Source organism: Candidatus Binatia bacterium (assembly GCA_036504975.1).
GTDB lineage: Bacteria > Desulfobacterota > Binatia > UBA9968 > UBA9968 > JAJPJQ01.
The window spans coordinates 1-49,332 of record DASXUF010000114.1 but is presented as its reverse complement, the minus strand read 5'-3'; the positions used below and the strand labels follow the sequence as shown (position 1 = coordinate 49,332).

At 60.2% G+C, this 49,332-nt stretch carries 40 protein-coding genes; 17 read left to right on the top strand and 23 right to left on the bottom strand.

From position 1 onward, the window contains the following. Positions 1 to 4 precede the first annotated feature (4 nt). The 4 genes from VGL70_15560 to ispF all read right to left on the bottom strand — a co-directional run bounded on the left by VGL70_15560 (position 5) and on the right by ispF (position 3,432). Positions 5 to 223 carry an addiction module protein gene (locus tag VGL70_15560; GenBank protein HEY3304941.1) on the bottom strand — a complete coding sequence of 73 codons (219 nt, stop codon included), beginning with the start codon at positions 221 to 223 and terminating at the stop codon, positions 5 to 7. A gap of 2,067 nt (positions 224 to 2,290) precedes the next feature. Continuing rightward, entirely contained in the window at positions 2,291 to 2,638 is a 348-nt protein-coding gene (locus VGL70_15555) for a type II toxin-antitoxin system PemK/MazF family toxin (protein ID HEY3304940.1), read from the bottom strand. Further along, a complete protein-coding gene (locus tag VGL70_15550) occupies positions 2,635 to 2,853 on the bottom strand; it encodes a hypothetical protein (protein HEY3304939.1) in 219 nt (72 codons plus the stop codon). The genes VGL70_15555 and VGL70_15550 overlap by 4 nt, the downstream gene beginning before the upstream one ends. 78 nt (positions 2,854 to 2,931) lie before the next feature. Next, positions 2,932 to 3,432: a 2-C-methyl-D-erythritol 2,4-cyclodiphosphate synthase gene (gene ispF, locus VGL70_15545; protein ID HEY3304938.1), complete on the bottom strand. Its 501-nt coding sequence runs from the start codon at positions 3,430 to 3,432 to the stop codon at positions 2,932 to 2,934. 17 nt (positions 3,433 to 3,449) lie between these two features. Between ispF and VGL70_15540 the strand changes: the two genes are divergently transcribed. Further along, on the top strand, positions 3,450 to 4,358 hold the full coding sequence (locus VGL70_15540; GenBank protein ID HEY3304937.1) for a DUF3750 domain-containing protein: 909 nt from the start codon (positions 3,450 to 3,452) through the stop codon (positions 4,356 to 4,358). Positions 4,359 to 4,483: 125 nt separating this feature from the next. Here VGL70_15540 and VGL70_15535 read toward each other — a convergent pair whose 3' ends face one another. The 3 genes from VGL70_15535 to VGL70_15525 form a co-directional block, all read right to left on the bottom strand. Next, positions 4,484 to 5,245, bottom strand: a complete 762-nt coding sequence (locus VGL70_15535; protein ID HEY3304936.1) for a hypothetical protein — start codon at positions 5,243 to 5,245, stop codon at positions 4,484 to 4,486. Between the two features lie 90 nt (positions 5,246 to 5,335). Continuing rightward, positions 5,336 to 5,731 (bottom strand): hypothetical protein, encoded by a 396-nt coding sequence (locus VGL70_15530; protein HEY3304935.1) that lies wholly within the window; start codon positions 5,729 to 5,731, stop codon positions 5,336 to 5,338. Between the two features lie 6 nt (positions 5,732 to 5,737). Further along, positions 5,738 to 6,247 (bottom strand): polymer-forming cytoskeletal protein, encoded by a 510-nt coding sequence (locus tag VGL70_15525; protein ID HEY3304934.1) that lies wholly within the window; start codon positions 6,245 to 6,247, stop codon positions 5,738 to 5,740. A gap of 408 nt (positions 6,248 to 6,655) precedes the next feature. Between VGL70_15525 and VGL70_15520 the strand changes: the two genes are divergently transcribed. After that, a complete protein-coding gene (locus VGL70_15520; protein HEY3304933.1) occupies positions 6,656 to 7,696 on the top strand; it encodes an ABC transporter substrate-binding protein in 1,041 nt (346 codons plus the stop codon). Positions 7,697 to 7,865: 169 nt separating this feature from the next. Here the strand turns inward: VGL70_15520 and VGL70_15515 are convergent, their stop codons facing one another. The 7 genes from VGL70_15515 to VGL70_15485 form a co-directional block, all read right to left on the bottom strand. After that, positions 7,866 to 8,864 carry a hypothetical protein gene (locus tag VGL70_15515; GenBank protein ID HEY3304932.1) on the bottom strand — a complete coding sequence of 333 codons (999 nt, stop codon included), beginning with the start codon at positions 8,862 to 8,864 and terminating at the stop codon, positions 7,866 to 7,868. Between the two features lie 101 nt (positions 8,865 to 8,965). Then, positions 8,966 to 9,946, bottom strand: a complete 981-nt coding sequence (locus VGL70_15510; GenBank protein ID HEY3304931.1) for an aldo/keto reductase — start codon at positions 9,944 to 9,946, stop codon at positions 8,966 to 8,968. Positions 9,947 to 10,116: 170 nt separating this feature from the next. After that, a complete protein-coding gene (locus tag VGL70_15505; protein ID HEY3304930.1) occupies positions 10,117 to 10,512 on the bottom strand; it encodes a cupin domain-containing protein in 396 nt (131 codons plus the stop codon). A gap of 465 nt (positions 10,513 to 10,977) precedes the next feature. Beyond that, positions 10,978 to 11,796: a hypothetical protein gene (locus tag VGL70_15500; protein HEY3304929.1), complete on the bottom strand. Its 819-nt coding sequence runs from the start codon at positions 11,794 to 11,796 to the stop codon at positions 10,978 to 10,980. A gap of 30 nt (positions 11,797 to 11,826) precedes the next feature. Then, positions 11,827 to 12,420, bottom strand: a complete 594-nt coding sequence (locus tag VGL70_15495; GenBank protein ID HEY3304928.1) for a hypothetical protein — start codon at positions 12,418 to 12,420, stop codon at positions 11,827 to 11,829. A gap of 184 nt (positions 12,421 to 12,604) precedes the next feature. Further along, complete coding sequence (locus VGL70_15490; GenBank protein HEY3304927.1) at positions 12,605 to 13,060, bottom strand: hypothetical protein; 456 nt, start codon at positions 13,058 to 13,060, stop codon at positions 12,605 to 12,607. Positions 13,061 to 13,269: 209 nt separating this feature from the next. Then, positions 13,270 to 14,670 (bottom strand): hypothetical protein, encoded by a 1,401-nt coding sequence (locus VGL70_15485; GenBank protein HEY3304926.1) that lies wholly within the window; start codon positions 14,668 to 14,670, stop codon positions 13,270 to 13,272. A 453-nt stretch (positions 14,671 to 15,123) separates the two neighbouring features. Between VGL70_15485 and VGL70_15480 the strand changes: the two genes are divergently transcribed. From VGL70_15480 to VGL70_15455, 6 genes are all read left to right on the top strand, one after another. Continuing rightward, positions 15,124 to 15,708, top strand: coding sequence for a DsbA family oxidoreductase (locus tag VGL70_15480; protein HEY3304925.1), 585 nt, complete (start codon positions 15,124 to 15,126; stop codon positions 15,706 to 15,708). Between the two features lie 108 nt (positions 15,709 to 15,816). Further along, a complete protein-coding gene (locus VGL70_15475) occupies positions 15,817 to 16,971 on the top strand; it encodes an ABC transporter permease (GenBank protein HEY3304924.1) in 1,155 nt (384 codons plus the stop codon). Between the two features lie 81 nt (positions 16,972 to 17,052). Next, complete coding sequence (locus VGL70_15470; GenBank protein HEY3304923.1) at positions 17,053 to 17,781, top strand: ATP-binding cassette domain-containing protein; 729 nt, start codon at positions 17,053 to 17,055, stop codon at positions 17,779 to 17,781. Beyond that, positions 17,778 to 18,761: an MlaD family protein gene (locus VGL70_15465; GenBank protein ID HEY3304922.1), complete on the top strand. Its 984-nt coding sequence runs from the start codon at positions 17,778 to 17,780 to the stop codon at positions 18,759 to 18,761. The genes VGL70_15470 and VGL70_15465 overlap by 4 nt, the downstream gene beginning before the upstream one ends. Before the next feature lie 218 nt (positions 18,762 to 18,979). Next, positions 18,980 to 19,585: a PqiC family protein gene (locus VGL70_15460; GenBank protein ID HEY3304921.1), complete on the top strand. Its 606-nt coding sequence runs from the start codon at positions 18,980 to 18,982 to the stop codon at positions 19,583 to 19,585. Positions 19,586 to 19,690: 105 nt separating this feature from the next. Continuing rightward, the gene (locus tag VGL70_15455) at positions 19,691 to 21,139 is read left to right on the top strand and encodes an amidohydrolase family protein (protein ID HEY3304920.1); all 1,449 of its coding nucleotides are present in this window, start codon (positions 19,691 to 19,693) and stop codon (positions 21,137 to 21,139) included. Positions 21,140 to 21,149: 10 nt separating this feature from the next. Here the strand turns inward: VGL70_15455 and VGL70_15450 are convergent, their stop codons facing one another. The 4 genes from VGL70_15450 to VGL70_15435 form a co-directional block, all read right to left on the bottom strand. Continuing rightward, a complete protein-coding gene (locus VGL70_15450; protein ID HEY3304919.1) occupies positions 21,150 to 22,178 on the bottom strand; it encodes an LLM class flavin-dependent oxidoreductase in 1,029 nt (342 codons plus the stop codon). A 76-nt stretch (positions 22,179 to 22,254) separates the two neighbouring features. Next, positions 22,255 to 22,839, bottom strand: coding sequence for a hypothetical protein (locus VGL70_15445; protein HEY3304918.1), 585 nt, complete (start codon positions 22,837 to 22,839; stop codon positions 22,255 to 22,257). 539 nt (positions 22,840 to 23,378) lie between these two features. Beyond that, positions 23,379 to 24,389 carry an ABC transporter substrate-binding protein gene (locus VGL70_15440; protein ID HEY3304917.1) on the bottom strand — a complete coding sequence of 337 codons (1,011 nt, stop codon included), beginning with the start codon at positions 24,387 to 24,389 and terminating at the stop codon, positions 23,379 to 23,381. Positions 24,390 to 24,391: 2 nt separating this feature from the next. Beyond that, positions 24,392 to 25,288, bottom strand: coding sequence for a LysR family transcriptional regulator (locus VGL70_15435; GenBank protein HEY3304916.1), 897 nt, complete (start codon positions 25,286 to 25,288; stop codon positions 24,392 to 24,394). A 554-nt stretch (positions 25,289 to 25,842) separates the two neighbouring features. On the opposite strand from VGL70_15435, the gene VGL70_15430 reads away from it, so the two are divergent. From VGL70_15430 to VGL70_15415, 4 genes are all read left to right on the top strand, one after another. Beyond that, the gene (locus tag VGL70_15430) at positions 25,843 to 31,866 is read left to right on the top strand and encodes a HAMP domain-containing protein (protein HEY3304915.1); all 6,024 of its coding nucleotides are present in this window, start codon (positions 25,843 to 25,845) and stop codon (positions 31,864 to 31,866) included. A gap of 108 nt (positions 31,867 to 31,974) precedes the next feature. Beyond that, positions 31,975 to 34,035 carry a response regulator gene (locus tag VGL70_15425; GenBank protein HEY3304914.1) on the top strand — a complete coding sequence of 687 codons (2,061 nt, stop codon included), beginning with the start codon at positions 31,975 to 31,977 and terminating at the stop codon, positions 34,033 to 34,035. Positions 34,036 to 34,081: 46 nt separating this feature from the next. Next, positions 34,082 to 36,766: an ATP-binding protein gene (locus tag VGL70_15420; GenBank protein HEY3304913.1), complete on the top strand. Its 2,685-nt coding sequence runs from the start codon at positions 34,082 to 34,084 to the stop codon at positions 36,764 to 36,766. Positions 36,767 to 36,890: 124 nt separating this feature from the next. Then, complete coding sequence (locus tag VGL70_15415; protein ID HEY3304912.1) at positions 36,891 to 37,376, top strand: histidine kinase dimerization/phospho-acceptor domain-containing protein; 486 nt, start codon at positions 36,891 to 36,893, stop codon at positions 37,374 to 37,376. 36 nt (positions 37,377 to 37,412) lie between these two features. Here VGL70_15415 and VGL70_15410 read toward each other — a convergent pair whose 3' ends face one another. From VGL70_15410 to VGL70_15400, 3 genes are all read right to left on the bottom strand, one after another. Next, positions 37,413 to 37,790 (bottom strand): response regulator, encoded by a 378-nt coding sequence (locus VGL70_15410; protein HEY3304911.1) that lies wholly within the window; start codon positions 37,788 to 37,790, stop codon positions 37,413 to 37,415. 675 nt (positions 37,791 to 38,465) lie between these two features. Beyond that, a complete protein-coding gene (locus VGL70_15405; protein HEY3304910.1) occupies positions 38,466 to 39,497 on the bottom strand; it encodes a DUF933 domain-containing protein in 1,032 nt (343 codons plus the stop codon). 82 nt (positions 39,498 to 39,579) lie between these two features. Further along, on the bottom strand, positions 39,580 to 40,173 hold the full coding sequence (locus VGL70_15400) for a hypothetical protein (protein ID HEY3304909.1): 594 nt from the start codon (positions 40,171 to 40,173) through the stop codon (positions 39,580 to 39,582). A gap of 264 nt (positions 40,174 to 40,437) precedes the next feature. Here VGL70_15400 and murJ point away from each other — a divergent pair, with 264 nt between their 5' ends. The 5 genes from murJ to VGL70_15375 all read left to right on the top strand — a co-directional run bounded on the left by murJ (position 40,438) and on the right by VGL70_15375 (position 46,506). Continuing rightward, positions 40,438 to 42,099: a murein biosynthesis integral membrane protein MurJ gene (gene murJ / locus VGL70_15395; GenBank protein ID HEY3304908.1), complete on the top strand. Its 1,662-nt coding sequence runs from the start codon at positions 40,438 to 40,440 to the stop codon at positions 42,097 to 42,099. A 116-nt stretch (positions 42,100 to 42,215) separates the two neighbouring features. Next, a complete protein-coding gene (locus tag VGL70_15390) occupies positions 42,216 to 43,646 on the top strand; it encodes an MFS transporter (protein ID HEY3304907.1) in 1,431 nt (476 codons plus the stop codon). 217 nt (positions 43,647 to 43,863) lie between these two features. After that, entirely contained in the window at positions 43,864 to 44,718 is an 855-nt protein-coding gene (locus VGL70_15385; protein ID HEY3304906.1) for a substrate-binding domain-containing protein, read from the top strand. 1 nt (position 44,719) lies between these two features. Continuing rightward, positions 44,720 to 45,433, top strand: a complete 714-nt coding sequence (locus VGL70_15380; protein HEY3304905.1) for an ABC transporter permease — start codon at positions 44,720 to 44,722, stop codon at positions 45,431 to 45,433. Then, positions 45,415 to 46,506 (top strand): ABC transporter ATP-binding protein, encoded by a 1,092-nt coding sequence (locus tag VGL70_15375; protein ID HEY3304904.1) that lies wholly within the window; start codon positions 45,415 to 45,417, stop codon positions 46,504 to 46,506. Before VGL70_15380 ends, VGL70_15375 begins: the two co-directional genes overlap by 19 nt. An 84-nt stretch (positions 46,507 to 46,590) precedes the next feature. Here VGL70_15375 and VGL70_15370 read toward each other — a convergent pair whose 3' ends face one another. Next, positions 46,591 to 48,012 carry an FAD-dependent oxidoreductase gene (locus VGL70_15370; protein HEY3304903.1) on the bottom strand — a complete coding sequence of 474 codons (1,422 nt, stop codon included), beginning with the start codon at positions 48,010 to 48,012 and terminating at the stop codon, positions 46,591 to 46,593. A 97-nt stretch (positions 48,013 to 48,109) separates the two neighbouring features. Next, a complete protein-coding gene (locus VGL70_15365; GenBank protein ID HEY3304902.1) occupies positions 48,110 to 49,276 on the bottom strand; it encodes a polysaccharide pyruvyl transferase family protein in 1,167 nt (388 codons plus the stop codon). Positions 49,277 to 49,332: the final 56 nt, after the last annotated feature.

Below are 49,332 nucleotides of genomic sequence, written 5' to 3'. Positions count from 1 at the left end.
ATTCTCACGCCAGCTTCTTGCGGATCTCCGTTTTGGCGGTCTCCCAATCCATAAATTGAGCTTTCCCCTCGGCAATTAGCTGCCGGCGTTCATCGAGGATGTCTTTGTGCCAAGTAGGTGACTCAATCGATTCCGGAGAACGGGCGAGGTCCTCCCAAAGCAACTCCGTCGCAGCAAGTTTCTCTTGGAGGGTCATATCTTTTAAAGGTAGCTTCAGCGACATAAGCGCAGCATACCTCAAGGCCCGACGGATTCAAATTTCATCCGTTAACGGGGAACGGTATGAGCCGCCGGACCCTGCGCACGCATGCGCGCGTGGGCCGGGCGGGAGTCTCCATCTCGCGCCGCGATAAGCGGATGAGCGAAGCCCAAGCGAGCGAGCCAACCACTGAACCAAGCCGTTTCAATCTTCCTGTATTCGCTTCAAGCATCTAGATCGTTTCAACACTAGGCGTCGCGAGCGGTCCGCTTATCTAATTAGGCATCTCTGTCTTCCCACAACGTCGAGAGGTTCAGGAATCGCTTCACCCACATCACACCCACTTGCCAGGCTGCCCGAAGCCAGAGGATCAACGCAGTCACTGCAAGGGGTATGCGCAGCGAGACCTCGTACGTCGACGCCGCAAGGTCACACCCCAGCCACAGCGCCTCCAACAAACCCACGGTGAGAACAAGTGGATAGGGACTTCGGCGAGTCGGGAGTCGTGTACAATGCGAGATCGATGGCGTTCGGGTAGGTATCGAAAGCTTCAGCTCGCCAATCCGCACCCTTCCCTAGACCTAATTTGTCGCGTGCGCGAGAGAATGCCCGCAAGCTACCCATGAGGACCAGAACAAGGAAGCCGATCACGGCTGGGCCCGACGCTAGAATCAGTCGTGCGTCGAGCTCCAGTTCGATGATGGGCACCTTTAACGGCGAGGGTGTCGCGGGCCACCCAACACAGTCGGGCGAAGGGCTGCATAGAACAAACCAGCGACTAATAGAAGCCACAGATACCTGCTCTGCGCCCGTCCGAGCGCCTGTGTAGCCGTCCTATCCAGTATCGATCAAGGTCACTCACAGCCGTGGGCTACTGGGGTTTAACACGGATGTCCGCGTCGATCTTAGACCTGAAGGCGTCATCGTAATAGTTTCTACCCCATCCCACGACCTTGCTCTTTTGGAGTAGGATCGGTGTAAAACGATTTTTTTCTGTATCGGCCCAATGGTTTGTCTCGTAGATCAAAAACTCGCTATCAGCATACACCTCGCGTCTGTAGGGATTACCCATTAGCGTAAGTACCTGCTGCCTATCCATGTCCACCTAGAGCTGCATCAGTTTCTCGTTTGCGGTACGTGACTGAATTTGCATGGCAACGCCGCATCCGGATGATATTGTTAAAGCTAGGACGACCGAGCCAAAGGAGAAGAGCTTTCTGGGCATGACACCTCCAAAAACCTCGATACCTCTGCCTAAACGTTCACGGTGACCCGCACGCGCCAATCTTGCGCGTGTCCGGGTCGAGCGATGAGTTAGAAAGCATTCGTTATCACTGAGGCGCTCCGTGGTTTAAGACTGTTTCTTCACGTTATCGAGTTTGCGTTCGACCGGCGCAGAGAGGGGCAAGCGTTTTTCCAGCTCCGCGTCCGAAAGTTTCTCGAGGCCGGTTGTGTCGCGCTCCTTCTCGAGAACATTGATCCGGTTCCGAGCTGTTACCAGCTGCGCTTCGAGCTTGACAATACGCTACGCTGCTGAAGTTTAAGATTTTCTTCTTTCATCGCCTCCACAAGCTCACTTTTGGTCGTGGCTTTCCGAATAGACATACGACGGATTCAAATGTCTTTGTCTTTCGGTTGACGCATTGGATCAGCACCTAATCGTTATGCCGCTGAGCCGTTCTCAGAAAATGGAATCACGTATCACGACATCTTATTGTCGGCACAGGCGGTGGGTTAGGTATCCTCGTCATCACTATCGGAACCTCGAAGGAATTCATAAACCATCGCCCCCAAGAAAACTACAGGCACTAGAATCACCGTTGCAACCAGGGCTGCCACAAATCCTTCAATGACCGACGGTTTCGTCCCCGATTCGAGACTTCGCAATCCGGTATGGATGCCAGAGAAAGTAGCAACTAGTCCGATGAACGGTGTTAGTCGGCCATAATATCGAGTTGCCGTTTGCCTAAGAAGCTTCTTGAAGTCCACTGATCCTCCACGAACCATAACGCGCCTGCTCAGGGGCGCGGCCCAAACAGAACTTTGCACGTTACTGCGCCACACCCTCCGGAGCGGACTTTTTAGGTCGGACTATAGCGGCTTGCAGTCGGACTTTATGACGTAACCAATTGATTTGACGACCTTCTGAAGAGCTGCCTCATCCAGGTTTCCCATCGGTCCCGCTGCTAAGTCGAGCTGCGCTTGATCAATGGAAAGGATGTTCTCACACTGCGCCACGCAGTCTACGGTGAACCCGAAATTCCCTGCTTGGAACGGTACGCAGTTCGACAGCTTGCTGCGAACAACGAAGCGTGCCGACGTGCAGACAACGGCCAACGCATACCGCCCTCGATTCAGCTCTTCACGTGACACCACGATTACAGGGTGCGGTCCGGCTGGCCCAAAGTCGGCCATGTAGACCTCGCCAGGCTGGATCATGGAGCCTCATTCATGCGACCAGCCGCGTTGCGCAGCGCCACCGCGTGGACAGCCTGCTGGCGGCGTTCGTCTTCAAGAAGTTCACGGGCAGCCTCATAATCCGACTCTGGAATAAGGATGTAGGTGGTGTTAGTCCGAGTGTCGATGACACGCGGCGGACCGTCCTCTTGGGTGTCCAGGGCTTGTTGTTGCTGTGGCGTGAGTTGAATACTCATAGCGGCCTCCTTCCGAAGCATTGTACTCATATGGAAGGACACACTCAATCGGAGACGCATAGGGAGTCCTGGCACGCGTCAACGACCCTTCCGCTTCTCCAACAGCACGACCGCCGTCGCCGCCATGCCGCGGCCTTCGCCGATCCAGCCCAATCCTTCGGTCGTCGTCGCTTTGAGGTTGATTCGCTCCACGGAAATTTTCAGCAAAACCGCAACGCGGCGTTGGATTTTGCCGGCGTGCGGCGCCAGGCGCGGCTTTTGCGCGATGATCGTCATATCCCCGTTGACGACGCGGAATTTTCCCCGCCGCATCATCTGCAAAACCTGCTTCAGCAGCTTTTCGCTGGAAATATTTTCGTAGCGCGGGTCGCTGTCGGGAAAGTGCGTCCCTATGTCCCCCTTTCCCATCGCGCCCAACAGCGCGTTGATGAGAGCGTGAAGCAGCACGTCGGCGTCCGAATGGCCGGCGAGGCCGAGGGCGTGAGGAATCTGGACGCCGCCGAGAACGAGCTTTCGCCCGCGCTTGAAGCGATGCACATCGAAACCGTGGCCGATGCGAAAATCACGTGATCGTGTCACTTCGAAGCAATCCTCCGATGTCTCGTGCTCGTGTTCGGCCCTTCCCCACGGTCTTTTTTATCACGAACACGATCACGGCTTTTTCCGAAGCCGATCATCGCGCGATCCAAAATAACATGCAAGACTCGCATTCACCCGACGACTTCAGTTACAATAAGTCCATGTTGTGGCCCCTTAAATGGATCGCGCTTGTGCTCGTCGCCATTCCCGCGCTGATGATTCTTTCCGGACAAATCTCGCTCGGACAGGACTACCGCACGGCCAACCGCGACAGCGCCGGCATCGCCCCCGATCCCGCCAAGACTCCAGAGGCCGTGGTCCAGGTTTACGCGGCGCGCGCGCTCAACTGGCGCGGCATCTTCGGCGTCCATACCTGGATCGCGACCAAACCGGAAAACGCGCCGCAGTTCATCGTCCATCAAGTGATCGGCTGGCGCCTGAGGCGCAATCTCGCCGGCCTCTACTCCGAGCCCGGAATTCCGGACCGCAACTGGTTCGGCAACGCGCCGGAGCTGCTCGCCGACCTGCGCGGCCCGGAAGCGAGCCCCATGATCGAAAAAATCCTCAAGGCCGTCGAGACGTACCCTTTTGCAAACGAGTATCGGCTGTGGCCCGGACCGAACAGCAATACATTCACCGCTTACGTCGCGCGGCAGGTTCCGGAACTGAGGCTGCAATTGCCCGTGACGGCGATCGGCAAAGATTTTCCCATCGATGGACACCCCATCGACTGGGCGCCGAGCGGCACCGGCTTGCAATTGTCGCTCTACGGCTTGCTCGGAGTATTGGTGGGCGTGGAAGAAGGGCTCGAAGTCAACGTCGCCGGGCTGAGCTTTGGAATGGACGTCAAGCGACCCGCGCTGAAGCTGCCCTTGATCGGACGAGTGGGCTTTCCGGTTCTTACCAAAACGGAAACCGTCGACTGACGGGATCGGAGAGATCCTTCGCTTTGCTCAGGATGACATGTGAAGGGCTTAGGATGACATTCGCTCTTGTGTCATTCTGAGCGCAGCGAAGAATCTCAATTCAAATACAAGGACGCCTTTCGCATTTACTGCGACGCGGTTCTGAACGACGGCTTGCCGACGTGAATGTGCGCGCCGGTGGCCGAGCCCGCCATCCTGCCGCGAAACGCGATAAACGGAATCCCTGCCTGACGGAGATACTCCATAAGCGCCCGCCCTTCGTCGCTGTCCGGATGCACGGCCACGTCCATCGCGTCGTGATGGTCGAATCCCATGCGCGTGTGGGCGGACGTTTGCCCTCTGGCGCTCACCGGCAGAGCGCGGGCGAACCGCCCGAAAAAGAATTTTTCAATTTTCGAAGAATCGGCGAGCGACCACTTCGCCCCGCCGTTGAAACGGATCAGAGTTTTCGATTCGGCATAACCGCCCAGCGCCAGCGCCGGGCTGCGGAGAATCTCCTCGCGCGCGAGGGCTTCCTCCAGGACAAGGTCATCTTCGAAAATCCACTGCTGAACCTCGATGATGTGAGCGCGCGTGTCGGCGACATCCCGCTCGGCGGCGATGACAAACGATCTCGAAACCTCGCCGTTGTCGTAGAGTTTTCTGCGCCGGGCGAGCTCGGCGCTTTGGCTGCGGAATTGCTCCTCATAAGCGGCGAGAAGCTTCTCGAAGCCGGCTCTGGTGGCCTTCATCCTCTCGACCAGCTCCGACTCTCGTTGCGCCCGGGCAGCCGGCGGACGCTGCGGGCGCGACGGTGAACCTGAAGTTTGCCCGCCCGCCCGGCCGACGAATGGATTGAGGAAGGCTACCGTGGCTGCGATAAGGAGAATTTCGCTGCGGACGCGCATAACTCTCCGAGAGGGTACACGTCCGCTGGGCCGGATTTCAACCGGAGACAAGGGTGGGGCCGACGAGGCCCTCGCCCTTTTCAATCGATCTTAGTGCGTCTTCACGTCCTCGACCACTGCTTCTTCCAGCAGCGGCGAGGCCGAGGCGGTTTCGGAGCTATACGCCTCTATCCAGACCGTGAAGATGCGCGCTTCCGCGGGCTTGATGCCGCCGACGGCGATCACCTGCCGGGTCAATTCCTCGCCGCGGTCATTGCGGACGGTCACCACCAGCGAATATTCGCAGCCCTTGCCGCCTACCGGTTGTCGCACCGTAGCCTCGACCCTGAGGGGCTCGACGGCAGGCGGCGGCTTGATGGAACCCTTGGCCGCCTCGTAACGCAGGAAATGACGACAGGCGGGACAGGTGGTGGAGCTTTGCAGGATCTCCGACCTGCAATGAGGACAGATCCGGGTCGCGCCCAGCGCCGAGTTGAGCAGCTTCATAGAAAACTACACGGCCGTTCTGTTGTCGCTCTTTTTCACCACGTTGAGCTCGATCTTCCTGGACTCTTGCTCGTCCCAGCCGAACTCGACTCGGCCGCGCATGCGCGAGCCGGCGGCCACCGTCAAAGACTTCGCTTTCAGATCCCCTATCAGTTGACCCGATTGCAACAGCTTCACTTGAGTCGATGCGTTGATGTTGCCTTCGACCTGTCCGCCGACGGTCACCGTGACGGCGCTGATCTCGGCGCTGATCCGTGCTCCGGGCTCGACGGTCACGTCGCCGTTCACCCGCACGTCGCCCTTGAAGCTGCCGGCGATGTGAACGTCTCCCTCGCCCTCGATTTTCCCCTCGATCACCAAACCGGTGCCGATGACGGAAGCTCTGGAGTCCGCGGCGTGCGCGTGCCGCGCCGGCGCCGGGGTGGCGGATGGATCGGAAGCCGGCGAATGTTCCCGCACCGCCTCAAACGGCGTCACGGACCCCTCCGGCTTGTTGGTCTCTTTCCAAATGGCCATGGTATATCCCCCTTTTCATTGGATTGATCGCGATCTGTTTTGCAAATTGTCCATAAAGCTGTATTTAGGGCAGCAAGACTTATACCACGAATGAGGTCCTAAATAACAACCGCCTATTGCTCGAAAACATCGGCCGGTCCGACTCGATGTCGAGTGTTCTTTTCCGCTACGTTGTCCTTTTTTGCGCAAAGCGGAGTTCCGAATTGGAAAAAAGTAAGGGATCGACCGAGGAAGGAAATTGCCTACAAATCGATCGGGCAGACGTAGGCAGATCCCTTCACTCATTTCGCATGCGCCGGTTCGTTGCGCGTTGACACCTTCGAGACTTCTACACTATGTTGACTACATTACATACCCGTCTCATCGGGGAAATTTTCTCGCGTAGTTTGTCGAGCGGAAAAGATCTCTATGCTCCATCATGATCCGCGCGGCTGGCTCGATCAATGGTCGAGACGAAGTCATAAATTCTTGTGCTTCGGGCTGCTGGCGATTGTTTTCTTCCTCGGCGCGCCCGCCGACGCGGCGACCACCGGCCCCGATGCGCACGCGCGCAAATCGCCCGAAAAAGTGAAGCTGACCGTGCCCGCCAAATCGTTGACGTTTTTTCCCTACTACTTCGGTAAGGACAAGCGCATCTTCGAAGAGGAAGGCCTCGATCTCGAGCTGATCGTGATCCGGCCTCCGATCGGCATCACCGCGCTGCAAGCGGGCGAGCTCGACTATTCGGCCGCCGGCGGGCTCGGCATGCGGGCCGCCTTGAAAGGCGCGCCGCTGCGCGCGCTGACGTTTATCCAGACGAGACTGAGCTTCAGCCTGGTGGGACAGCCGGGGATGACGGCGCAAAAGATCAGCACCGTCGGCGTCAGCGGCATCGGCTCTCTCGCCCACTACGGCGCGCTGGCGGTGATGAAGAAGCTCGGCCGCGGCGGCCCCAACGACAAAGCCACCTACATCACCACCAACACGACGGCGCAGAGCTATGCGGTGCTGGTGGGTAAAGCGGTGGACGCCGTGATTCTCAGCCCGCCGTATACTTCGATGGCGACGGTGGCGGGGTACGTGGATTTGGGCAACGCCTTCGACATCCGCGATATTCAGGGCGGGCTGGTCGCCCGCCTCAACCATCTGCAAGAGAAGCGCGAACAGGCCAAAGCGGTGATCCGCGGCACTCTGCGCAGTCTCGACTACATCGTTAAGCACGAGGCCGAGGTGGCAAAGTACCTGCAAAAAGAATTCGGTCTCGATGCCAAAGTCGCCGCCGACAGCTATCGAATCATCAAACAAGTGCTCAATATCGACGGCGACGTCGAGGAGCCGGTGCTCAAATCGGTGATCGACAACATGAAAAAGGACGCGCAGGTGACGGCGGACGTTCCGCTCGACCGCGTCGCCGACCTCTCGTTGCTGCGCGAAGTCAAAGCTGAGTTGCAAGGCAAGGCAAAGAAATAATCCATGGAAGCGGCGGTCGTTAAAGCCGGCGACATCATCCGTGAAGTGAAGCGCGCCGCGACTCTACAACGTGGAATATCGAGAAGCCTTTCGCAAAACGCTGCAGAAGCAACGCCCGGAGTTTTTCGCTCTCCGCAAGAAAAGACTCCTTGACACTGAACAATCGCGGCTAGTTCGGTAGCCAGCAAACCGCGGCGATCTCGCTGAGCTCCCGGCGGAGCTTGGTCCAAGACTCTCCGCCCGAATCGCTGCGATACAAATATCCGTACCGGCTCGCCGCGAAAATGATGTTCGGATCTGCGGGATTCACGCCAAACGTCCATACGGTGGAATTCGGCTCATTGGGGAGCGGTAGCACTTGCCAGCTCCTCCCGAGATTGCCGGATTTGGCGACGGCTCCGGAACTCCCCGGCGTGAAGTCGCCGCATCCCAACAACAGAGTCTTCGGATCGGCGGGATGAACGGCGAAGCCGCGCAGATAAGTTTCTTTGCGCGGATATTCCCAGGGAACGCTCGTCTGCATGCCAAGCGTTTCCCAGGTCGCGCCATCGTCGGTGCTCGCGTAGATCTCGCGATTCTCCATAATAAAGACGGTTCGCGGCGGACCTGCGGCCACGACGACGTTGTGGATGTCCCGGTGACCCGTTACTTCGACAAGGCTCCAAGTTTCGCCGTGATCCGTGCTGCGCCGCGCACCGTCGACTTCGAGACTCAGCCAAATGTTTTTGGGCTCCACCGGATCGACCGAGATACTCGTTACTCTCGGACTACCCACGTTCTCACACTCGGCCGCGACCGCAACCGGGCGTTTATCCCAGCTTTTCCCGCCGCCCGTCGAGCGAAAAATCGCCGCGGGTGTCGGCGTGCCGCTGCCGGCGAACATGATGTCCGGATTCACCGGATCGATCCCAATCGCCCAAATGTAGAACGCATTAAGAATAGAATCGACCGACCGCCAATTGGCGCCCGCATCCTCGCTGCGATAGAGGCCTCTCTCGGTGCCGGCGAATATAATATTTTGATTGCGCGGATGCATGGCCAGACAGCGCACCGAGGCTTCGTAGGGAAATCCGCGGCGCGGCCCGATGCGCGCCCACGTCTTGCCGTTATCTTCGCTGCGCATAATGCTCTGGCCAATGGTGCCGACGACGATGGTTACGTCCTTCATAAAGCTTCCCTAAGTTTTGCACCCTTTGAACGGCTTGAATATCTTGAACCGTTCAAAAAGTTCAATTCGCTCAAGTCGTTGAAACCCGGGACCCGAGGCCGTTACACGTTCACCCGATCCATATCTCTTGTCCGATCTCCCGCCACAGCCGCAGGCGCAAAGAGGTTATTCAGCCGTGCGAGATCCTCTGCGCCAAGCTTGATATCGATCGCTTTCAGGTTCTCGTCGAGATGCCTGCGGCTCTTGTTGCTTGGTATGGGAATGATGTCCGGCCCTTGGGCCATGAGCCAAGCCAGCGCGAGCTGCGCCGGAGTTGCGGTTTTTTCTTTGGCGATCTCTTCGAACCGAGAGAGCAGCGTTAAGTTCCGCTCGATGTTGCCCGGCTGAAAGCGGGGATGGTTGCGGCGGCTGTCGCCCTCGCCAAAGTCCTTGAGGCTGTGAACCGCGCCGGCAAAGAAGCCTCGGCCCAGCGGCGAGTAGGCCATAAAGCCCATGCCGAAATCGCGGCAGGCTTGGATATTGCCGCCTTCCGGATCCCGCGACCACAAAGAATACTCCATCTGCAACGAAACGATGGGGTGAATCTTACGCGCACGGCGAATCGAATTCGCGCTGGCTTCCGATAAACCGACGTAACGGGCGAGCCCGCGCTCAACGAGGCGCGCCATCGCGCCCACGGACTCTTCGACCGGTATCTTCGGGTCGATCCGCGACATGCAGAAGATGTCGAGACAATCGATGCCGAGACGCGTGACGCTTTGCTCGCAGTTTTGGGTCAGATATTCCGGCGTGCTGCCGCTGCGACGGCCGCTTGCATCAGGCGTGCGCGGGCTGCCGGATTTTGAGTGAACAATAATTCTTTCGCGTCTACCCTTCAGTGCCTTGGCGATCAGCTCGTGATTATGGCCGCTGCCGTAGCTGGCTGAGGTATCGATAAAGTTGATGCCCAGATCAAACGCGCGGTGCAGTGTGGCGATGGACTCGTTGTCATCTGCGGGCCCGTAAACGCCGGACATGCTCATGCAGCCGAGTCCGACGGGTGATACTTTGAATTCCGTGGTTCCGAATTGACGGTACTCCATTCGCTGTCCTCCGTGACTGCAGACTGCTGAAAAACTCGGATTCGTACTTCGACAAGCTCAGCACGAACGGAAAATACCAATGATTCCAACCCCTCTTCCGTTCGCTCTGAGGCTCTCGAAGGGTGAACGGAGGTTTTTCAGCAACGCTGTTGCGAGCCGCAATCAGCCGACTAGAATCCGCCGCGCTCTACCATCCACTCTTTGATCGGGGACGCGTTGACCCGCTTGAGCTCTTTGGTCTGGTCACGGGCGCCGACGCGGAGCACTTCCAGTGGCTCATCGCTGGCGCTCTCGAACCAATACTTGAATCCCCGCGGGATCAAAATACCTTCGCCCTTGTTGTATACGCCGATGACTTTGTCGCCTTCGCCGTAAAACCGCACGGCGCCGTTGAGCACGTACCAAAAAGCGTCCTCTCCGGGATGGGTATGGAGATTATTTTCCCCACCGCTTTTCACCACCTGCACATGCACGCGCATCAGATCGCTGCTGCAGACAAGCATGCTTTTCTTGACTCCCTCAAACTCCGGCCGTTGATACTTGAATGGCTTGGCTTCGGTTTCCATAGATAACCTCCTGGATGAATGACAGTAGAATTGCAGCGAATGTAGTCCCAGCGGCTAGCGGAGGTCAAGAGACGCGGAGTGGACCGGCATCGAATACCGATGATAAAAGCGCATCGTGAATTCATCCGGGAGCAGAACGATGATGACACTCGTTTCGATATTCTTAGTTGTGTTGGGGAGCCGCGGGAATTCCGCTTCGGGCTTTCGCGGAAAAGATTCGGACGGCCATTCCGGGCGCGAGTTTGAGTTATGTCTATGAAAGAGAACTCCGCAAACGTGGGTTCGGGGACGACGAGACATGACCGCAGGCCCAACGCTTGCGCTCACTTGCGCGGGCCGGTCGCTTGATCGGAAATGCGAGGACTCCGAATGGCCCGCTGGCCCGCGTCAAGTGCAGCGCTTTGTTCGGCCTTCATTCTCAACTCACTCATTGTGACTTCGGAGCTGCGTTCCTGAAGTCATGTTTCAGGGCATGCTTGCGCTCATCAGAAGTTGCCGGACAAGCGCCTTTGTGACTTGCCAGAACATCGACGAGTCATTCAGAGCCAAAACTACTCCGTGTCGCCGCTCCTTCTCGGGATGAATATAGTTTCGATACTCTTTCAGGACGTCTGCGACGTCCTTGGCAGATTCACTAATCCACTTCAGTTCATGCGCAACCTTGATATAGGAATCTAACATCCATTCCTGATAGTTTAGGGTTTTACCCGTTGACTTGTCCTTCGGGGCGGACGTGGCATTGATGAGAGGGTCTTTCACTGCCATCTTGTTGGCCCGTGCCACGAATAGTGCTTCAAGCAGGCCGCCCATCATCACGATCGCGGCCAAATGCGCATCTGCGTTTACGCACTTGCGACACTCATGCCACCTGCGGGTTAGGATATCCCGTATTTCTTGGTTCCCCGCTAGCGGAGAGAAGTCGGGAGCGATATCGTCCGTGTTGCCGCCAGCAGCAAGCATGGGAGCCTTCAACACTGTAGCCCGTATAGTGATGAGGACTGCCTTGGCGTCGGCCAGGGCCGTAAGGTATGTCTGTCGTGCGGCAAACTTCGCGGTGGAATTCAAAATACTGGTGTAGTGCCTGTCGGCCGGCTCGACGTCGACACTGGGCGCACCAACGGTGATAACGGTTCGATGCGTATTGAACCACGTCAAAGCCGTTGCCTTCAGCGACGCGAGGGCGTCCACCCCCGTGACTTGCTTCGCCTTGATCTTGGAGACCAAAGACCGCGCTGTCTGAACCTCCTGGATGGCCGCATCGATGGCTTCAGAAGGAGTTGGCATATGCGTGCACCCGGGTCAATCCGCATCGCGTCACCTACGAGGTTTCGCGTTCCTCTTAGTCCCTGAGCTGTTCTTTGTTGCCTTCCGTTTGGAAGGCCGCTTTGGCGCGCTTTCGGAATCGTCTCCAGGCAATGCAATCGCAACGAGGTTCTCACCCACGGAGTTGATCCGGTACTGTCCCGAACCAGCGCTGTCAAGGTACCCAGCGTTCTTCGCGTTCGTAAGCGTAAAGCCCCAATTCTTAGCCTGCCGTCGACCCGCAAGGCGAGCGGCTTCCTTAAGCGTGTTTGCGTCGATAGTATCTTTTCTATCCGACTCGGACGCTTCAAATCGATAGAAGTACGCGGCGACGGCCGCAAACTGTTGATCGCTCTTGGGCGCCTTGACTGCTGTAAATTGCTTGATGTCTGTTGAGTGCGTTGCCCCACGAAGTTCGGGTTGGGACATCTGCGACGACGACGCACGTACCGCCGGCGACGCCTGCATTGCTACCCCGGACAAGCCCAGGCTCTCACTAGCGAAGCGTATGGCCAGCGTTTGCGATGGCTTATCAAGTCCCTTGAGTGCTTCGACGATCGCCTTCGCTGCGTCAAAAATACTGGTTTCCGGCTGTTGTTGGCTCACGCGGCCCTCCTTCAATTGCCAATCATGAGGCATCTGGCATCGGTCGTGATATTCTGCAATCTTTGGCCATGTGGCTTTCGCAAGGAATTGTACGTGGTCATTCGCTGTTCTGCCGTCGAACCGCCGGCGGTCAGCCGCGCGGGCCGCAGGCCTGCGGCTGCACCGGCTTGTTAGGCGGCGTCATTCATCCACACGTCAGCTTCCAGAGCCAGGTCAACAGGGCCGCAGCACCAAGTAACCCCGGGAACCCCGTCCAGAGCCAATTGAGACTCAGCGATGCGAGCGGCGAATGCTTCCAGTTGCGAGCGCTCTGGAAATCCTTGAACACTTTGTTCAGGTCGGACTGAAATCCTGCGAGGTCTTTCAGCTTGTCCAGGAGATGCTGGGCAGTCGCGACGTGCATGCGATTGCGCTCGTAGTGCTTGGCACTGGCCAGAGCACCGTAAATGCCGAGCACGCCAACAGCCAACCACACTACTTTCTCCCCTCGAGGGGTGACGCCCGTTACGGAGAGGGTTCCCACGAGGATGCCCGCGAGAGTGATGACGAGCTTGGAGATGTCGGCGCGATACGTCTCATGCGCCCGGGCCTGCTCGAAATTATCCTTGATGAGCTGCCACAAGACATCTGCCTCGGCCATGGTCTTGTTCCTCCAATGTGCGCCTAACGTATAGCGTTTTATCCCCAAAGCCTGGAAGCAATCAAGCTCCGGATAGATCGCCGAAGGAACGATGGCGGGATAAACCTGTCCTGCGCTTTAGTCGAAGGAAGTTGGACTAAAACGCGGAACCGCAGCGCAAGCTGCGGCTATGGGGATTTGAAAGCAGCCGGGTTACCATGGACGGCCGATCATGCCTTTTGGAGCTGATAGAGGGCGGCGAATTCAGTCTTCGCCGTTTCTTCGGCCTGATCGTACTCCTGCTTCTTTTTTGCGTCGGCAAGCAGTGTCTCGTTCTCCATCATTTTCTTCACTGCGTCCTCGATTCTCGAGGTGCGATCGGTGATCACCTTGCCTCCGATATAGACGCCTTGGCTGATGCCGATCAGATAAAGCATTGTATCGGAAATCTTCACATCGCCGAGATCATTCTGGCCGCTCGAAACCACATAGGCGGCAACGACCAGGGTGAAGATCGCCACTTGGAACTTGTAGACGTCGAGCCGGCCGCCGGTAAGCAGGAGGTTGTGGAACGTGGCGGTTTGTCCGGCGGGCACGTTCTTCCAGTTGTACCAGCCCTTGCCGATGATGAACGCCTTCACCTTGGGATCGAGATCGGTCTTCATGGTGGCGGTGAATTTCGCAGCGCCGGCACCGACGGCGCTGATGCCGAGCAGGGTTAGCAAATCGTTCGATATGTCGGCGAGCAGGCCGGTTCGCAGCCATAGATAGAACAGGAGCCCCGCCACGATGAAGGTGAAGAGCACTACCTGGATCTGAGAGATGCTCGCATCACCGACCACCCCCGCCGAGATTCGAACCGGGCTCAGCAGATACAAGAAGAATTCGAAGCCCCTCAAATTTTCCGCGTCCTTGCCATCGTAGGTTATCCAGGCGAGAAACCCGTAGACAAGCAAGACGAACAGGAGAGCGGTTAAGACATCAGGGCGGCGGTGTGTGACCGATATGCGCGTGGTGTAGCTGAACAGGTCCTCGCCGTGCATTCCGACCAGCAGATACTCGGTGGGGGTGGAATAAACCCGACTGCCATTCGGCGGCTCCGCAACATCGAACACCACCTTGTATTTCGGGGTCTTGGCGGCGTCGTTTGCGACCATCGGAAAGGCTTGGCGAACGTTCGCGGGCTCAAATGGCTTGTCGGCGGCAGCGAGACGCCAATACACCCGGACGCACAACTTTGCATTCTGGTCGGCCACGGCTTTGTCGACGACAGCGAACCACGCCGCGCCGTCCCCCGGCAGCTTGGCGCCGCTCAATTCGACGCGATAGGGAGTGGGACGATTTGCCAGATCGTACAGCGCATACCGCTCCGGCGCCGGCGGTTTGGTGGTGGCCTTGGCCGGGTCGGGATTGGCCTTCTTATAGTCGTCGAGCGCCTTTAGGTAGTCGGCGTTGGCCTCGCCCAGCTTCTTCAGTTTGGTCGGCAAATTGGTGCAGACATCAGCGGCCTGCGCATGAGCGGGGGGAGAACTCCATGGAACGAGTGCCGCCGCCAAAAGAAAAAGCCACGCCGCGCTGCCGGCGAACCGGATGAGCCGCGTCGCATGTCCCCGATGAGCAATCTGAATCATTTCCCCCTCCGCACAATGATCGTGAGTAGGCGAATATCTTCAGGCCTGGCGATAGGACAACCAATCCGCCATTCGACTATATTACCGATTGCAAAAATCACAGTTGCGCGACTTTTATCTTGTCGACCAACAACTTGTCAATCCGTTTCCATTCGCAGTTTTTCATATATACGTGGTCAGAGCAGCTTGGGTGTCTGCGGTGCCGGTGGAGCGATGGCAGCGATGCGCGCCGTGTCGCCGCGGTTAATGGAGGAGAGTTGGGGCAACCCTTTTAGATTGGGGCCAGCCATAAGTGCATACCTAAAGGCGAAATTGGAAACTTTCCACAACCCATACTCTAAACCCTCACGAGGCGTCAAGCGCAATTTTTCACGCCGCCGAAGCGCCGGACCGCTTGTCAGGAGCGCCGCTCTCGGCGTAAACTTGGGATGATTCAAGCCTGAGGAGGAAATCATGACCGAGCCTTTGACGCTGGAAGTCTTTTCAGACTACGTCTGACCGTGGTGCTATCTCAGTACCGGGCGTATTGAAAAACTCAAAACCAATCACGGCTTGAAAGTTAAGTTCACCCACTTCCCGCTCCATCCCGAAACGCCGGCGGAGGGAAAGCGCCGCGCGGCGGTAGCCGAGCGCGACGCGCGCATGAAGGCTTTGATGGAGCAGGAAGGGCTGCCGTACAACAGCGAGCGCGACATGACCTACAATAGTCGCCTCGCGCAGGAGCTGGCGAAATGGGCCGAAAGCAAAGGCAAGGGATACGAGATTCACGATCCGCTCTTCCGCGCTTTCTTCGTCGAAGTGAAGAACATCGGCGACCGCGGGGTGCTGGCCGGCATTGCGAAGAACGTCGGACTGCCGGCGGAGGAGGCGATCGACGCGCTCCTCAGCCGGAGCTTCAAACCGGCGGTGGACAACGATTGGCGGAGATGCGCCGCTCTCGGCGTCACCGCCGTGCCGACGTTTCTCATCGGACGCTACGCGCTTGTCGGCGCCCATCCGTACGAGGAGCTGGAAAAGCTGGTTGCAAAAGCCTCTTAAAATTTTAGATTTTTGATTGCCGATTTTCGATTGTCTGGAGAATCTAAAAGCCAAAATCGAAAACGACCTGCCCTGTAATTTTGACCCTCGATAGGTTAATTAACTTTAATGGCCAAAGCCGAGAGGAGGCTTGACGAGACGGCCGGAACAGGGTCGCTCTCGTTCGAGCAGAAAGACAACGGCGAGTTGGTCGTCCGCCTCGCCGGCGCTTGGAGTCTTAAAGGCGGGCTGCCGTCCATCGCCGAGGTCGCTGAGCGCCTGGGCGCCGCGGCGCGCGTTTCGTTCGATACGCGCGAGCTGACCGCGTGGGACAGCGGTCTGCTCACGTTTCTCGCCAAAGTCATCGAGCTCTGCCGCAAAAAACGCCTCGAAGTAGACCTCGCCGGACTGCCCGCCGGCATCCGCCGCCTGCTCGAGCTGGCCGAGGCGGTGCCGGAAAGAAAAGGCGCGCGCCGGCAAGAGGTCAAGGAAGCGCTGCTCGAGCGCGTCGGCGAGACGACGATCGAGACCGCCGCCTCCACCGTCGAGACGATCGCCTTCTTGGGTGAGATGACCGCCGCCTTCGGCAGGTTCTTGCGCATGAAGGCGCGCTACCGCCCGTGGGACCTCCTGCTGATGATTCAGGAGTGCGGCGCGCAGGCGCTGCCGATCGTCACGCTGATCAGCTTCCTCGTCGGCGTGATCCTCGCTTTCGTCGGCGCGGTGCAGCTCAAGCAGTTCGGCGGGCAGATTTACATCGCCGATCTCGTCGCGATCGGCATGCTGCGCGAGATGGGCGCGATGATGACCGCCGTGATCATGGCGGGACGCACCGGCGCGGCGTTCGCCGCCCAGCTCGGGACCATGAAGGTGACCCAGGAGATCGACGCGTTCGTGGCCATGGGCTTTCCGCCGATGGAATTTCTCGTGCTCCCCCGCGTCATCGCTCTGACGTTGATGATGCCGCTGCTCTGCCTTTACGCCGATTTCATCGGCGTGCTTGGCGGCGCGGCCATCGGCATCAGCATGCTGGACCTCTCCTGGACCACCTATTATCTGGAGACGACCCGCGCGATCCGGCTCCCCGATATGTTCGGCGGCATTTTCAAAAGCGCGGTCTACGCCGGGCTGATCGGCTTTTTCGGCTGTCTTCGCGGCCTGCAGTGCGGCCGGAGCGCCTCCGCCGTCGGCGACGCGACCACGTCGGCGGTCGTCAGCGGCATCGTCGCCAGCATCGTCGCCTGCGGCATCCTGGCGGTGGTTTTTTACGTGGTGGGGATCTGACGGGTGGAAGCGACCGAACAGCTTGACCATCTTCTCCCCGGCAACGGCGCGCGGCCGCACATCGTCGTTAGCGATCTCACGATGGCCTACGGCGATTTCGTCGTGATGCGCGATGTGAATTTCACCGTCGAGCACGGCGACATCTTCATCATCATGGGCGGCAGCGGCTCCGGAAAAAGCACCCTGCTGAGGCATCTGATCGGCCTCGAAGAGCCGGCGAGAGGAGAGATCTTTTACGAAGGCGAGAATTTCACCCGGGCAGACGCCGCCAAGCGGCAGGAAATTCTCCGGCGGGTCGGAGTGCTGTTTCAAAGCGGCGCGCTGTGGAGCTCGATGACGCTGGCGGAAAATATCGGCCTCCTGCTGGAAGACCACACCGATCTCGGAGCCGGCGAGATCCGCGAGGTGGCCGCGCTCAAGCTCGCGCTGGTCGGCCTCAAGGGCTTCGAAGATTATTACCCGTCGGAGATCAGCGGCGGGATGCAAAAGCGCGCGGGCCTCGCGCGCGCGATGGCGCTCGACCCGGAAGTTCTCTTCTTCGACGAGCCTTCGGCGGGACTCGATCCGGTAAGCGGGCGCCTGCTGGATGATCTCATTCTCGAGCTGCGCGACAGCCTCGGCGCCACCGTGGTCGTGGTAACGCACGACGTGGCAAGCATTCTCACGATCGGCAATAATAGCATCTTTCTCGACGCCGACAGCAATACGGTCATCGCCCGCGGCCATCCCAGGGAGCTGCTGCGTTCGGGTTCTCCCAAAGTGCGCGCTTTCCTGACCCGCGGGCAAGAGGGGCTGGAGGAGAAGAGATGAACAAAAAAGTAAGCCCGACCTTGATCGGCGCCTTTGTCCTTGGCGGCCTCGCCCTGGTGGTTACCGCGGTGCTGCTGATCGGCTCCGGACGGCTGTTTGTCGTTTCCCGCGATTTCATCCTCTACTTCGACGGCTCGGTCAACGGGCTCCGCGTCGGGGCGCCGGTGAAATTCAAAGGCGTCGAGATCGGCGCAGTAAAAAGCATCCTGTTGCAGATCGGCTCGGACCTGAGCGTGCAGCGTATCCCCGTCATCATTCGCGTCGACGCGAAAAAGATAACCCAGCGCGGCGGCCAGGGCGCCGCCATCACCGATCCGGAAGTCGCCAAGGCGCTCATCGATCAGGGCCTGCGGGGCTCGCTTCAGTTGGAGAGCATCGTGACGGGCCTCCTTTACGTCGGCCTGGATTTCTACCCCGAAACCCCCGCGAACTTCGTCCAGGCGGCGCAGAGCGGCCCGTATCAGGAAATCCCGACCATCCCATCTATTTTCGAGAAGGCCCAGGACGCCGCGGGACGCATCGTCGCCAAGCTCGAAGCGATCGACTTCCAGGCGTTGATCAACTCGATAGAAGCGGCCTCCAAGGGCGTCAATGCCATGGTCAGTTCTCCCGAGCTGAAGGGTTCTCTGCAGGCAATGCAACAAACCATGCCCAAAGTCGAGGAGGCCATCAAAACCGTCGGGGACGTGGCCAAAACGATGGAATCGACCTTCAAGGACTTGTCCGGCGATTTGAAGCAAACATCCAACGAGACCCGAGTCGCCGTCAAGCAAGCCGGCGAGACGATGAAGCGCGTCGAAACGACGCTCGCGAACGTGAGCGCCTTGATCGATCCCGACTCGCCGACGTTTTACGAGCTGACGCGAAGCCTTCGGGAAGTTTCTTCGGCCGCGCGCTCGCTCAGGCAGTTGGCGAATTATCTGGAAAGAAATCCGCGGGCGCTCATCTTCGGCAAACCCGACTCCAAGAAGGAGGATTGATGCGGCGGCTGATTCGTTTCTCACAAGCCACAGAAAAAACCAGAGATTGTCATTCTGAGGAGCGTAAGCGACGAAGAATCTCTCCCCATCCGCTTGAAATTCCTCTCGGGACTTGTGCTGAACTACGGCGCGAGATCCTTCGCAGAGTTTACCCTGAGCGCAGCCGAAGGGCTCAGGATGACAGAAAAAAACTTTCCGCGGCGTTTCTTCCAGCAGTCTTGCTGATCTTGGTGTCCCTCGCCGCCTGCCCCTCGTTCTCGCCCCAGCCCGACCGCACAAGATATTTTACGCTCACCGCGCAGGCGCAGACGGATGCGGCGGCAAAAAATCCCGGCCTAGACGAGATCTGGCTCGGCGTCGGCCCGGTCCGCATTCCCGGCTACCTCGATCGCGAAGAGCTGGTCGTCCGCGTCGCTCAGAACCGGTTCGACGTCGCGCAAAACGACCGCTGGATCGAGCCGTTGGAAGAGAGCTTGAGCCGCGTGCTGGCGCAAAATCTTTTTGCCCTGCTCGGGAGCGAGCGCATCGTCCGCTATCCCTGGCCGGCGAGCCGCCGGATCACGCACCAGGTCGAGGTCGAGATCTTCCGTTTCGAGCCCACCGCGGAGGGCGAAGCGCAACTTTCGGCCCGCTGGGCGATCAACGACACCGCCGCCAAGCAAGCCCTCGCCGCCAAGGCGAGCTTTTTCCAGCGGCCCATCAAAGGACAATCCAGAGAAGCGGCCGTCGACGCGATGAGCGCGCTGCTCGCCGATTTAAGCCGCGAGATGGCCGACGCCGTGCGCGCCGTCGTCGGACAGCCAAAACGCGCGGAACAAAAATGAGAAGATCTTCGTTCGCGCTTCGACAAGCTCAGCACGAACGGAATACGAACTGAGCCGGTCACCCTGAGCCTGTCGAAGGGTGACGTTTTTCAAAACAGGTAACCCATGACGATTCGAATCGACGGCGGCACAGTGGTCGGCTGGTCGGGAACGAGTCACGAGCTGGTCCCCGACGGCAGTGTGCTGATCGAAGGCGACTCGGTCAGCTATGTCGGCGCGGATCGGACGAAGCGCGCGGACGAGGTCATCGACGCGTCTGAAAAGCTCGTCTGTCCCGGCTTCATCAACCTCCACGTCCACTCGCAGTTGAACGTCGGCGACTATCTGATCACGGACGCGACCAAGAAAGATTATCTGTCGGCGAACTTCTTCGTTTTAGGCGCGCCGGTGAAGGAGAAGGCCGCGCCCCCGCCGCCGGAGAGCGTCGCCATCGGCCGGCAGTATGCGCTCTACAGCGCGCTCAGGAACGGCGCGACGACGATCCTTGACCCGGGCGGCGGACCGGGAGATCTGGGCGAGTATGTCGAGACCGTCGGCAAGATCGGCGCCCGCGTCTTTTTCAGCCCGCCGTTTCGCAGCCATGACGTTTTCACCGATGCGGAGGGACGCCATTATTATGAAGCGCGCGAAGACCGCGGCCGTCCCGGACTACAACGGGCAATTGATTTCATCCGCAAATTTCACGGCGCGAAGGACGGCCGCGTCCAAGGCATTTTGAATCCCGCCCAGGCGGAGACCTGTGAGCCGTCTTTATTGAAAGAGACCGTCACGGCGGCGAAAGAGCTGGGCGTCGGCATTCACACGCACGCGGCGGGAAACTTGCGCGAGCTGGTGCAGATTCTTTACAACCACCGGAAACCCGTTATTGAGTACCTCGCCGACGCCGGCATTCTAGGGCCGAAAACGATTCTCGGCCATACGGTCTTCATCGCCGGCCATTCGAAAGTGGATTATCCGTTCGGCGACGAGTTGAAGCTTCTCGCCGAATCCGGCGCTTCCGTCGGCCACTGCCCGCGCAAGTACGCCAAAATGGCGAATGCAGCGGAGTCTTTCGACCGCTACGTCGAGGCCGGCGTCAACACGGGATTGGGAACGGACACCTACCCGCTCGATATCGTCGCCGAGATGCGCTACGCGTCGTTGGTCTCGCGCCTGGTGGATAAAAAATATTACGGCGCGCGTCCCGAGCGAGTTTTCAACGCGGCAACGATCTGGGGCGCGAAGGCGCTGGGACGCGACGACCTCGGAAAGATCGCGCCCGGCGCCAAGGCGGATATTGTGATTATCGATCTGCGCACGACGCGCTATGGCCCGGTGCGCGATCCGATCAATGCGCTGGTGGAATACGGCAGCGGCGCCGACGTGGACACCGTGCTGGTAAACGGCGAAGTCGCGATCGAATCCGGCCGCTCGGCGCGCATCGACGAAGCCGATCTCTACGCGCGCGCCGACGCGGCGGCGAAGGCCGCGTGGGACAACTGGCCCAAGCGCGACTGGGCGGGAAGGTCGGTGGAAGAGATCATCCCGCCGGCCTTTCCGACGAGACGAGGATAAAAAATGGTCTTCAATCTTGCAGCGCCGGTATTACTTTCTCAGCAAACAAACGTATATTTTTCATCCCCATTTCCTGCGGCATGCCGCCGAAGTGAAAAGTCCCCGATAGAGTCGTCAGCCCGACTTCGTCGCGCCAGCGCTTGATCGTGTCGATGCAGCGCGCGGGGTCGCCGGCGATCGCAAGGCCTCCGGTTAGCTGGGTGCTGACGTCCCTCAGCGCCAACTGCCCTCCCACTTTGCGCTCGGGGTCGTGCGCGGCGTGCACTCTGAAATAATTTTCCAGATAGGGCGCCGCTTCGCGCGCCGCCTGCTCGAAGCTCTCCGCGACGTAGACATGGAATTTTCCCAGCACCTGACACCGCGCCGGATCGTACCCGGACTTGACCAACGCTTCACGATAAATCTTTACAAGTTTGGGCAAAAGGTCCGGTGTCTTGTATAAGTATGGCAGCGTCATCAGGTGGAAACCGTTTTCTCCCGCCCACTGAAACGAATCTTCGCTGCGGGCGCAGCCGACCCAGACCGGCGGGTGCGGCCGCTGCACCGGCTTGGGCAGCACGCGAAAATTTTCATAGCGAAAGAATTCGCCGCGAAAATTTACCGGCCCGTCGGACCATGCCTGGAGCAGGACCTCCGTCCCCTCTTTCATGCGACCCGTCGCCTCTTCCTGTGACACGCCAGAGCGCCGGTACTCGCTCGGCTCGCTCCCCTTGCCGACGCCGAACTCGAGCCGGCCGTTCGAGACCACGTCCACCATGGCATACGACTCCGCCACTTCCAGAGGATTGTGCAGCGGCAGCACGTTGATGGCGACGCCGAGTCGAATCCGCTTCGTCGTCCGCGCGACGGCGGAGAGAAACGTCGGCGGGTGCGGTATCGCGCCGCCGTAATCGCCGAAGTGATGCTCCGTCACCCAGACGTGATCGAATCCGAGCCGGTCCAATTCTTCCATCTGCTCGAACATGCGCCGGTAGAATTCCGTCGCCGGTCCGTCGAGATCGGAAACGTAAGTCGGTAAATAATGCCCGCCGAACTTCATGCCCGCATGATTATGTGAAGGCTCCTGGTGTGTCAAACGCACGTGCCTCAGCCGGAAAACAAAGCGGGCAGACGCATTACCGCGACGCAACCGTCTTACCGCGAACTTTGCCAGGCCAACGCTCTGCCGGGGGAACGCCGAGCTCCCGGCGAAGTTTTGCTACCGTATCCCAGCCTATATTGTAATGCCGGCTGATAGACCGAAGCGGCAGCGAGAGAATCGCTTTGAGCTTGGGTGTCCGCTTCACGGGCCGGGTTTCGACCGCTGGTGGAATGTTTCGTCGCCGTCGTTCCCTTGCGACGCTTTCCCGTTTTATCCTGTATCGAGCCGCAATCTCCCAATCGGTCGCCTTACCTAAGCGCGCGCCCATTTCTTTTGTCCAGCGGATGCGCCGCTGCGGATAAAAGCTCTTGATGCCCAACTGCGCTCTTTTAATTGCGACGGTCGCCATGCTGACTCGCAACCGCTTGGCGATGACACGGTCGACATTGGTGCCTAACAGGGCGATTTTCCGTCTCGTCCAAACAAATCCACGTCGTTGCCGGCTCGCATCGTACGGCGGAATGCCCGTTTTCCAACGCTTCCGCCGCACGGCGTGAGTCGGGAGTCCGAGCCGCGCGGCAACGTCGCTGTCGATGTCCGTGCCCAAGAGCCGAATCATCGCGGACGTCCACTCTATATTCGGGCTTCGCGGTCGGAAGGCCTTAACCCGTCGCCGTGTCCTTTCCCCTCGGACGGCATCTAAACTCACGCCCATCTTTCGCGCCAATTTATCGTCCGGCATGCGCCCTAGAAGCGTAAGCCACTTGACCGGCCAGCGCAGGCGAAGGGGATGGTATGATTCGCGCGGGATCTCGTCGCGGTTAATTCTCTTCAGAGGTTTTTTTCGCATCGTCGATTCCATATGAATTCATATTGCAAAAAATTAAAAGAAGGAGTATCTCTCTATCTCTTTTTGAGATATGTCAACTGCGCTGCTGGATGGCGTGCTGTGCGCGAAGCTTCGCGCATGAACCGAAGAGAAGCGACGCAATGAACGAAATTTGGGAATGTCAAAAATGCCGGCAGTGGCAAGCTCCGGACAATGAGACCTGTTCGATCTGCGGAGGCCCTCGAGCAAAGAAGGGGAAAGATAAGGCGAGTACTGCGCCATCGCGACGAAAGAGCCTGCGGAAGTCGAAATAGGCGCTTTTTTAAAACTTATCTCGGCGTCTGCGGTGTCCAGCCCTTAAGTTCCTGCTCCGCCTGCTTCACAAAACGGTAGTCAAAGACCCGCTCGGGCGGAATGTCTTCGGTGAGATTGCCTGACTGTTTGATCATGGAAATGACTGTACGCTGATCTTCTTCAATCAGATAGCCGGAGGGAACAGATTCCTCTCGCACGGCATCATAGGTCTGAATTGCTTCTTCCCGATTCAGGCGAAACATCTGCATAATCTTAGAAACGACGTAATCCCGCTGGCTGACAACAAATCTGATTCCTTTGAGTGTTCCCTGCACCATCCTTGCAACTCCCGAAGGGTCTTGAACAAGCTGTTCCTCTCTAACCGCTAACCCTAGCACAGGCCACTTCATATATTCGGTAGTCGTGGCCAGTTTTCGATACCCCATCTCCACAGCCTTGAAATTGACAGGAGGAGAAAGAACGGTAGCATGGACAGCCCTGGAGTTGAGAGCAGCTAATCGCTCGGGGGACGCACCGACCGCCACAAATGTGACGTCCCTGAAAGGGTCGAGGCCGTGGCGCTTGAAGATCTCCCGCGTTGTCAGCTCTGTAGCGCTTCCCAAGGAGGAGATCGCAATTGCCTTCCCTCTCAAGTCGTTGACAGAGCGAATCTCTGGCTGAGCGACCAGCCAAAAATTTATCGTTCCCGCTGTAAGAACTATCCTAAGCGGCAGTCGCCCTCTGATGATGGCATCCATCGCAGGTCCAGCCGCCGTTACATAGTCAAAGTTCCTTGCTACCAGCCCTTTGACGGCTACACCTCCGCTCCTCACCATTATGAACTCAGGTCTGACCCCCTCTTCCCGGAAAAATCCCAGATCCTTCTCCAGTAAGATCCAGAGAACAGAAGGCGTAAATGAGGCGTAAGCCACAAGAGCCTTCCTCGGCGAGGCTTCTCCCGAGTATCCGCCTCGGTGTAAAAGCATGACTGCGAGAAACCCAACAAGGACTGCACAAGAGAAGACCAGAGCGGATCTCAATTTCATTTCTACTCCTTGTACTTGTACTTCTTTAAAAAGCGGATGAAACCTTGTGTCGATGCTGGGACCTCTCGTCGCTTATGAAGAACTATGTACATGGTCCTTTTTAGCTTTAGCTCTGGAACCGTTAGTACCTTTAGCCGTCTCGCCGCAACGTCACCCAGGACATGGCACTTGGAAACGAAACCAATACCAAGTCCCTTTGTCACGGCGCTCCTAATGATGTCTCTGCCACCAAATTCGTCGTTCACTTCTAGTCTCCGAATCAACGATAGCCCCTTAGCCACAACTTTTTTTTCTACCATCTCACGGATGGGATTGTTCCTTCCCTGAAGGATCAACGGCTGCTGCATTAGAAGCTCTAAAGAGACGAAGCGTTTTTTAGTAAGCGGATGGTTCGGTGGCGCAATGACGCACACTTCCTCCTCTCGATACGGCTCGCGTGCTAAAAGTGACGAACGGGGAGCCCAGCCTAAGATAGCCATGTCGAGTTCTCCCTCTAAGAGATTTTTTTCCAAGCTGTCGGTCCTTTCTATTTTTAAAACGATATCTACCTCGGGATGGTGCTTTTTGAACTCTTGGACTGCCACGGGAAGAAAAGACGCGGCAGCTAGGGCCGACCCGCCAATTCTAAGCCGATGTCTCCCCTTCACTTCGTCGATCTCCTGGGGGATTTTCTCGATGATAGCCAGCGCGCTCTCGACGAGCTGTAACACGCGCCTGCCGGCTTCGGTGAGATGAGGCTTCATCCCCAACTTCTCGAAAAGCTTTATTCCCAGCTCTTTTTGTAAACCGATGACAAGGGAGGAGACCGAAGGTTGGCTGATATTCAAAGTTTTCCCCGCCTTGGTGAAGCTCCTTTCGCGCGCCACCGTGGCGAAGGTCTTTAGCTGCCACAGGGTCATCAGAAATCTCCTAAATTGCGGATATGAATTCTCCCGCGATCCAATGGAGAAAGCAAGAATTTTTCTCCGAATGCAAATTATTCGATTACGCTATAGGATAAGACAAAAAAATTGCATCACCGTATGAAATAGGACGGTGTAGTCGGACACGCGGATGAAGGCCGGCAAAAACGTTCGGAACGGCGACCCGGCGGGCGGATTACTGCGGAGAAATCTTTTTGCTCGAACATGCGCCGGTAAAAATCCGGCGCCGGTCCGTCGAGATCGGAAACGTAAGTCGGTAAATAATGGGCGCCGAACTTCATATCGCTTCGGTTGCTAATTATGTTACCATAGCGGTGGTGTCAAACGCAGTCGAGCGTCAGATTCAGACATGTTTGGGACAGTAGAGAATTTTTGTCCCGGGGGGCTTTTTACCGCCGTTGAAGTCAGGTAAAAATATTTCATACCAAGTAGGTGCTTTCCCCGTACGATATCAGGTGAACACCTGATTGTTAACGATCGACTCGGGAATACAATGCAGGCCTTTAAGGCAAGATAAATCAGGGGGTTCTATGGCAAGCAAACAGCCGCGGCCGGCCAACGGCGACGGGCTCGATTCCAAAGTATTGTTGCAAGTTCTTCTGGCGGTGCAAAAAGGCGATTTCTCCGTCCGCCTGCCGGCCGGAGCGAGCGGCATCGACGGCAAGATCGCCGACACCGTAAACGACATCATCGGGATGATGTCGGACACGACCAGCGAGATCGAGCGCGTGAGCCGCGTCGTCGGAAAAGAGGGAAAGCTTTCGCAGCGGGCGGCGCTTCCGGGCGCCAGAGGGTCGTGGAAGGCCCGCATCGAAGCGATGAACAGTCTGATCGACGACCTGGTCCGACCGACTACGGAGATGGCGCGCGTGATCGGCGCCGTCGCCAAAGGCGATCTCACTCAGACCGTGGCCCTGGAGGCCGAGGGGCAGCCGCTCAAGGGACAGTTCTTGAGCACGGCGAAAACCGTCAACGCGATGGTCAAGCAGCTCGGCGCCTTTTCCGCCGAAGTCACGCGCGTCGCGCGCGAGGTCGGCACCGAAGGAAAACTCGGCGGACAGGCGGTCGTGACCGGGGTCGCCGGCACCTGGAAAGACCTGACCGACAGCGTCAATTTGATGGCCGGCAATCTGACCGGACAGGTGCGCAACATCGCCGACGTGACCATCGCCGTCGCCAACGGCGACCTGTCGAAGAAAATCACCGTCGACGTGCGCGGCGAAATCTTGCAGCTCAAAGACGCCATCAACACGATGGTCGATCAGCTCCGGAGCTTCGCCGCCGAAGTCACGCGCGTCGCGCGCGAGGTCGGCACCGAAGGAAAACTCGGCGGACAGGCGGTCGTCCCCGGCGTCGCCGGCACCTGGAAAGACTTGACCGACAGCGTCAACGCGATGGCGAGCAACCTGACGGCTCAGGTCCGAAACATCGCCGACGTGACCATCGCCGTCGCCAACGGCGACCTGTCGAAGAAAATCACCGTCGACGTCAAAGGCGAGATCCTCCAGCTCAAAGACACGATCAACACGATGGTCGATCAGTTGCGCAGCTTTGCCTCGGAAGTGACGCGCGTCGCGCGCGAGGTCGGCACCGAAGGAAAACTCGGCGGACAAGCGTTGGTCCCCGGCGTCGCCGGCACCTGGAAAGATTTGACCGACAGCGTCAATTTCATGGCCGGCAACCTGACCGCTCAGGTCCGTAACATCGCCGACGTGACCATCGCCGTCGCCAGCGGCGACCTGTCGAAGAAAATCACCGTCGACGTGCGCGGCGAGATCTTGCAGCTCAAAGAAGCCATGAACACGATGGTCGATCAGCTACGGAGCTTCGCCGCCGAAGTCACGCGCGTCGCGCGCGAGGTCGGCACCGAAGGAAAACTCGGCGGACAGGCGCAGGTCCGCGACGTGAGCGGCGTGTGGAAGGACCTGACCGAGAGCGTCAACGTCATGGCCGGCAACCTGACCGCCCAGGTCAGAAACATCGCCGATGTGACCATCGCCGTCGCCAACGGCGACCTGTCGAAGAAGATCACCGTCGACGTCAAAGGCGAGATCCTCCAGTTGAAAGAGGCCGTCAACACGATGGTCGATCAGTTGAACGCGTTCGCCGCCGAAGTCACGCGCGTCGCGCGCGAGGTCGGCACCGAAGGAAAATTGGGCGGACAGGCGCAGGTCCGCGACGTGAGCGGCGTGTGGAAGGACCTGACCGAGAGCGTCAACATGATGGCCGGCAACCTAACCGCCCAGGTCAGAAACATCGCCGACGTGACCATCGCCGTCGCCAACGGCGACCTGTCGAAGAAGATCACCGTCGATGTGCGCGGCGAGATCCTCCAGCTAAAAGATACGATCAACACAATGGTCGACCAGCTCCGAAGCTTCGCGGCCGAAGTCACGCGCGTCGCGCGCGAGGTCGGCACCGAAGGAAAATTGGGCGGACAGGCGGTCGTCCCCGGCGTCGCCGGCACCTGGAAAGACCTGACCGACAGCGTCAACGCGATGGCGAGCAACCTGACGGCCCAGGTCCGTAACATCGCCGACGTGACGATCGCCGTCGCCAACGGCGACTTGTCGAAAAAGATCACCGTCGACGTGCGCGGCGAAATCCTCCAGTTGAAAGCCGCCATCAACACGATGGTCGATCAGTTGAACGCCTTTGCCGCCGAGGTCACGCGCGTCGCGCGCGAGGTCGGCACCGAAGGAAAACTCGGCGGCCAGGCCGTCGTGACCGGCGTCGCCGGCACGTGGAAAGATTTGACCGACAACGTCAACTTCATGGCGGCGAACCTGACCGCCCAGGTGCGCAACATCGCTGACGTCACCATCGCCGTCGCCAACGGCGACCTGTCGAAGAAAATCACCGTCGACGTGCGCGGCGAAATCCTGCAGTTGAAAGACACGGTCAACACGATGGTCGATCAGTTGAACTCCTTCGCCGCCGAGGTCACGCGCGTCGCGCGCGAAGTCGGCACCGAAGGAAAACTCGGCGGGCAGGCGGTGGTGCCCGGCGTCGCCGGCACCTGGAAGGACCTGACCGACAACGTGAATTTGATGGCGAATAATTTGACCGCTCAGGTCCGTAACATCGCCGACGTGACCATCGCCGTCGCCAACGGCGATCTGTCGAAGAAAATCGCCGTCGACGTGCGCGGTGAAATCTTGCAGTTGAAAAACGCCATCAACACGATGGTCGATCAGTTGAACGCTTTCGCCGCCGAAGTGACGCGCGTCGCGCGCGAGGTCGGCACCGAAGGAAAATTGGGCGGACAGGCCGTGGTCCCGGGAGTCGCCGGAACGTGGAAGGATTTGACCGACAACGTCAACGTCATGGCGGCCAACTTGACCGCCCAGGTGCGCGGCATCGTCAAAGTCGTCACCGCCGTCGCCAACGGCAGTCTGAAGGAAAAGCTCACCGTCGAGGCCAAAGGCGAGGTCGCGGCTCTGGCCGAGACGATCAACAATATGACGGACACCTTGGCGATTTTCGCCGAACAGGTTACGACCGTCGCCCGGGAGGTCGGCGTCGAAGGCCGCTTGGGCGGTCAGGCCAACGTGCCGGGCGGGTCGGGCATCTGGAAAGATTTGACCGACAATGTCAACCTGCTCGCGGCCAACCTGACGACGCAGGTGCGCGCCATCGCCGACGTTGCGACGGCGGTCACCAAGGGCGACTTGACGCGCTCGATTCAAGTCGACGCGCGCGGCGAGGTCGCGGAGCTGAAAGACAACATCAACGCGATGATCCAAAACCTCCGCGCCACGACCGAGCAGAACACCGAACAGGACTGGCTGAAGACCAACCTCGGTAAATTCACCAGCATGCTGCAGGGCCAGCGCGACTTGACGACGGTCGGCCAGATGCTGCTTTCCGAGCTGGCGCCGCTCGTCAGCGCGCAATACGGCGCCATTTACCAGATGGACTCCACCAACGGCGACGCGCGTCTGCAAATGCTCGCCGGCTACGCGCGCAACGACAGCCCCGACATACCGGCCGAACTGCCGGTCGGCGTCGGGCTCGTCGGCCAATGCGCTCTGGAGAAGCGCCGCATCCTTTTGGATGAAATCCCGCGCGATTACGTGCGCATCAATTCGGGTCTCGGCGAGGCGCCGCCGCGAAATCTGATCGTGCTGCCGGTGCTCTTCGAAGGCCAGACCAAGGCGGTGATTGAGCTGGCCTCGCTGGCGGCTTTCACCCCGACGCACCTGACCTTCCTCGCCCAGCTCACGGAAAGCATCGGCATTGTGCTCAACACCATCGAGGCGACGATGCGGACCGAGGGCTTGCTGCAACAGTCGCAGAAGCTCGCCGTCGAGCTGCAGGCGCAGCAAAAAGAGCTGCAGCAGAAGAACGAAGAGCTGGGAAACAAGGCCCAGCAGTTGGCCGAGCAGAACGCCGAGGTCGAGCGCAAAAACCGCGAGATCGAGCAGGCGCGCCACGCGGTCGAGGAGAAGGCCGCCGAGCTGGCGCTGGCTTCCAAGTACAAATCGGAATTCTTGGCCAACATGTCGCACGAGCTGCGAACGCCGCTGAATTCGATCTTGATTCTCGCCCAGCAACTCGCCGACAATGCCGAGGGCAATCTGAGCGGCAAGCAGGTCGAGTTCGCCAAGAACGTTCACGCCGCCGGCGCAGACCTGTTGAACCTGATCAGCGATATCCTCGACCTGTCGAAGATCGAGTCGGGCACGGTCACCGTCGAACCCGAAGACGTAGCGTTCCCGAAGGTGCGCGACGCGGTCGAGCGGAGCTTCCGCCACGTGGCCGAAGCGCGCCAACTCGCGTTCGACATCGAGATGGACCCGCTGCTCCCGCGCGGCATCACGACCGACGTCAAACGGCTCCAGCAGGTCCTCAAGAACCTGCTCTCCAACGCCTTCAAGTTCACCATGCAAGGACGGGTGACGTTCCGCATGCGCGTCGCCACGAGCGGCTGGAGCGCCGATCACGTGCTCCTCAACAGCGTTCCGAAAGTCGTCGCCTTCGAGGTCAGCGATACCGGCATCGGCATTTCGCCCGACAAGCAGAGGATCATCTTCGAGGCTTTCCACCAGGCGGACGCCGGCACCGCCCGGCGCTTCGGCGGCACCGGTCTCGGTCTCGCGATCAGCCGCGAGCTGGCAACGTTGTTGGGCGGAGAGATCCGGCTCGCGAGCGCGCCCGGCCAGGGCAGCACGTTCACCCTATATCTGCCGGAGAGCTACCTCGGCGCACTGTCGGCAGGCATCGTAAAATCCGAAACGCCGCTGCCGGCGCCGTTTATCGTCCGGCAAGCGGAGAAGCCGGAGGAAGTGCCGGACGACCGCGACGAGATCGTGACCGGCGATCCCGTGGTCCTGATCGTCGAGGACGATCCGCACTTTGCCCGCGTGCTCCTGGGACTGGTGCGGGAAAAGGGCTTCAAGGGAGTCGTGACGGCGCAAGGCGGCATGGTCCGCTCGCTCGCGCGCCAGTACAACCCTCTCGCCATCACTCTCGACATTTTTCTGACGGACATGCTGGGTTGGACGGTGCTGAGCCACTTGAAGCAGGACCCGGCCACGCGGCACATTCCGGTGCAAATCATCACCGTCGAGGAAGAACGGCTGCAGGGCCTCGGCCACGGCGCGTTCTCCTATCTCATCAAGCCATCGACGACCGACGAACTGAAAAGGGCGGCCGACCGGATGCTGGAGTACGCGCAGTCGAGCCGGCGCGAACTCCTCGTCGTCGAGGACAACGAGATCGAGCGGCAGAGCATCGTCGAGCTGCTCTCCCACGGCAGCGTGGACATCACCACCGCGGCGACCGGCGCCGAGGCGTGGCAGGCACTGCGCGGCGACGCGAGGTTCGATTGCGTGGTCCTCGATCTCAGGCTGCCGGACATTTCCGGATTCGAGCTGCTGGAGCGCATCCGCCAGGAAGCGGATCTGCGCGATCTGCCGATCGTCGTGTTCACCGGCAAGGACTTGACCGAAGACGACGAAGTCCAGTTGCTGAGAATGGCCGAGAGCGTCGTCCTCAAAGGCGTGCAGTCTCCCGAGCGACTGCTGGACGAAACGTCGCTCTTCCTCCACCTGGTCGAATCCGAGCTTCCGCCCGCCAAGCAGGAGATGCTGAAGCGCCTCCGCCAGACCGACGAGGCGCTGGTCGAGAAAAAAGTCCTGGTCGTCGACGACGACGTGCGCAATATCTTCGCGCTGACGAGCCTGCTCGAGCAGCACGGTCTCCGCGTCGTCAGCCGCGAGACCGGGTCCGAGGCGATCGCGCTGCTCGACGAAGATTCGGAGATCGACGCCGTCTTGATGGACATCATGATGCCCGAGATGGACGGCTACGAGACGATGCGCCGGATCCGTAAGAATTCTCGGCACCGGCTGCTGCCGATCCTCGCGCTCACGGCCAAGGCGATGAAAGGCGACCGGGAAAAATGCCTCGAGGCCGGCGCGTCCGATTACATCGCCAAGCCGGTGGACACCGAGGAGCTGCTCGCGCTGCTGCGCATCTGGCTCTTCGGCAAGCAGCCGCTGACTAGGAAGGCGTCTTCGGCTATGGTAGACGAGACGACGGCCGCATAGCGCGGAGCAGGCGCTCCGCGCATAGCAAATCTCAGATTTCAAATCTCAAAATCTGAGATCTGAAATTTGAGATTCCGAGTGTAGCGAGGATACGAGCGAAACGAGGACATGGAGCCCACCGCCAACATTCTGCTCGTTGACGACGATTATAAGTCGCTCACCGCCATGGAAGCGCTGCTCTCCGGGCCGGGGCGCAAAATCGTCACGGCCAGCTCCGGCACGGACGCGCTCCGGCGCCTCTTGCAGCAGGACTTTGCGCTGATCCTGCTCGACGTGCGAATGCCGGACATGGACGGCTTCGAGACCGCCGCGATGATCCGGCGGAACGAGCGTTTTCGCTATACCCCGATTATTTTCCTCTCCGCGGTCGATACCCTCGACGAGGACGTGATCAAGGGCGTCGCGAGCGGCGCCGTCGATTACCTCTTCAAGCCGGTGATGCCGGAAGTCCTCAAGACCAAGGTCTCGGTCTTCGTCGATCTGTTCCGGATGAACGAGCGCTTGAAGCAGCAGGCCGTCAAGGAAGCGCAGGCGCTGCTCGCCGCCGTCGTCGAATCCTCCCAGGACGCAATCATCAGTAAAAATCTCGATGGCGTCATTCTTTCCTGGAACGCGGGCGCCGAGCGGCTCTTCGGATACGAAGCGGAGGAGGCGATCGGAAAACCGATCACGATCATGATTCCGCCCCAAAGACAGGAGGAGGACACGCGGATTCTGGAGCGGATCAAACGGGGAGAGCGAATCGAGCCATTTGAAACGCTCCGCCGTGCCAAGGACGGCCGTTTGATCGACATCTCGCTCACGATCTCGCCTATTCTGGACGGCGCCGGCCGCATCATCGGCGCCTCGAGCGTCGCGCGCGACATCACCGAGCGCAAGCGGATGGAAGCGGAGCTCATCGAGCTCAACGCCGAGCTGGAAAAACGGGTGGCGGAGCGCACGATGGAGCTGGTCCGTTCGGTCGAGCAGCGGGAAAAGTTGCAGCAGCAGCTTTCGCACGCCCAGAAGATGGAAAGCATCGGCACGCTCGCGGGAGGCATCGCGCACGACTTCAACAACATTCTCACGATCATTCTCGGTTACTCTTCGGCGCTGAAAGACAACCCGGGCGATCCGGACAAGCTCGGCGCCGGGCTCGAAGTGATTCGCGAGACCGGAATGCGCGGGGCGGTGCTGGTGCAGCAGCTTCTCACGCTCGCCCGCAGCGGCAATCTGAGCTTCCAGCAGACCGACATCAACGAGCTTTTGCGCCAGTTTTCCAAGATCCTTGCCGAAACCTTCCCCAAGACGATCGTCGTTTCGGTGGAGACCGCTCCCGATCTGCCTCCCGCTATGGCCGATCCCAACCGGCTGCATCAAGCGCTCTTGAATCTCTGCGTCAACGCGCGCGACGCCATGAACGGCTCGGGAAAACTCGTGCTCAGGGACGAGGTCGTGCCCGGACACGACCTCAGGAAGCGCTTTCCCGACGCCAAGGACGAGAGCTACGCCTGCGTCACGGTCTCCGACACGGGCGCGGGCATCCACGAGACCGTCCGCGACCGGATCTTCGACCCCTTCTTCACGACCAAGGGACCCGGCGAAGGAACCGGCCTCGGGCTTACGGCGGTCTATGGCATCGTGCGGGAGCACGACGGCTTCGTCGAAGTGGAGAGCGAACCGGGGCGGGGAGCGACGTTCCGCCTCTACTTGCCGCTCAGGCCCGTGAACGGCAAGGGCGTCGTCGAGCCGTACGCGGAAGGCCACGAGGCCGAAGCGATTCATGGGCACGGCACCGTTCTCCTCGTGGACGACGAGGAGCGTCAATTGGAATTGATCCAGGGCTTCCTGGAGAAAAAAGGCTATCGGGTCTTGCTGGCGCGAGACGGCCTCGAGGCGGTGGAAACTCATCGGCGGCACAAGCATGAGATCGCCGCGGTCATCCTCGACCTGGGACTCCCGAAGCTCAGCGGATGGGAAGCTTTTTTGAAAATGAAGCAGGAAGAGCCGCAAGTAAAAACCATCTTCACCAGCGGTTACATCAAGCCGGAAATGAGGCTGGAGATGATCCGCGAGGGCGTCGTGGCCATCGTTCACAAGCCCTATCTGCCGGACGATCTGCTCGCGAAAGTCGGCGCGGCCGTTCGCCAACCGGCGGGGCTCCGGGCGGCCGAGCGTTTAAACGCTTGATCTGGACATAGAACGTTTTCTTACCGCTTACCCGCCGCGACGCGCGATGAAGATCCGCTCCCACCTGATCGTTCTGGTGCTCGGCGCCGTGCTGCCGGTGCTGGCGTTTTCCGCCGTCATGACGGCGGTGTTCTGGCGCGAGCAGCGCATCGCCTTCGAAGAGCGCTTTCTCGACCGCGTGCGGGCGATGTCGATCGCGCTCGATCGCGAGCTCGACGGGAATATCCGCGCGCTGCAAGTGCTGGCGGAATCCCCATATCTCCAAGCCGGCGACCTCCGCCGCTTTTACGAGCACGCCGTTCGGGTCCGCGCGACCCAACCGACGTGGGCCAACACCAATCTGGTTGATGCCGCCACCGGCAGACAAGTCATCAACCTCAGGCGGCCTTTCGGCGCGAAGCTTCCCGAGATGGGGATGGCCAAGGCTACCCTCATGGCGTTGGCGCAATCGGGGCGCCCGTTCGTGACCTCGCTTTCAAAGGGTCCGGTGACCGGGGAATACGCGACGCGCATTATGGTGCCCGTCCCATCCGACGGCGCGCGTCAATACATATTGGTCGGCGTGATCGATCAGGCTAGCTGGCTAAAATTTCTCTCGAGCTACCCGGTCGCGCCGGACGCGACGATGACCTTGCTCGACCAGGACGGCATCATAATCGGGCGCACGCTCAACAATAATATCTGGGTCGGCAAGCGGCCGTCGCCGGGTCTCTACGACAAGACGCGCAAGATGGCTGAAGGCGCGTATCGCAACGTCGGCCTCGAGGGGCAGTTGTTTTACGGCGCGCACAGCCGCTCGAAGATTTCCGGGTGGACGGTCGCGACCGGCGTCCCGGCGGCCGGGGTCGAGGCGGCGCTGCGCGAATCGACGATCGCCCTCGCCGCCGCGGCGGGGGCGATGGCGCTTCTCGCCGTCGCCTTGGCGTTCATCTTCGGCAAGCGCATCGCTGGGCCGGTGTCCGCGCTGGCGCGCTCGGCCGGCGCGCTCTCGAACTCGGAGCCGGCTCCCGTCGAGAAACCGACCGGCATCGCCGAAGTCGAGGAAGTTTCCCGGGCGTTTCATGACGCGGCCGAACGGCTCAAAATTCACGACGAAGAGCTGCGCTACCAGACGCAGCTTCTGGGCACGATCACCGATAACGCGCCCTCGATGCTGGTCATGCTGGATACCGAAAGCCGGGCCACCTTCGTGAACCCGGCAGCGGAGCGCATGACCGGCTACAAGCCGGAGGAGCTTGTCGGACAGATCGTGCATGAAAAAATTCATCACTCGCACCCCGACGGCACGCCCTACCCGGTCGAGGAGTGCTCTCTCCGGCAGGCGGTATTGCGGCGGCAATCAGTCCGCGATCATGAAGACGTGTACGTCCGCAAGGACGGCAGCTTCTTCGACGCGCTTTGCTCCGCCACCCCGATCTTCCGAGCCGGCGTTGCGGTCGGCACTGTGGTGGAAGTGCAGGACATCACCCAGCGCAAGCGCTACGAAGAAGACCTCGAGAAGCGGGTGCGGGAACGCACCGCCGAGCTCGAGCGCACGGTCGAACAGCGGGAAAAATTGCAAGAGCAGCTCTTGCAGGCGCAGAAGATGGAGAGCCTGGGGACGCTGGCCGGCGGCATCGCGCACGATTTCAACAACATCCTGAATATCATCCTGGGTTACGCTTCGACGTTGGCGCGGAACTCCGAGAGTCCGATCCCCCTGGCCGACGGGTTGAAGGTCATCCGCGAAGAAGTCGAGCGCGGCGCGTCTGTGGTCCAGCAGCTTCTCATGCTCGCCCGCAAGAGCGACATCCTGTTCGAGCCCCTGGACTTGAACGGGCTTCTCCAGGGACTCGCCAACCTCTTGCAGGAGACCTTCCCCAAGACCATCGCCATCTCCCTGGAGCTGGACGGCAAAATTCCCGGCGTCATGGCCGACCCTAACCGGCTGAATCAAGCCCTGCTGAATCTCTGCGTCAACGCCCGGGATGCCATGCCCGGGGGCGGCCGGCTGCGGCTCGGCACCGGCGCCGTGGCAGGACGCGACCTGCGCGAGCGTTTCCATGCGGCGGAGGAAAAACAATACGTCTCGATCATGGTCGCGGACACGGGCGACGGAATCGACCCGGCGATCCGCGACCGCGTTTACGAGCCGTTTTTCACGACCAAAGGACCGGGAGAAGGGACGGGCCTGGGGCTTGCGGCGGTCTATGGAATCGTCGCCAGCCACCACGGCTTTATCGATCTCGCGAGCGAGCCCGGCCGCGGGACGACTTTTCACATTTACTTGCCTGCGCGACCGGAGAGCCACAGGCGGGCGGGGCCACCCCCGGCGACGGAAAGTCCGGCGCCGGAACCCCGGCAAGCAAACGGCACCATTCTTCTTGTGGACGACGAAGAGCGGCAACTGGATTTGATCCGGAGCTTCCTCAAGGACAACGGATACCGGGTCCTGGTGGCGCGAGACGGCGGCGAGGCGGTGGACCTGCACCGGCGGCACAAAGATGAGATCGCCGCGGTGGTCCTCGACCTCGGCTTGCCGGGACTCAACGGATGGGAAGCTTTTCTAAAGATGAAGCAGGCGCAACCGGAAGTCCGGACCATCGTCACCAGCGGCTACATCAAAGCCGAACTCAGGTCGGAAATGATCCGGCAGGGCGTCGCCGCCATCGTTCACAAACCCTACATGCCCGACGATCTGATGGCTAAGATCGACGCGGCGATCAGCGAATCGGCCGTACACCCCGCGTAAAGCAGATACGGGCTTTTTCTCAAGCAGACCGGGGTTTTACCTGATTGGACCGACCGCCTTGCGCGATAGAATGAGCGTCATTGCAGCGTGGACTGGCGCGGCAAAAATCAACCCGGGAGCATTTATGCAATCCGAATTGTCACAGCAGATCCTGGATTTACAGGCCGGCGACCATCTCGACGGCGAAGCGGCTGCCCTTGCCCGTCAGGCGCAGAAGATGGAGAGCATCGGAACGCTCGCGGGTGGCATCGCGCACGACTTCAACAATATTTTGAACATCATCCAGGGGTGCTCCGCTCTGATCGCCAGCCACGCGGGCGAAAACGGCGAGATCGCCGATAGCCTGAACGTCATCAACGAGGCGATCAAGCGCGGCGCCGGCGTCGTACAACAGCTCCTCACGCTCGCGCGGAAAAGCGATTCCGTGCCGGAGACAACCGACGTCAATGCGGTGGTCGGGGGGCTCGTGGAACTGGTCAAAGGAACTTTTCCGAAGAACAGCGAAGCGACGATGGAGCTAAGCCCCGAACTGCCTCCGCCGATGGCCGAGGATTCAAGCGCTCCGGCTATCGAAGAGAAAGATAATTCCGCGGTGTCCGTCAGGGGGTAAAACAGAAGGCAGCAGGGCGGGATCAAAAAGGCCGAGCTATTCTCCCAGCGCCTGGCGAACGCTCTTCACGATTGTTTCCGCGACGTAGGGCTTGGGGATAAAGTCTCTGACCCCGCCTTTCACCATATCGGATCTGACTTTGGGATCGAGATACCCGCTGGTAAGAATCATCTTGACGTTGGGATTGCGCTCTCTCAGGGCGAGAAAGACCGTCCAGCCGCCGAGCTTCGGCAGGGCCATATCGCACAGAACGAGCTGCACTTCACTTTGATGGCGGCTATAGACGTCGATCGCCTCGATGCCGTCCTTGGCCGTGAGGACTCGATAACCCGCGTCCTCGAGAATTTTTTTGAGCAGGTTCAGCATCGGGAGCTCATCCTCCACGACGAGAACCATCTGTCCGTTGGCTTCCATGACGATTTCCTGAGCCTGAATAGCTTTTAACAGACTGTTGAAAAACCCCCGTTCACCCTTCGAGAGTCTCAGGGCGAGCGGACCTAGTATTGGAATCGTTGAGTAATTTCCGTTCGTGCTGAGCTTGTCGAAGCACGAGTAGGACTTTTTCAACAGTCTCTTAATATTCGACCCTCGCCCGAACGTCAAGAGGTTTGTGGAAAAAATGTAGGCGCCGGGGGGTCTTTTGTCAATACGTCGATCGCGGCATCCGAACGCAATATACTCACTGCCCGCCTAGGGGTCTCCTCGAGGAACCGACGTACCTTCGCTTCACTCGGACTATGGATCCTGCAAAAATAATATGCAGGTTGCTCAAAAAGTCCTCAGAGGCGCGCGAAGGTCCGCGAGCGGAGGCGTACTCTTCTAGTCTAGTCTAGTACGTTGACGCCATAGCCCGCCACCGGCGGGCGTTAGAATAAGCGGGCCGAGCAGCGCCATTATAACCGCCCGCCTGGGGGTCTCTCGGAGGGTCGATGCGTGGGACGCGGAGATGCAACCGTACTTCTTCGGGTGAGCGTAATACAGCGTATCGCATCGGCCCGGAGAGAGATTCCCAGGCGAGCTGATGGTGGTTCGACAAGCTCACCACCCTGAGGGAACTCGAAGAGCCTATGAGACTTTGTGAGCAAGCTGTCAGACGTTGAAGCGGAAGTGGATAATGTCGCCGTCTTGAACGGGATAGTCCTTGCCTTCGAGGCGGAGCCTTCCCGCCTCGCGGCATTTGGCCTCGCTGCCGTAGCGGATGAAGTCGTCGTAGGCCGCCACCTCGGCGCGGATGAAGCCGCGCTCGATGTCGCTGTGGATCTTTCCCGCCGCCTTCCGCGCCGAAGTTCCCTGCTTGATCGTCCACGCCTTGACCTCGTCTTCGCCGGTGGTGAAAAAACTGATGAGATCGAGGAGCCCGTAGGAAGCGCGGATGAAGCGATCGCGCGCCGGCTCGCGGATGCCCAGCTCATTTAAGAACGCCTGCCGGTCCTTCTCGTCGAGCTGGGCCACCTCCATCTCGACCTTTGCCGAGAGAACGAGCCCCGGGATTTGCAGCTTCTGTAGCTCCGTCTGATACGCGTCGGGTAGCTCCGTTCCCGCGCCATCCTCGCCGACGTTGAAAAGCGCGATCACGGCCTTGCGGCTGAGAAAGCCGAATCCGGCCAGCAGCGTCTCTTCGTCGGGAGTGAAGCCGAGGCTTCTCAGGCTCGCCTCGCTTTCGAGCGTCTTCAAGCAGCGCGCCAGCAGGTCGCCCTCGCGCTCCTTGCCCTTTTCTTTTTTGAGCCGCGCGAGCCGGTTCTCCACCACGGCCAAATCCGCCAGAATCATCTCGGCCAGCAGATCGCGCAGCTCTTTCATCGGATCGGACAAGCCGGCGAAAGCGCCGAGCACCAGCGCCATTGCGTCCACGTCCCTCATCTGCGCCAGCAGGGCCGCGTTCGCTTTGAGTTTCTCCTGGCTCTGCGCCGCCGGAAAATCGGTGAAGCGGATCTCGGCGTAGGTCGTCTTCCGGGGCTGGAAGATCGCCGACAGGCGGTCGACGCGCGCGTCGGGCACTTTGGTGACGCCGACGTGGCTTTCGGTTTTTTCTCCCTGGGCGAGTCCGGCGTTGAGCCCGGTGAGCGCGTTAAAGATCGTCGTCTTGCCGGAATCTTGCCGGCCGATCAAGCCTACCTTCATTCGTCCTCACTCTACCCTCTCCCTCACCCTCTCCCTGAGGGAGAGGGTAGGGGTGAGGGCACAAATCTACTAGATGATATATCTATTTCTGCGTGCCGAGAAATTGCGCCAGGAGTGTTTTGGCGCAGACGTTGGCGGCTGCGGCGAATTTTTTTTCCACGACGGCGAGCGACGTATCGAAGTTGTCCAAACTCCCTCCCGGATCCCACCCATCGTACTGGCACTGCCCCTGCCAAAAGACGCGGCCGGTGTCCAGGCGCAAGAATCTGGCTCTGGCCAGGTAAGCGATCTGGTAGGGTTTACCCACCGAATGCCCGGAAAGCAGCCCCCACGTGGTCGTTTTGAAATCGAGCACGACTCCGGCGCCAAGCTTTTTCACGAGCGCCTTCACGTCGTCGTCGGAAAACGGCTCTGCGGTTTGAACCAGCCGCGCGGCGTCGAGATGTCCCTCGAGTCCTTTCAGAAAAATGTCACTCACCTGTCGCACCGGGTCGTCGAGAGGAGTATCGATCGCGTAAACCTGGTTTCTCGGATCCCCGCCGCGGCCGACGAAACCGCCGGTCACGGGATTGAGCGCGCCGATGCCGCCGAACGGTTGCAACGGCGCCTGGTAAAGAAAACGGGGCGGCGGGTAAGTGACGACTCGAATCTCGGTCTCGCTTTTCAAGCGCGCCATCTCCTCCCGATCGATCGGGATCACCGCCGGCGCGCAAGCGGCAAGGAACAGGAGTAATGGAGTGATGGAGTATTGGAGTAATGGATTTAAAGACCAGCACTCCGACACTCCAGGACTCCAACCCCTCGCCGCGCTTTGCCTGTCGTTCACCGTAGTTTTACGCTAACAGAAGCGGCGGGCGAAAACAAAAGTGAATGGTCCGCGAGGGGAATTCTGTGCTATAACCCGATGAGTTTGCCGGAAGCAGAAATTTTCCGCACCCCCATGGCACCGTCCGAACCCGCGGGCGCGCGAGCGCCCGAGCCGCCGCACTCGAGCGTCGCGCTGAACGCCGGCATCGTGAGCGCGGCGATCATGGCGAGCCGCGTGCTCGGCCTCGTCCGCGACCAGGTCTTTGCCGCGCTGTTCGGCGCCGGCTTGCAGTACGACGCGTTTCTCACGGCGTTTCGCATACCCAATCTGCTCCGCGACCTCTTCGCCGAAGGCGCGCTATCGGCGGCCTTCGTGACGACCTTTTCCCAGACGCTCGCGACCCGGGGCGAAACGGAGGCGTTCCGCCTGGCGAGCCGGGTCGTGACCGCGATGATGCTCATTTTGGGCGTGATTTGCCTCGCCGGCTGGATCGTCGCGCCGTCGATCGTCCATCTCCTGGCGCCGGGCTTCTTCGAAGTGCCGGGCAAAGCGGACCTGACGATTCGTCTAACGCGGATCATGATTCCGTTTTTGCTGTTTATCGCGCTGGCGGCGCAGGCGATGGGAATTTTGAACGCGCGCCATCGCTTCGGCGTGCCGGCGTTGGCTTCGGCCTTTTTCAACGTCGGGTCGATCGTCGGCGGCCTGTTCTTCGGATTTGTCTTGGGTCCTCTCATCGGCTTCGGCGCGATCGAAGGCATGGCCTACGGCACTCTGCTCGGCGGCTTGTTGCAGTTCGCGGTGCAATGGCCGAGCCTCCGGCGCGTCGGCTACCGCTACCGGCCGATGCTCGACTTCACGGACCCGGGCGTGCGTCAAGTCCTGCGCCTGATGGGGCCCGCGGTGATCGGCGCGGCGGCGGTCGAGGTCAATGTTTTTGTCAACAGCAACTTCGCCTCGACGATCGTCGATCCGGCGACCGGCATGATCGGCAACGGCCCGGTGTCGTGGCTGAACTACGCCTTTCGCTTCGTGCAGTTTCCCATCGGCGCCTTCGGCGTGGCGCTCTCGACGGCCACGCTCCCTTTGATCTCGGCCGCCGCCGCGCGTAAAAACATCCCTGAATTTCGCCGCACGCTGGCGCACTCGCTTACCCTCGTGTTTCTGCTCTGCATCCCGTCCGCCGCCGGGTTGGCGATCTTGGGACAGCCGATCGTCGGCCTCATCTTCGAGCACGGGAAATTCACTTCGTTCGATACCGTCGAGACGGCGCGTGCGCTCGCCGCCTATTCCATCGGCCTCGCCGGCTACGCCGCGGTCAGGGTGCTGGCGCCGGCATTTTACGCGCTCGACGATTCGCGCACGCCGATGCTCGTGAGCCTGTTCTCGATCGCGGTGAATTACGCCGTGAACGCTCTGCTCGTCGGACCGTTCGGTCACGTCGGGTTGGCGCTCTCCACCTCCACCGTGGCGCTGGCGAATTTTACTCTGTTGCTCGTCTTGATGCGGCGGAAGATCGGCCGCATCGAAGGCCGCCGTCTGGTCCGGAGCCTGGCGAAGATCGGCCTCGCCGCGGCGCTGATGGCCGCGGCCGCGTGGCTCGTAAGCCGGCTCGTCGCGGCTGAACCATCGCTGGACGGCTTTGCGCTCTATCTGGCCCAGGTGCTCGCCGCCATCGCGGCGGCGCTGGCGGTTTTTTACACGTCTTGCCGGCTTCTCCGGGTCGAAGAGCTCGATGAGGCCGTGAACGCCGTCGCCGGGCGGTTTATGCGGCTTACGCGGCGCGGACGGTAGGGGCGGCCCCGCGTGGCCGCCCAGAAACGGGCAGGCACATAGGCCTGCCCCTACTTTTGCCTGATTTTCCGCGATGAGTGTGGTAGGAACGGGACTCGGAATCAATTAACCAAGAAATGATGGACGCGCGCATCAACCACCTGCTTCTCACCACGGCGCTCCTGGGAACTTTTTTTTCCGGAACCGCGACGAGGATCTTCCACATATCCATGCCGACCGTGGCGGCGAGCTTGGAAACGGATTTGATCGGGATCTCGTGGGCGCTGCTCGCGTACCAGCTCTCGAATATCGGCCTCTCGATCATCTTCGGCCGCATCGCCGATCTCTGGGACAGAGGGAAGGTCTTCGCCCTGGGATTCGCGGTGCTGGCGCTGGCGTCGCTCCTCTGCGGTCTGTCCCAGACCGTGTTGCAGTTGATCGTGTTCCGCTTTGTTCAGGGAGTCGGCGGCGCCATGATCCAGTCCTCCAGCCGCGCGCTCGCCGCCGAGGCCGTGCCCGAAGACCTCGGCGGCAGGGCGCAAGGCTACATGACCACCGCCCATCACTCGGGGTTTCTGCTCGGTCCGAGCCTCGGCGGGCTGATGATCGACTATTTGAGCTGGCGCTGGACCTTTTTTTTCCTCGTTCCGCTCGGCTTGTTCGGCGCGCTGCTGACGTTGGGAAATTTAAAACACCGGCAGGCTCCGCCGCGCACGCGCCACCCGGTCGACTACGCCGGCGCCGCCCTGTTGTTTGCAACGACGACCACGCTGGTCTTGATCCTCGACCGGCGCACGCTCACGGTGATGGGCGCGGAGGCCAAGCTCGCATCCGCGTTCCTTTTCCTGAGCTGCCTCATCGGATTTCTCATTCACGAATCCAGAACCAAGAGCCCGTTCGTCAACTTCGCGATGTTCAAAATCCGCGTCTTCAGCTTCAGCGCCGTGAGCCTCCTGCTCGTCGCCACGTGCTACAGCGTGATTTTCTTCCTGCTCCCCTTTTACCTTCAAGACGTGCTCCATCTTTCGCCGTCGTTTATCGGCCTCTTGTTCATGGCGCCGTCGATCACGACGGTCGCGCTGGCGCCGGTGAGCGGCTATCTCGCCGACCGGCTCGGACCGCGCCTGCCGGCGACGCTCGGCGGCCTCTGCATGCTCCTCGCCTTGTTGCTCGGGGGCTTTTTGCAGGCGGATTCCCACTGGCTCTTCCCCACTTTCATCGTCGCCTTCGGCGCCATGACCAACGGGCTTTTCAATCCGGCCAATTCCACGGCGATGATCACGCTGTCGCCGGACGAGCACCGGGGCTTCGCCTCGGCGCTCAATCACGTGGTCTCCGGTCTGGGAAATATATTCGGCGTCGCCCTCGGCGGACTCTTGATGACGGCGGCCTTCGAGCATTATACGGGGCTTCACGGAGTCGCGCCGACGGCGAAGGAGCCCGCGGCGTTCGTCGCCGCGCTCGCGACGACTTTCCTCGCCGCCGCCGGATTGAGTCTCGTCGCCGTCTTCACGTCGGCGGCGCGCGGCGGCGGGAAGCGCCGCGAGGCGCTCGCGGTGGAATCATGAACGAAAACTTGTAGGCCGGATTTTTCACCGCCGAGGCGCGGAGGACGCAGAGGGGGAGTTGGTATTAACTCTGCGAACTCTGCCCTTCGATTTCCCTCAGGGTGGTGAGGTTCTCGGACCATGTCTCCGTGGTGAGTACGCTTCCGAGAGCCTGTGGTGATTTGTCCTCGTACCGTGAATAAAGCGGGCCGGTATCGGCAGGAATAAGGAGGACCCGATGCGAACGAAGATCGTGCTTCATTGGCTGATCGCGCCGATCGCCGCTCTTTTGGTCTTCTCCCTCGTCCGGGCCGGCGAAGCGCCGCAGAGAAACGTGATTCTCTCGACCACGACGAGCACGCAGGACACCGGGCTGCTCGACGTGCTGGTGCCTCTTTTCGAGAAGCAGACGGGCTATTCGGTCAAGACGATCTCGGTCGGAACGGGCCAGGCGTTGGCTCTGGCCGCCAAAGGCGACGCCGACGTGGCCCTCGTCCACGCGCCGAGCCTGGAGAAACAATACGTGGCCGACGGAAAACTTCAGAACCGCCGCCTCGTCATGTACAACGACTTCGTCATCGTCGGGCCGAAGGAAGATCCGGCGCGCGTGGCATCCGTTAAGAAGGCCGTAGATGCTTTGAAGCTGATCGATAAAGCCGGCGCGCGCTTCGTCTCGCGCGGCGACAATTCCGGGACGCACATTCTTGAGAAGACGCTGTGGAAGCAAGCGGGGATCGACGCCAAGGGCGCGTGGTACATCGAATCCGGCCAGGGCATGGGCGCGACGCTCGGCATCGCCAACGAGCGCAACGCCTATACGCTCGCCGACCGCGCGACCTATCTCGCCTTCACGAAACGGATTGCGCTGGCCGTGCTTCTCGAAGGCGACAAGCCGCTGCTCAACGTCTACTCGGTGATGGAGGTCAATCCGGCCAACGGCCCGCGCATCAACGCCGCTGGAGGAAAGGCCTTCGCCGATTTCATGGTCGCGCCCGCGACTCAGGCGGTCATCAAAAGCTTCGGCCGGGAAAAGTACGGCCGGCCTCTGTTCGTGCCGGTCGCCGGGATGAAGGAAGAAGAGCTGGGAGAATAGCATGGCGCTTATCTGGGACGGCATCGTCACGGCGTTTTCGCTGGTCTTCGGCGGCGACGCCGAAGTCTGGTCGATCACCTGGCTCTCGCTCAGAGTCTCGGGAACGGCGACGATGATCTCGCTCGTCCTCGGCATCCCGCTGGGAATTCTCTTGGCGATGACGCGCTTTCCCGGGCGCTCGCTCGCGGTCGCCCTAGTCAACACCGGCATGGGGCTGCCCCCGGTCGTCGTCGGCCTCTTCGTTTCGATTTTTCTCTGGCGCAGCGGGCCGCTCGGATTTCTCGATCTCATTTATTCGCCGTCGGCGATCGTCATCGCGCAGGTCGTGATCGCATTTCCCATCGTGGCGGGTCTCACCCTCACGAGCTTCCAGACGTTGAACCCGAACCTGGGCCTGCAGCTCCTCGGCATCGGCGCTTCGAGGCCCCAGCTCCTCTGGCTCTTGTGCAAGGAGGCGCGGCTGCCGCTGCTCGCGGCGGTCATGGCCGGCTTCGGCGGCGTGATTTCGGAAGTCGGCGCGTCGATGATGGTCGGCGGCAACATTCGCGGCCAGACGCGCGTGCTCACGACCGCCACCGTTTTGGAATCGGGCAAGGGAAATTTCGCCCTCGCCATCGCCCTGGGGCTCATCCTGCTCGCTCTCAGCTTCGCGGTGAATTTCCTGCTGACGCACATCCAGCAACGGGAGCAGATCCGGTGGCCCAAACCCTCCTAAGCCTCTGCGACATCGAGGTCCGGCATGGGGAGTCCGCCGTTCTCCGGCTCTCCCGCCTCGACGTTCACAGCGGCGAGATCCTGGCGATCATCGGGCCGAACGGCGCGGGAAAATCGACCTTGCTCCGGGTGATGGGCCTCTTGCAGCAGCCGTCCGCGGGCCAAATCTACTTTCTGGGCGAAGAGGTCGGCCGCGACAACGCGCTGACCGTGCGGCGGCGCATGGCGAGCGTGTTTCAGGAGCCTCTGCTCTTGAACGCCTCCGTCTATGAAAATGCGGCGCTCGGATTGAGACTGCGCGGTCTCGGCCGGGCAGAAATCCGTGAGCGGCTGAAACCCTGGCTTGAGCGGCTACGCATCGCTCATCTCGCGTCCCGCCGGGTGCGCACTCTCTCCGGCGGCGAATTGCAGCGGACCAGTCTCACGCGGGCGCTCGCTCTCGACCCGGAGCTGCTGCTTCTCGATGAGCCGTTCTCCGCCCTCGACCCGCCCACACGCGAGTCCCTGCTGATCGATTTGCGCGAGATCCTGCAACAGACCGGAGTAACGACGGTGCTTGTCACTCACGACCGTCACGAGGCGTTCATGCTCGGAAGCCGGGTCGGCGTCTTGCGCGACGGGAAGCTGCTTCAAGTGGGGCCGAGCCTCGAAGTCTTCACGCGCCCGCTCGACGAGAGCGTCGCGGAAGTCGTCGGCGCGGATACGCGAATTCCCGCGCTGGTCGAGAGCAGCGATAATGGCGTGGCGAGAATCCGGTTCGACGGCGGCGTCGCCGAAGCGACGGGCGCCTTCGATGCCGGCGCGCGGGTGATTCTATGCCTCAGGCCGGAAGATATTATCTTGAGTCGAGAGACTGGCACGGGGCGCGATGCGGAAAGAGCGAACCGTTTACGCGTGAAGGTATTAAAAATCATCCCCTCGACGCTCCATTATCGTCTGGCGCTCCAGTGCGGCGGCAGCCAATTGACGGCGCTCGTCGCGCGGAGCGCGCTCATCGCCCTCGGCGTCAGCGAAGGCGACGAACTCGTCGCATCCTTTAATCCCTCGTCCGTCCACCTCATCGCTCAAAGATAAAAGCGGAAAGATGAAAGCTGAAATTCGGCCAATTCTCCTCTTTCCGCTTTCCGTTTTCAGCTTTCAGCTTTTCAGGCGGGATTTTCACCGGCCTATGTCCCGCAGGTTGGCGCCTTGTCGAATAAGTTCCTGCTGCACGTCGCTCACCGGCACGGCGCGCGGCGGTTTTTCCTGACGCACAGCGAGCGCGGCGCACGCGCCCGCCGCCTGCCCCGTCGCCATCGACACCGGCATGACGCGGTAGGAAGACAACGCCTCGTGCGTGCCGGAGATGCAGCGGCCCGCGACGAGGAGGCCGTCTATCTTTTGCGGCAACAGGCAGCGCAGCGGAATGTCGTACGCCTCTCCCGGCGGCAGCCGTTGCAGCAGCGTACCCGTCCCTTCGGGATTGTGGATGTCCACCGGATAGCTGCTGCGGGCGATCACGTCGGGAAATTTTCGCGCCTGTAAAATGTCGGCCGCTTGAAGCTCGTAGTCGCCCAAAATTCTTCTCGTCTCGCGCACGCCGACGTGGACGCCGCTCTGGACGACGTAGGTTTTCTCGAAACCGGGAACGTACTTTCTGAGAAAAGCGGCGATCTCGCGCATCTGGCGCCGGCTCTCCCACTCCGCGCGCGACCAGTCCCATACGTCGGTGCCCAGGACTTTGTTCACGCGCGTGCTGTTGACGCTGACTTCGCGCTCGTGCGGCGTGGCGAAAAAAAGCATGTCCTCGCGCGGCAATTGGAGCTTGCCCTCGGCCGTGGCCTTGCGGATCAGATCCCAAAGGCCGTGCACGCCGCGCCACTCTTCGGGATGCTGCTTGACGTAGGCGTCGAACGCCGCGCGCTCGAATTCGGTGATCCGGAACATCAACGTCATCGGCTGCACCAGGCCGTCGTCCTCCCTGCCGACCTCGTAAGGCGCGCCGGCGCGCGCCGCGACGTCGCCGTCGCCGGTGCAGTCGACGATGACGCGCGCGCGAATGACGATCGGACCCGATTTGGTCTCGAAGACGACGCCTTTGACGCCGTGATCGCCAAGCACATCGCTCGCGAACGCATGGAATAAAAACCACACTCCGGCTTCGTCCAGGAGATCGAGGGCGACAAGCTTGAATATTTCGGGGTCGAACGGCACGGTGTAGCCGGTCTTCATGGACGGCGCGATGGCGCCGCCGGCTTTGACCAGACGGTCGAGGAGCTTCGTGAGCGCGCCGGCGATCACCGGCTCGCCGCGCCCGTGATCGGTCGGGTAGAGATCGGTCGCTCCTTCTTTTTCCGCTCGGGGCCTCTGCGTGTGAAACGACATCAGCGGCATGACGAGCGCGGCGGTCGCGTTGCCGCCGAGAAAACCGTAGCGTTCGGCTAGAATAACGCGCGCGCCGGCGCTTGCGGCGCCGAGCGCCGCGCCGAGGCCGGCCGGCCCGCCGCCGACGACGAGAACGTCCGTATCGGCAGCCAACTGCGCGGCGCGCGGCGGCAGGCTGATGGATTGGGGAGTTAAAGGCTTGACCAGCGGCGGCATAGTTCTGCTAGGCAGTAAGCGGTAGGCAATACAGAGTAAAAGAGTGTCCGAGTTTTTTTACCTCCTGCCGACTGCATCCTGCTTTTGTGTAATCTGCTTACTGCTTATTGCCTACTGCGTTCTGCTTACCCTCTCCTATCGAAACAGTCTGCTCCGGCTTGATGGAGCGCAACAGGTCGCAGAGAATCTGATTCGTCCTTTTGGCGCGTTCTTGCAGCGGAGGAACTTTCTCTTCGAGTTGTCTCTTGATCTGGTGCCGCAAGTCCCACGAGCGATCGAGAAAGGCGCAGAGCTTCCCGATATTGAGCGCCGTCATCGGGGGCATCGGCATCTCCAGGTCCGACAAAAAGCCGGAGACTTTCGACGCGTAAGGGAGCGGCACGAACGGGACCTTCTGAATCCCGGCGAAGATCAGGAAGTGGAGGCGCATGCCCACGGCGAACGACATGTGCTTCATCAGCCCTAGGACCTCTCCCGCGCTGTATTCTCCCTTGAGAACGCCCGCCCGCTTGGTGTTCGCCATCTTGGAGATGACGGCGTGGGAGTGCTGCGGATCTTTATTTTCGCCTCCCTCCATCGGAACGAACAGCACCTGGGCGTCGAACCGCTCCACCATGTAGTCCGCCGCGTTCGCCAGCATCGCGTGGTACTGCTCGATGTTGAGATCGGGCGCCGCGGGGCCCGGCTCGCGCACGGAAAATCCCACCAGCGGGTTGTCCGGGTTGATGCCCTCTTTCTTCAACATCTCCTTGGTGAAATTTTGCGGCTTGAGCAGAAGCGCGGGATCGGCGGTGATCTCGATCTCCTGATTCACTCCCAGGTCGTGGAGAATTCGTTTCGCTTCGCCTTCGCGGACGGTGATCCGATCGACTTTGTTGAGCACCTGATTGACGAGCTGCTTGGCTTCGGGCGTTTTGATCGGACCGGCGCTGATGGCGTAGATCATCACCGGGATATCCAGCTCTTTGGCCCAGATCACGTCGCGCAGAAAGCTTTCGCTGACTTCGTCGTACAGAATCCCGCCGCCGCCGAGGACGAAGAGATCGAGCTTTCTGAGCTCTTCGAGCACTTCGTCTTTATGCAGTTCCCGAATGGGCACGGCGCGGACTTTGTGCCGTTGCTCCGTGTCTTTGGCATTGTGCGAAAATACGACGACGTCGACGTCGCACACCGCGCGCAGTTCTCTCAAGACCACTTCGAGAATCGCCTCGTCGCCGAGATTCATGCCGCCGTAAGATCCGGAAAGCGCCACCCGATATTTCATCAAAACATTTCCTCCGCTTTTCTTGATCTTTCAGCCTAGCAGGAGCGCGGACGGGC

Coding starts and splice junctions, on each gene's coding strand:
- VGL70_15560 (HEY3304941.1), bottom strand. CDS start 223: ATGTCGCTGAAGCTACCTTTAAAAGATATGACCCTCCAAGAGAAACTT.
- VGL70_15555 (HEY3304940.1), bottom strand. CDS start 2,638: ATGATCCAGCCTGGCGAGGTCTACATGGCCGACTTTGGGCCAGCCGGA.
- VGL70_15550 (HEY3304939.1), bottom strand. CDS start 2,853: ATGAGTATTCAACTCACGCCACAGCAACAACAAGCCCTGGACACCCAA.
- VGL70_15540 (HEY3304937.1), top strand. CDS start 3,450: ATGTCTCGTGCTCGTGTTCGGCCCTTCCCCACGGTCTTTTTTATCACG.
- VGL70_15535 (HEY3304936.1), bottom strand. CDS start 5,245: ATGCGCGTCCGCAGCGAAATTCTCCTTATCGCAGCCACGGTAGCCTTC.
- VGL70_15530 (HEY3304935.1), bottom strand. CDS start 5,731: ATGAAGCTGCTCAACTCGGCGCTGGGCGCGACCCGGATCTGTCCTCAT.
- VGL70_15525 (HEY3304934.1), bottom strand. CDS start 6,247: ATGGCCATTTGGAAAGAGACCAACAAGCCGGAGGGGTCCGTGACGCCG.
- VGL70_15520 (HEY3304933.1), top strand. CDS start 6,656: ATGCTCCATCATGATCCGCGCGGCTGGCTCGATCAATGGTCGAGACGA.
- VGL70_15515 (HEY3304932.1), bottom strand. CDS start 8,864: ATGAAGGACGTAACCATCGTCGTCGGCACCATTGGCCAGAGCATTATG.
- VGL70_15510 (HEY3304931.1), bottom strand. CDS start 9,946: ATGGAGTACCGTCAATTCGGAACCACGGAATTCAAAGTATCACCCGTC.
- VGL70_15505 (HEY3304930.1), bottom strand. CDS start 10,512: ATGGAAACCGAAGCCAAGCCATTCAAGTATCAACGGCCGGAGTTTGAG.
- VGL70_15500 (HEY3304929.1), bottom strand. CDS start 11,796: ATGCCAACTCCTTCTGAAGCCATCGATGCGGCCATCCAGGAGGTTCAG.
- VGL70_15490 (HEY3304927.1), bottom strand. CDS start 13,060: ATGGCCGAGGCAGATGTCTTGTGGCAGCTCATCAAGGATAATTTCGAG.
- VGL70_15485 (HEY3304926.1), bottom strand. CDS start 14,670: ATGATTCAGATTGCTCATCGGGGACATGCGACGCGGCTCATCCGGTTC.
- VGL70_15475 (HEY3304924.1), top strand. CDS start 15,817: ATGGCCAAAGCCGAGAGGAGGCTTGACGAGACGGCCGGAACAGGGTCG.
- VGL70_15470 (HEY3304923.1), top strand. CDS start 17,053: ATGGCCTACGGCGATTTCGTCGTGATGCGCGATGTGAATTTCACCGTC.
- VGL70_15465 (HEY3304922.1), top strand. CDS start 17,778: ATGAACAAAAAAGTAAGCCCGACCTTGATCGGCGCCTTTGTCCTTGGC.
- VGL70_15455 (HEY3304920.1), top strand. CDS start 19,691: ATGACGATTCGAATCGACGGCGGCACAGTGGTCGGCTGGTCGGGAACG.
- VGL70_15450 (HEY3304919.1), bottom strand. CDS start 22,178: ATGAAGTTCGGCGGGCATTATTTACCGACTTACGTTTCCGATCTCGAC.
- VGL70_15445 (HEY3304918.1), bottom strand. CDS start 22,839: ATGATTCGGCTCTTGGGCACGGACATCGACAGCGACGTTGCCGCGCGG.
- VGL70_15440 (HEY3304917.1), bottom strand. CDS start 24,389: ATGAAATTGAGATCCGCTCTGGTCTTCTCTTGTGCAGTCCTTGTTGGG.
- VGL70_15435 (HEY3304916.1), bottom strand. CDS start 25,288: ATGACCCTGTGGCAGCTAAAGACCTTCGCCACGGTGGCGCGCGAAAGG.
- VGL70_15430 (HEY3304915.1), top strand. CDS start 25,843: ATGGCAAGCAAACAGCCGCGGCCGGCCAACGGCGACGGGCTCGATTCC.
- VGL70_15425 (HEY3304914.1), top strand. CDS start 31,975: ATGGAGCCCACCGCCAACATTCTGCTCGTTGACGACGATTATAAGTCG.
- VGL70_15420 (HEY3304913.1), top strand. CDS start 34,082: ATGAAGATCCGCTCCCACCTGATCGTTCTGGTGCTCGGCGCCGTGCTG.
- VGL70_15415 (HEY3304912.1), top strand. CDS start 36,891: ATGCAATCCGAATTGTCACAGCAGATCCTGGATTTACAGGCCGGCGAC.
- VGL70_15410 (HEY3304911.1), bottom strand. CDS start 37,790: ATGGAAGCCAACGGACAGATGGTTCTCGTCGTGGAGGATGAGCTCCCG.
- VGL70_15405 (HEY3304910.1), bottom strand. CDS start 39,497: ATGAAGGTAGGCTTGATCGGCCGGCAAGATTCCGGCAAGACGACGATC.
- VGL70_15400 (HEY3304909.1), bottom strand. CDS start 40,173: ATGGCGCGCTTGAAAAGCGAGACCGAGATTCGAGTCGTCACTTACCCG.
- murJ (HEY3304908.1), top strand. CDS start 40,438: ATGGCACCGTCCGAACCCGCGGGCGCGCGAGCGCCCGAGCCGCCGCAC.
- VGL70_15390 (HEY3304907.1), top strand. CDS start 42,216: ATGATGGACGCGCGCATCAACCACCTGCTTCTCACCACGGCGCTCCTG.
- VGL70_15385 (HEY3304906.1), top strand. CDS start 43,864: ATGCGAACGAAGATCGTGCTTCATTGGCTGATCGCGCCGATCGCCGCT.
- VGL70_15380 (HEY3304905.1), top strand. CDS start 44,720: ATGGCGCTTATCTGGGACGGCATCGTCACGGCGTTTTCGCTGGTCTTC.
- VGL70_15370 (HEY3304903.1), bottom strand. CDS start 48,012: ATGCCGCCGCTGGTCAAGCCTTTAACTCCCCAATCCATCAGCCTGCCG.
- VGL70_15365 (HEY3304902.1), bottom strand. CDS start 49,276: ATGAAATATCGGGTGGCGCTTTCCGGATCTTACGGCGGCATGAATCTC.